The organism is Cupriavidus sp. SZY C1, from assembly GCF_032190535.1.
Taxonomy (GTDB): Bacteria; Pseudomonadota; Gammaproteobacteria; order Burkholderiales; family Burkholderiaceae; genus Cupriavidus; species Cupriavidus pauculus_C.
Map to the genome: position 1 here is coordinate 113,779 of NZ_JAUANU010000010.1, position 56,075 is coordinate 169,853.

The 56,075-nt window shown below is 68.9% G+C and carries 51 protein-coding genes, 1 tRNA gene and 2 pseudogenes (2 of these 54 only partly in view); 18 read left to right on the top strand and 36 right to left on the bottom strand.

The window, feature by feature from the left end; all coding sequences use genetic code 11:
• The 3 genes from QTN24_RS16655 to QTN24_RS16665 all read left to right on the top strand — a co-directional run.
• A protein-coding gene (locus QTN24_RS16655; RefSeq protein ID WP_313838374.1) for a hypothetical protein crosses the window boundary here: on the top strand, positions 1 to 16 show its end. Its footprint begins 164 nt before the window's first position; the window shows 16 of its 180 coding nt (coding positions 165-180); its start codon lies beyond the left edge, outside the window; the stop codon is at positions 14 to 16.
• A gap of 54 nt (positions 17 to 70) precedes the next feature.
• Positions 71 to 147, top strand: a tRNA-Val gene (locus tag QTN24_RS16660).
• 78 nt (positions 148 to 225) lie between these two features.
• A complete protein-coding gene (locus QTN24_RS16665; protein ID WP_313838376.1) occupies positions 226 to 555 on the top strand; it encodes a DUF2322 family protein in 330 nt (109 codons plus the stop codon).
• 99 nt (positions 556 to 654) lie between these two features.
• Here QTN24_RS16665 and QTN24_RS16670 read toward each other — a convergent pair whose 3' ends face one another.
• The 6 genes from QTN24_RS16670 to QTN24_RS16695 all read right to left on the bottom strand — a co-directional run bounded on the left by QTN24_RS16670 (position 655) and on the right by QTN24_RS16695 (position 5,380).
• Positions 655 to 2,322: a cation acetate symporter gene (locus QTN24_RS16670; protein WP_124686198.1), complete on the bottom strand. Its 1,668-nt coding sequence runs from the start codon at positions 2,320 to 2,322 to the stop codon at positions 655 to 657.
• On the bottom strand, positions 2,319 to 2,624 hold the full coding sequence (locus QTN24_RS16675) for a DUF485 domain-containing protein (RefSeq protein WP_124686197.1): 306 nt from the start codon (positions 2,622 to 2,624) through the stop codon (positions 2,319 to 2,321). The genes QTN24_RS16670 and QTN24_RS16675 overlap by 4 nt, the downstream gene beginning before the upstream one ends.
• Before the next feature lie 172 nt (positions 2,625 to 2,796).
• Complete coding sequence (locus tag QTN24_RS16680) at positions 2,797 to 3,090, bottom strand: GYD domain-containing protein (RefSeq protein ID WP_124686196.1); 294 nt, start codon at positions 3,088 to 3,090, stop codon at positions 2,797 to 2,799.
• A gap of 273 nt (positions 3,091 to 3,363) precedes the next feature.
• A complete protein-coding gene (locus tag QTN24_RS16685; protein ID WP_313838380.1) occupies positions 3,364 to 3,693 on the bottom strand; it encodes a hypothetical protein in 330 nt (109 codons plus the stop codon).
• Between the two features lie 255 nt (positions 3,694 to 3,948).
• Entirely contained in the window at positions 3,949 to 4,332 is a 384-nt protein-coding gene (locus tag QTN24_RS16690) for a hypothetical protein (RefSeq protein WP_313838382.1), read from the bottom strand.
• Positions 4,333 to 4,552: 220 nt separating this feature from the next.
• Complete coding sequence (locus QTN24_RS16695; protein WP_313838384.1) at positions 4,553 to 5,380, bottom strand: methyltransferase domain-containing protein; 828 nt, start codon at positions 5,378 to 5,380, stop codon at positions 4,553 to 4,555.
• Between the two features lie 330 nt (positions 5,381 to 5,710).
• On the opposite strand from QTN24_RS16695, the gene QTN24_RS16700 reads away from it, so the two are divergent.
• Positions 5,711 to 6,061 carry a hypothetical protein gene (locus tag QTN24_RS16700; RefSeq protein WP_313838386.1) on the top strand — a complete coding sequence of 117 codons (351 nt, stop codon included), beginning with the start codon at positions 5,711 to 5,713 and terminating at the stop codon, positions 6,059 to 6,061.
• A gap of 36 nt (positions 6,062 to 6,097) precedes the next feature.
• Here QTN24_RS16700 and QTN24_RS16705 read toward each other — a convergent pair whose 3' ends face one another.
• A complete protein-coding gene (locus QTN24_RS16705; RefSeq protein WP_313838388.1) occupies positions 6,098 to 7,876 on the bottom strand; it encodes an ABC transporter ATP-binding protein in 1,779 nt (592 codons plus the stop codon).
• 101 nt (positions 7,877 to 7,977) lie between these two features.
• On the bottom strand, positions 7,978 to 8,742 hold the full coding sequence (locus QTN24_RS16710) for a hypothetical protein (RefSeq protein ID WP_313838390.1): 765 nt from the start codon (positions 8,740 to 8,742) through the stop codon (positions 7,978 to 7,980).
• A gap of 191 nt (positions 8,743 to 8,933) precedes the next feature.
• On the opposite strand from QTN24_RS16710, the gene QTN24_RS16715 reads away from it, so the two are divergent.
• Both QTN24_RS16715 and QTN24_RS16720 read left to right on the top strand, forming a co-directional pair.
• Positions 8,934 to 10,625, top strand: a complete 1,692-nt coding sequence (locus tag QTN24_RS16715; RefSeq protein ID WP_313838392.1) for a diguanylate cyclase — start codon at positions 8,934 to 8,936, stop codon at positions 10,623 to 10,625.
• A gap of 157 nt (positions 10,626 to 10,782) precedes the next feature.
• Positions 10,783 to 11,694, top strand: coding sequence for a sterol desaturase family protein (locus QTN24_RS16720; RefSeq protein ID WP_313838394.1), 912 nt, complete (start codon positions 10,783 to 10,785; stop codon positions 11,692 to 11,694).
• A 75-nt stretch (positions 11,695 to 11,769) separates the two neighbouring features.
• On the opposite strand, the gene ybaL is transcribed toward QTN24_RS16720, so the two are convergent.
• A complete protein-coding gene (gene ybaL / locus QTN24_RS16725; protein ID WP_313838396.1) occupies positions 11,770 to 13,503 on the bottom strand; it encodes a YbaL family putative K(+) efflux transporter in 1,734 nt (577 codons plus the stop codon).
• A gap of 130 nt (positions 13,504 to 13,633) precedes the next feature.
• Complete coding sequence (locus tag QTN24_RS16730) at positions 13,634 to 14,116, bottom strand: VOC family protein (RefSeq protein ID WP_124686186.1); 483 nt, start codon at positions 14,114 to 14,116, stop codon at positions 13,634 to 13,636.
• A gap of 284 nt (positions 14,117 to 14,400) precedes the next feature.
• Between QTN24_RS16730 and QTN24_RS16735 the strand changes: the two genes are divergently transcribed.
• From QTN24_RS16735 to dmeF, 4 genes are all read left to right on the top strand, one after another.
• Positions 14,401 to 15,108 (top strand): hydrolase, encoded by a 708-nt coding sequence (locus QTN24_RS16735; RefSeq protein ID WP_313838399.1) that lies wholly within the window; start codon positions 14,401 to 14,403, stop codon positions 15,106 to 15,108.
• A 72-nt stretch (positions 15,109 to 15,180) separates the two neighbouring features.
• Positions 15,181 to 15,375 (top strand): hypothetical protein, encoded by a 195-nt coding sequence (locus QTN24_RS16740; protein ID WP_313838401.1) that lies wholly within the window; start codon positions 15,181 to 15,183, stop codon positions 15,373 to 15,375.
• Positions 15,376 to 15,450: 75 nt separating this feature from the next.
• Complete coding sequence (locus tag QTN24_RS16745; protein WP_313838403.1) at positions 15,451 to 15,726, top strand: metal/formaldehyde-sensitive transcriptional repressor; 276 nt, start codon at positions 15,451 to 15,453, stop codon at positions 15,724 to 15,726.
• A gap of 10 nt (positions 15,727 to 15,736) precedes the next feature.
• The gene (dmeF, locus tag QTN24_RS16750) at positions 15,737 to 16,729 is read left to right on the top strand and encodes a CDF family Co(II)/Ni(II) efflux transporter DmeF (RefSeq protein ID WP_313838405.1); all 993 of its coding nucleotides are present in this window, start codon (positions 15,737 to 15,739) and stop codon (positions 16,727 to 16,729) included.
• Here the strand turns inward: dmeF and QTN24_RS16755 are convergent.
• From QTN24_RS16755 to czcI, 4 genes are all read right to left on the bottom strand, one after another.
• Positions 16,717 to 19,902, bottom strand: a complete 3,186-nt coding sequence (locus tag QTN24_RS16755; RefSeq protein ID WP_313838407.1) for a CusA/CzcA family heavy metal efflux RND transporter — start codon at positions 19,900 to 19,902, stop codon at positions 16,717 to 16,719. The two genes, dmeF and QTN24_RS16755, sit on opposite strands and share 13 nt — an antisense overlap.
• A gap of 15 nt (positions 19,903 to 19,917) precedes the next feature.
• The gene (locus tag QTN24_RS16760; protein WP_313838409.1) at positions 19,918 to 21,174 is read right to left on the bottom strand and encodes an efflux RND transporter periplasmic adaptor subunit; all 1,257 of its coding nucleotides are present in this window, start codon (positions 21,172 to 21,174) and stop codon (positions 19,918 to 19,920) included.
• 12 nt (positions 21,175 to 21,186) lie between these two features.
• Positions 21,187 to 22,461, bottom strand: a complete 1,275-nt coding sequence (locus QTN24_RS16765; RefSeq protein ID WP_313838411.1) for a TolC family protein — start codon at positions 22,459 to 22,461, stop codon at positions 21,187 to 21,189.
• Between the two features lie 72 nt (positions 22,462 to 22,533).
• Positions 22,534 to 22,881, bottom strand: coding sequence for a cation efflux protein, CzcI family (czcI, locus tag QTN24_RS16770; protein ID WP_313838413.1), 348 nt, complete (start codon positions 22,879 to 22,881; stop codon positions 22,534 to 22,536).
• Between the two features lie 339 nt (positions 22,882 to 23,220).
• On the opposite strand from czcI, the gene QTN24_RS16775 reads away from it, so the two are divergent.
• A complete protein-coding gene (locus QTN24_RS16775) occupies positions 23,221 to 23,685 on the top strand; it encodes a hemerythrin domain-containing protein (protein WP_124686177.1) in 465 nt (154 codons plus the stop codon).
• Positions 23,686 to 23,888: 203 nt separating this feature from the next.
• Here QTN24_RS16775 and QTN24_RS16780 read toward each other — a convergent pair whose 3' ends face one another.
• A complete protein-coding gene (locus QTN24_RS16780; RefSeq protein WP_313838415.1) occupies positions 23,889 to 24,800 on the bottom strand; it encodes a manganese catalase family protein in 912 nt (303 codons plus the stop codon).
• Between the two features lie 275 nt (positions 24,801 to 25,075).
• On the opposite strand from QTN24_RS16780, the gene QTN24_RS16785 reads away from it, so the two are divergent.
• Positions 25,076 to 25,687, top strand: a complete 612-nt coding sequence (locus tag QTN24_RS16785; protein ID WP_313838416.1) for a ProQ/FinO family protein — start codon at positions 25,076 to 25,078, stop codon at positions 25,685 to 25,687.
• Between the two features lie 158 nt (positions 25,688 to 25,845).
• Here QTN24_RS16785 and QTN24_RS16790 read toward each other — a convergent pair whose 3' ends face one another.
• From QTN24_RS16790 to QTN24_RS16805, 4 genes are all read right to left on the bottom strand, one after another.
• A complete protein-coding gene (locus QTN24_RS16790) occupies positions 25,846 to 26,670 on the bottom strand; it encodes an alpha/beta hydrolase (RefSeq protein WP_313838417.1) in 825 nt (274 codons plus the stop codon).
• 118 nt (positions 26,671 to 26,788) lie between these two features.
• Positions 26,789 to 27,043: a hypothetical protein gene (locus QTN24_RS16795; RefSeq protein WP_124686173.1), complete on the bottom strand. Its 255-nt coding sequence runs from the start codon at positions 27,041 to 27,043 to the stop codon at positions 26,789 to 26,791.
• A gap of 450 nt (positions 27,044 to 27,493) precedes the next feature.
• Positions 27,494 to 28,489: a tripartite tricarboxylate transporter substrate binding protein gene (locus tag QTN24_RS16800; protein WP_313838419.1), complete on the bottom strand. Its 996-nt coding sequence runs from the start codon at positions 28,487 to 28,489 to the stop codon at positions 27,494 to 27,496.
• Positions 28,490 to 28,534: 45 nt separating this feature from the next.
• Entirely contained in the window at positions 28,535 to 29,749 is a 1,215-nt protein-coding gene (locus QTN24_RS16805; protein WP_313838421.1) for a CoA transferase, read from the bottom strand.
• A 96-nt stretch (positions 29,750 to 29,845) separates the two neighbouring features.
• Here QTN24_RS16805 and QTN24_RS16810 point away from each other — a divergent pair, with 96 nt between their 5' ends.
• Both QTN24_RS16810 and QTN24_RS16815 read left to right on the top strand, forming a co-directional pair.
• Positions 29,846 to 30,757, top strand: coding sequence for a LysR family transcriptional regulator (locus QTN24_RS16810; RefSeq protein ID WP_313838422.1), 912 nt, complete (start codon positions 29,846 to 29,848; stop codon positions 30,755 to 30,757).
• Positions 30,758 to 30,853: 96 nt separating this feature from the next.
• Complete coding sequence (locus QTN24_RS16815; RefSeq protein ID WP_313838423.1) at positions 30,854 to 31,480, top strand: MarR family transcriptional regulator; 627 nt, start codon at positions 30,854 to 30,856, stop codon at positions 31,478 to 31,480.
• A 25-nt stretch (positions 31,481 to 31,505) separates the two neighbouring features.
• Here QTN24_RS16815 and QTN24_RS16820 read toward each other — a convergent pair whose 3' ends face one another.
• The 7 genes from QTN24_RS16820 to QTN24_RS16850 form a co-directional block, all read right to left on the bottom strand.
• On the bottom strand, positions 31,506 to 32,594 hold the full coding sequence (locus QTN24_RS16820; protein ID WP_313838524.1) for a porin: 1,089 nt from the start codon (positions 32,592 to 32,594) through the stop codon (positions 31,506 to 31,508).
• Between the two features lie 46 nt (positions 32,595 to 32,640).
• Complete coding sequence (locus QTN24_RS16825; RefSeq protein ID WP_313838424.1) at positions 32,641 to 33,780, bottom strand: amidohydrolase family protein; 1,140 nt, start codon at positions 33,778 to 33,780, stop codon at positions 32,641 to 32,643.
• Positions 33,781 to 33,931: 151 nt separating this feature from the next.
• A complete protein-coding gene (locus QTN24_RS16830; protein WP_313838425.1) occupies positions 33,932 to 34,801 on the bottom strand; it encodes a fumarylacetoacetate hydrolase family protein in 870 nt (289 codons plus the stop codon).
• Between the two features lie 49 nt (positions 34,802 to 34,850).
• A complete protein-coding gene (locus QTN24_RS16835; RefSeq protein WP_313838427.1) occupies positions 34,851 to 36,128 on the bottom strand; it encodes an MFS transporter in 1,278 nt (425 codons plus the stop codon).
• A gap of 51 nt (positions 36,129 to 36,179) precedes the next feature.
• Positions 36,180 to 36,695, bottom strand: a complete 516-nt coding sequence (locus QTN24_RS16840; RefSeq protein WP_313838429.1) for a flavin reductase family protein — start codon at positions 36,693 to 36,695, stop codon at positions 36,180 to 36,182.
• Positions 36,692 to 37,606 (bottom strand): VOC family protein, encoded by a 915-nt coding sequence (locus QTN24_RS16845; RefSeq protein WP_313838431.1) that lies wholly within the window; start codon positions 37,604 to 37,606, stop codon positions 36,692 to 36,694. Before QTN24_RS16845 ends, QTN24_RS16840 begins: the two co-directional genes overlap by 4 nt.
• A gap of 11 nt (positions 37,607 to 37,617) precedes the next feature.
• On the bottom strand, positions 37,618 to 38,868 hold the full coding sequence (locus tag QTN24_RS16850; protein WP_313838432.1) for an acyl-CoA dehydrogenase family protein: 1,251 nt from the start codon (positions 38,866 to 38,868) through the stop codon (positions 37,618 to 37,620).
• A 113-nt stretch (positions 38,869 to 38,981) separates the two neighbouring features.
• On the opposite strand from QTN24_RS16850, the gene QTN24_RS16855 reads away from it, so the two are divergent.
• Positions 38,982 to 39,998, top strand: a complete 1,017-nt coding sequence (locus tag QTN24_RS16855) for an amidohydrolase family protein (RefSeq protein ID WP_313838433.1) — start codon at positions 38,982 to 38,984, stop codon at positions 39,996 to 39,998.
• 32 nt (positions 39,999 to 40,030) lie between these two features.
• On the opposite strand, the gene QTN24_RS16860 is transcribed toward QTN24_RS16855, so the two are convergent.
• Both QTN24_RS16860 and QTN24_RS16865 read right to left on the bottom strand, forming a co-directional pair.
• Positions 40,031 to 41,491: an aldehyde dehydrogenase family protein gene (locus QTN24_RS16860; RefSeq protein WP_313838435.1), complete on the bottom strand. Its 1,461-nt coding sequence runs from the start codon at positions 41,489 to 41,491 to the stop codon at positions 40,031 to 40,033.
• Between the two features lie 156 nt (positions 41,492 to 41,647).
• Positions 41,648 to 41,938: pseudogene (locus tag QTN24_RS16865) on the bottom strand (LysR family transcriptional regulator); the annotation flags it as partial.
• Between the two features lie 178 nt (positions 41,939 to 42,116).
• Here QTN24_RS16865 and QTN24_RS16870 point away from each other — a divergent pair.
• A complete protein-coding gene (locus QTN24_RS16870) occupies positions 42,117 to 43,622 on the top strand; it encodes a M81 family metallopeptidase (RefSeq protein WP_313838437.1) in 1,506 nt (501 codons plus the stop codon).
• Between the two features lie 9 nt (positions 43,623 to 43,631).
• Here QTN24_RS16870 and QTN24_RS16875 read toward each other — a convergent pair whose 3' ends face one another.
• The 3 genes from QTN24_RS16875 to QTN24_RS16885 form a co-directional block, all read right to left on the bottom strand.
• Positions 43,632 to 44,867, bottom strand: a complete 1,236-nt coding sequence (locus tag QTN24_RS16875) for an FAD-dependent oxidoreductase (protein ID WP_313838438.1) — start codon at positions 44,865 to 44,867, stop codon at positions 43,632 to 43,634.
• A 49-nt stretch (positions 44,868 to 44,916) separates the two neighbouring features.
• Positions 44,917 to 45,555: an FMN-binding negative transcriptional regulator gene (locus tag QTN24_RS16880; RefSeq protein ID WP_313838440.1), complete on the bottom strand. Its 639-nt coding sequence runs from the start codon at positions 45,553 to 45,555 to the stop codon at positions 44,917 to 44,919.
• Between the two features lie 103 nt (positions 45,556 to 45,658).
• Positions 45,659 to 46,621, bottom strand: a complete 963-nt coding sequence (locus QTN24_RS16885; protein ID WP_313838442.1) for a LysR family transcriptional regulator — start codon at positions 46,619 to 46,621, stop codon at positions 45,659 to 45,661.
• A gap of 136 nt (positions 46,622 to 46,757) precedes the next feature.
• Here QTN24_RS16885 and QTN24_RS16890 point away from each other — a divergent pair, with 136 nt between their 5' ends.
• Positions 46,758 to 48,278, top strand: a complete 1,521-nt coding sequence (locus QTN24_RS16890; RefSeq protein WP_313838444.1) for a CoA-acylating methylmalonate-semialdehyde dehydrogenase — start codon at positions 46,758 to 46,760, stop codon at positions 48,276 to 48,278.
• Between the two features lie 15 nt (positions 48,279 to 48,293).
• On the opposite strand, the pseudogene QTN24_RS16895 reads toward QTN24_RS16890, so the two are convergent.
• Positions 48,294 to 49,804: pseudogene (locus QTN24_RS16895) on the bottom strand (PLP-dependent aminotransferase family protein).
• Between the two features lie 63 nt (positions 49,805 to 49,867).
• Positions 49,868 to 52,513, bottom strand: a complete 2,646-nt coding sequence (locus tag QTN24_RS16900; protein WP_313838446.1) for an EAL domain-containing protein — start codon at positions 52,511 to 52,513, stop codon at positions 49,868 to 49,870.
• A 215-nt stretch (positions 52,514 to 52,728) separates the two neighbouring features.
• Between QTN24_RS16900 and QTN24_RS16905 the strand changes: the two genes are divergently transcribed.
• Positions 52,729 to 53,250, top strand: coding sequence for an Rrf2 family transcriptional regulator (locus QTN24_RS16905; RefSeq protein ID WP_313838448.1), 522 nt, complete (start codon positions 52,729 to 52,731; stop codon positions 53,248 to 53,250).
• 63 nt (positions 53,251 to 53,313) lie between these two features.
• On the opposite strand, the gene QTN24_RS16910 is transcribed toward QTN24_RS16905, so the two are convergent.
• The 3 genes from QTN24_RS16910 to QTN24_RS16920 all read right to left on the bottom strand — a co-directional run.
• Entirely contained in the window at positions 53,314 to 54,525 is a 1,212-nt protein-coding gene (locus QTN24_RS16910; RefSeq protein ID WP_313838450.1) for an NAD(P)/FAD-dependent oxidoreductase, read from the bottom strand.
• 349 nt (positions 54,526 to 54,874) lie between these two features.
• A complete protein-coding gene (locus QTN24_RS16915) occupies positions 54,875 to 55,825 on the bottom strand; it encodes an alpha/beta hydrolase (protein ID WP_313838452.1) in 951 nt (316 codons plus the stop codon).
• Positions 55,822 to 56,075, bottom strand: partial view of a GMC family oxidoreductase gene (locus tag QTN24_RS16920; protein WP_313838454.1) — the 3' portion only. The gene runs 1,255 nt beyond the window's last position; the window shows 254 of its 1,509 coding nt (coding positions 1,256-1,509); its start codon lies beyond the right edge, outside the window; the stop codon is at positions 55,822 to 55,824. The genes QTN24_RS16915 and QTN24_RS16920 overlap by 4 nt, the downstream gene beginning before the upstream one ends.

A 56,075-nucleotide genomic window follows, 5' to 3' on the forward strand; every position in this document is an offset into this window, starting at 1 on the left:
CAAGACCGACGAATGATGCAGCAGGGGCTTGCGCTTTGCGAAAGCTCTCTATAGAATTCGCGCCTTCGCTAGGCTCGTAGCTCAGCTGGTTAGAGCACCACCTTGACATGGTGGGGGTCGTTGGTTCGAGTCCAATCGAGCCTACCAACGCACAATGCAGAACGGACGGTCGCCCTTGCGGGCGCCGTCCGTTTTTGCTTTTCCGACCGCAAGGAACGCTTCTCCATGATCCAGCCGCAACCGGTCTTCAAGGACAACCTCGCCCAACTGCCGGCCATCGACGGCATCACCCGCATCGAACTGGCCGACGCCAGCGGCGCCGTGGTGGCCAGCATCGACAACGTGCCGGGCAAGCAGGGTTCGGTGGCCGTGTACCACTACCTGCAGCAGGCATTCGGCACGCTAGACGCCCGCGCGGCCGAACATGGCCTGGCAGTCTTTGCCGAGCATACGGCCGACGCCCGCAACCGCCCCGGCGCGCATCCGAACGTCGACCGCCTGCTGGCCATCGTGGCCGGCGGCCCCGCGCTGCAGTTACGCATCGTCCGCGTCTGACGCCAGCCCACTCCGATAAAGCAAGACGGCCACGCCGGGTCATCCCGCCGTGGCCGTCTTGCCTTCTGCCGTTGTGCCTCTGCGCCCTGGGGCGCCGGATCAGTGCGCGGCGGCTTCGCCCGCGCCGATGCCGGTTTCCGAACGCAGTTCCTGTGCCTCGAAGCCGGCCTTGTCGATCAGCGCGCGGCGCGACCGGTCGGTGACCGAGAACAGCCAGATGCCGACGAAGCCGATGGTCATCGAGAACAGCGCCGGCGACGTGTACGGGAACGGCGCGCTCTTGAAGTGGAACACGTCCACCCAGACCGCCTGCGACAGCACGGTCAGCACCACGGCAGACAGCAGGCCCAGGAAGCCGCCGATCATCGCGCCGCGCGTGGTGCAGCCCTTCCACAGCACCGACAGGAACAGCACCGGGAAGTTGGCCGACGCCGCCACGGCGAACGCCAGCGACACCATGAACGCGATGTTCTGCTTCTCGAACACGATGCCCAGCACCACGGCAACCATGCCCAGCACGACGGTCGTGATCTTCGACACCCGCAGTTCCATCGCGCTCGACGCCTGGCCGTGCTTGAACACGGTCTGGTACAGGTCGTGCGACACCGCCGACGCACCCGCCAGCGTCAGCCCGGCCACCACGGCCAGGATGGTCGCGAACGCCACGGCCGAGATGAAGCCCAGGAACACATTGCCGCCCACGGCGCTGGCCAGGTGCACGGCCGCCATGTTCACGCCGCCCAGCAGCTTGCCGCTGCCGTCCTGGAAGCTGGCGTTGGTGCCGACCAGCACGATGGCGCCAAAGCCGATGATGAACGTGAGGATGTAGAAGTACCCGATCCACGTGGTGGCCCAGAACACCGACTTGCGCGCCTCCTTGGCGTTGGGCACCGTGAAGAAGCGCATCAGGATGTGCGGCAGGCCGGCCGTGCCGAACATCAGCGCGATGCCGAACGAGATGGCCGAGATCGGGTCCTTGATGAAGTTGCCCGGGCTCATGATCGAGTCCTTCTTGGCATGCACTTCCACGGCCTTGGCGAACAGCGCCTCGGGGCTGAAGTGGAACTGCGCCAGCACCATGAACGCCATGAACGACGCGCCGCCCAGCAGCAGGCACGCCTTGATGATCTGCACCCACGTGGTGGCCGTCATGCCGCCGAACAGCACGTAGATCATCATCAGCGCGCCGACGATGACCACGGCCACCCAGTATTCCAGCCCGAACAGCAGCTTGATCAACTGGCCCGCGCCCACCATCTGCGCAATCAGGTAGAACGCCACCACCACCAGCGTGCCCGACGCCGCGAACGCGCGGATCGGCGCCTGGCGGAAGCGGTACGCGGCCACGTCGGCAAACGTGAAGCGGCCCAGGTTGCGCAGGCGCTCGGCCATCAGGAACGTGATGATCGGCCAGCCCACCAGGAAGCCGATCGAATAGATCAGCCCGTCATAGCCGCTGGTGTAGACGGCCGCCGAGATGCCGAGGAACGACGCCGCCGACATGAAGTCGCCGGCAATGGCCAGCCCGTTCTGGAAGCCCGTGATGCCGCCGCCCGTGTAGAACGTGGCCGCCGAGCGCGTCTTCTTGGCCGCCCACTTGGTGATGAACAGCGTGCCGATCACGAACACCATGAACATGCCGATGGCCGTCCAGTTGGTGGCCTGCTTGACGGCCTGCCCCAGGTCGCCGCCGGCCGCGCAGGCGGCACCTGCCGACAGCAGCGCCGCGCCGGCCGCCGCGATGACGGATGCGTGCCGGGCGCTCATGCCACCTCCTGCTTGATGCGGTCGGTCAGGTCGTCGTAGACCCGGTTGGCGTGGCGCACGTAGAGGCCCGTGATGACGACCGTGAAGAGAATCACGAACAGCCCGATCGGCATGCCCCACGTCATCACGCCCTGCCCCACGCGCGTGGCCAGCAGTTCCTTGTCGAACGCAATCAGCAGCACGTAGCCGTAGTACACCACCAGCATCACCGCCGTCAGCAGCCAACCCAGCCGGCCGCGCCGGCGCACCAGCTCGCGATAGTGGCGGCTGGCCTTCAGTTTCTCGATCAAATCGTCTTGCATCCTGTCTCCTGCATTCCTTGTCGATGCGCCACGCGCGTGCCCGCGCCCGGCATGGCTACAAGGTAATGCGCGCCGCTTACCCGGTTCTTACACGGGCGCCGCGCGGGAGACGGGGTAAACCACAACCGGTGCCGGCAGCGGGGCCGGCACCGGCGGCACGACGTGCCTGTGCTCAACGCATCTTGCCGAGGATGCCCTTCATGTCATCCTCGGAGAACGCGCGCAGCGTTTGCGTGTGCACGTTGCCCTGGGCGGCGATGCTGAGCCCGAAGGCCGTGACCGCCGTGTCGTCCTGCGCCTCCAACGTCAGGACCACGTCGTATTTGCCGAGCGTCCAGAACACGTCGTTCACCTTCACGCCGAACTGCGGCGCCATTTCGCGCACGGCCGCCGCGCGTTTGGTGGTGTCCTTGACGCTGCGTATGCCCTGGTCTGTAAAGCTTGCGAGCACGATGTACCGGTTCATGGCGAACCTCCGACAGGTAGAAGATCGGCGCCGCCCCTGGGGAAGGGACGGTGGCTCATGGCTTCTGAGCGCGGCCGGAGGGCGCTGGCGCGCGCCGGACCTGGCATGCAAGAGCGATGGCGCGCACATGGCGTGGCGGCTCGCCCGGGAGCGTGGGCAAACCCCGCATCACGCAATATGCACGCCACGGGCGGCGGCAAGCCGTTTGCGGGCAGGCACCGGGCCGGGCCACGGGCAGGGTTGCCGTGAAGGTTGCAGCGGTGAAACGTGGGGCTAGTTGCGCGCCGGGCCGGGACACGCCTTGAGCCCGATCCAGACCACGCCGATCACGATGTTGACGGGCACGGCCAGCGCGCCCGGCACGTAGAAGAAGGCCGACAGCACCGGCGCGCGCATCAGCGTCTCCACGGCGCCGCCGATGCCGTACAGCAGCAGCCCACACCAGAGCCAGCGGCGCATATAGGTCAGCAGCCAGTGAGCGCGCGCCTGGTTGAAGCGCCACGCGGCGGCGCGCGCCACGATGTCGCCCCGGCTGACGTCCTTGAACAGCCAGTCGAAGAAGAAATAGCGGTACAGCAGCGTACGGAAGGCAAGTTCCTGCATGGCGGTTCCCAGTCGCGCACAGACCATGCCCGCGGCGCGGTGCACGCCGGGACTTCAATCACTGTAGGTGCTCGGCAAGCGGCACGGAACCCTTTCCCGCCGAAGGTGCCGCGCAAGCCGCTCCGGTCAGCGGGTGCCGCAGTGGCGGGCCATGAAGTCGAGCAAGGCGTCTGGGAACAAGCGCGTAGTAGCGGCTGACGCGCGGTGCAACGCCACGCGCCGCACAGCCTCTGTGCAGCGCGGGCGCAGGCGCGATCAGGCGCCGTCGAGGAAGCGGTTGCGCTGGCCCAGGCGCGTGCCGAGCGCATCGGGCGGCAGGCTCATCGCGGCGGGGTCCACCACGGCGGCCGGCGCGGGCGGCGGGGCCATCGACATGGCGCCCGGTGCGGGCGGTACGCCACGCTGCACGGATTCCATCGAGCCCTGCGCATAGGGGCTGGCGGCGGCGGGCGCGGCCGGGGCGGCATAGCCTGCGGCGGGCGCGGCCTGCACCGGCTGGGCGGTCACGGACGACGGGGCGGCTGACGGGGCGGGCATCGGCTGGGCCTGCTGGACGGGGGCCATCTGCTGGGCAAGCAGCGGGTACGACGCGACCAGCGCGCCGGCCATCAACAGGGATTTCGCCAGATGTTGCTTCATTCGATTACCTCCTGAAAAAGCCCGGAAAACTCGGGAACGGCCACTGTAGCGGCCTCGCGCCTGACAATCTGTTCCGTTTTGCAACTGTCATTTACCAGGCTTGCCGCCGACATGCATCCACGTTATTTACGCGCGCGGGCCCGCCCGGCCGCCGCTGCGCGGGCGTGTGGATGCCGGCACGGCGCGCGGGGCGCGTGCCGTGCCCAGGGCCGTCGCGGCGTCAGGGCCGCTTGACGGTCACGCGCAGGAACGTGGCCGGGATCGACGTGGCGTCGGCCTTGCCGCTCTGGTTCTGCGCCGCGAACAGCGTCTCCAGTTCGCGCTGCAGGTCGGCCCGCTTGCCGCCGGCCTCGGCCGCCGCAAAGGCGTTCATGGTGGGGCCGTAGTAGTCGCGGAAGATCGCCAGGAAGTCGGACGGCGCGCCGTCGTAGCGGAACACGTAGGTCTCGCGGGCGAACTCGATGTTCTCGGGCGGCACGCCGGCCGCGCCGAAGCGCTCGGTCACGGCGGCCTCGTTGCCCCAGAGCATCGGGCTCACGAAGCCTTCCGGCGGCGGTGGCGAATACGCCATGCTGGTCTTCAGCACCTGGGCCACGAGCGTGGGGTCGTTCGGGATCCAGTTGCCCATGACGATGCGCCCGCCGGGCCGCGTCACGCGCACCATCTCCCTGGCCACGTCGCCGGGCTTCGGGGCGAACATCGCGCCGAACATGCTGACCACCAGGTCGAACGACTGGTCCGGCAGGCCGGTCAGCGCGCAGGCGTCGCCCTCCTGAAAGCGCACGTTCGCCAGCCCCGCCTCCTGCGCGCGGCGGTTGCCGGCCGCTACGAGATTGCTGGCGATGTCGACACCCAGCACGTCGGCCCCGCGCCGGGCCTCGGGCAAGGCGGTGGTGCCGTCACCGCAGCCCAGGTCCAGCACCTTCATGCCCGGCGTGATGCCCAGGCTTTCCACGAACTGGTCGCCGCTTTCGCGCATGGTCGCCGCCAGCCGCGTGAAGTCGCCCTTCTCCCACAGCGCCTTGTTCGGATTCGGATTGGCATTCATCTGCTGCCCCCTTCGATCTTGTCGAGTCTTGTTGACTGGTCTTGCGCGCCAGCCGCGCGCGCCACGGCCCCCGGGTTCTCGTTTTGTAGATCATGGGCGGGTCAATGCAAAGGCGCCGATGACGGCGCGGGCATGGCGGAATCAGACGGACACCGACACGCGGGATAGAAGCGCGGCGCGTAGCCGGCAAGGCGCGGTGTTGCCTAGACTCGAATCTTGTACTGGCGAGGCCCCGGGCCACGTCCGGGTACACCTCGTCGCACCGCGTGGCGCTGCCCTCTCCGAGTGGCGCCTGCGATGCATTCCGCGATTCGATATGGAGCCAACAACATGAAATATCCGTTCATCGTCGCTCTCTGCGCGGCCACTCTGACTGGCTGCGCCATGTCCCCCTACACGCCTCCCCCGACGCAGGCGACGCGCCCCATCGGCGAGAGCAAGCTGGCCCCGAAGGCCGCCGCGCAGTGTATCGGCCAGAAGTGGGCCGATGCGACGCGCCAGCAGGTGTTCATGCAGTACATGCTGGCCAACGACCAGGCATTCGACGTGTACGTGCCGGGCCAGCAGCCGCCGAACGGTGCGGCGGCCGTGGTGCGCAAGTCGACCAGCGGCCCCGGCTCGTGGCTGGGCTACCGTGGCCAGGACAACGGCGAGGCTGCCGCCATCAGCCAGTGCCAGTAAGCCGCTAGCGGCATCCCGCGCAAGGCGGCTCCCCGCTCAGTGGGGACGCCTTGCGAGCACTTCTTCGCGCGGGCCGGCGTCGACGACCCGGCCGGCCTCCACCACGACGAGCGTATCGAAGCGCGCCAGCAGGCTCGGCCTGTGCACCGACGCGACGATGCAGGCCGTCGGAAACGCGGCGAACATGCGGTCGAAGACCCGGCCCTCGGCCTGCGGATCGAGCGCACTGGTGGGTTCGTCCAGCAACAGCAGCGAACTGCCGCGCGCCGCCAGCGCGCCGCGTGCCAGCGCCAGCCGCTGGCGCTGCCCGCCCGACAGGTTGGCGCCGCGCTCGCTAAGCGGGCTGTCGAGCCCGTCGGGCAGCCGTTGCAGCACCTCGTCGAACACTCCCGTATGCACCGCCGCTTCCAGCGCGGCCCGCTCGGCCGGCTCGCCGAACGTCAGGTTCTCGGCCACGCTGGCCTCGAAGACTTCCGCCTCCTGCGGGATCAGCGTCGCCAGCGTGCGCAGTTCGCTCCAGTCCACCAGATGGCCATCCCGCGCCAGCTCGCCGTGCTGCGGCCGATAGAGGCCGGCCAGCGCGCGCAGCAGCGTGCTCTTGCCGCCACCGCTGGGCCCCACCAGCGCAATGCGCGCGCCGCGCTGCAGCAGCAGGTCCACGCCGTGCAGGCCGCCGCGTGCGTCGTCGGCGTAGCGCCACGTGGCACCGCGCAGCGCCAGCGTCCGCCAAGGGGCGTCGGGCACCACGGCCGGCACCGGGGCGTCCGGATCGCCGGGTGCCGCCCAGATTGGCTCGGCGCTGCCGAAGTCGGTATGCATCCGCGCGAAGCTCTGGAAGTTCGACGCCATCGCGCCCACCACGGTGGCCGCCTGCTGCGCGTACTGGTAGATCATGAACACCGTGCCCAGCAGCACGGCCTGCCCCGGCTCGCGCGCCTGCAGCACGTACACCACCACCAGGATCCACGTCAGCCCCATGCCCAGCAGGTCCACGGTGAACCACTTGCCCTCGTTGACCATCACGGCCCGGCGCAGCGGCGCCATCACGGCCTGCATGCGGCGGTCCAGCAGCTTGCGCGACGCCGCCTGCAGCCGCAGGCCGATGACGGTGCCGGCGTTGCCGACGAAGTCCAGCAGCGCGGCCGCGTAGCGGCGTTCGGCGTCGTTCTCGGCGCGCGCGAGCTGCATCAGCGTGCGGTCGAACCGCAGGATGATCAGCGCGATCACCACGTAGCCGGTGACCGCGATCACGCCGCTGGTGCGAGACAGCAGCGCCAGCGCCACGATGGGCCCCACGAAGTTGAACGCGCTCTGAAGGTAGCCGAACTGGTTCTGGGCGAAGTCCGACAGCGCGCGGCTCGACTGCACCACGCGGTGCTGCAATTCGCCCGAGTGCCGCCCGTCGCGCCACGCCAGCGGCGACGCCGCGATGCGCGCGTAGAGCTGGTCCGCCAGCCGCTCGCGCACCTGCACGCCGACGTTGCGCTCCAGCACGCGGCCCGGGCCGTGCAGCAGCCACGACAGCAGGTAGATGCCGATCAGGTAGACGATCCAGCGGCCGGCCACGTCCATGTTGCCCTGCTGCAGCGCGTTGATGGCCTGCGCGGCCAGCCACGGCATGGTCAGCCGCAGCAACTGGGCGGCCGACAGCAGGCCCGCCGCGCCGAGCATGTGGCCACGCACCCCGGCGGCATGGCGCCAGAGCGCGCGGTACAGGTCGCGCGCGGCGCTGCCAAGGCCGATGGCGGGAGGACGTACGGGAGAAGCCTGGGAGCTGCGCGGGGGAGATTGCGGAAGGGATTCTGGCGCCGTCATGCGGTCATCGCTCCTGTGCCGGGGGGCGCGACGACGCCATGCGGGCGCCGGCGCCGGCCAAAGGCGCCATTGTGCCAAACCCCCGCGCCAGCCGTGCGGGGCTAGCGGCCCAGCGAGCCCTGCAGGTTCAGCAGGTTCTGCGGCTTCACGCGGATCAGGCCGCCGCGCGGGCTGTCGATATCGGCAATCAGCGCCAGCGACACCGCCACCGTCAGCGGCAGGATCAGCAGCAGGCCCAGTTGCGGCCGTGCGTTGCGGGCCCCGTAGCCCTGCATCAGGCTGCTGAAGAACGCGATGCCGACCATCAGCCCCCACGCCGCCACGGGAATCCGGTTCAGCCAGGCCGCTTCCGTGTAGCCCTGCGAGTTGATCACGTCGTTCATGCCGGACACGGTCAGCGCCGTGATCGGCGTGGGCGTCTTCAGCCCGGCGTCGCGCACCACGGCCCACATCTCGTCCTGGGTCCGCGCGGTGGCGGCCGCGATCTGGCGCAGCGCGTCGTCGTCGCGCGTCTGGTAGTACTCGATGCGCTGGGCCAGGTAGCTGGCCAGCAGCGTCCGCGCCCGCTCGGCGGCCTGCGCGTCCAGGAACTGCGCGCGCAGGTACTCGGTGCCGATGGCGTTGGCCTCTTCCTCTTCCAGGTTCTTGCGCTGGTCGTAGCGGCCCACCGCCATCGACAGCGTGAAGCCGATCAGCAGCGCCAGCAGCGTCAGCGTGGCCCCCTGGATGATGTTGAAGTCGTCGCGGCTGTCGGCCGGAATGGGCCGGAAGCGGCGCAGCAGCAGCGACCCGATCGCCACGGCAATCGCCAGGACGACCAGCAGCACGACGAACAGGATGGCCGGATGCCGCAAGAGCTGACCCATGATGCTCCGATCGTTGGACGCGGGCCGGCCCCGTTGCCGGCCCGTTTGTCGACGCCCCTATTCTAGGGACGCGCCGGCGGTGCGCCGTAGTGAACCTTTGCGGAGCCGATCTGAAATCTTTCGAAGAACGGCCGACGGACCGGCGTGCCGGGCGACGATACGGTTCGCATCGGCTGACCACGGAGCGGCACATGGACGGTCCCGCTTTCTCCTCTCCCCTGGCGCGCCCCGACCCGTGGTGGTCGCGGGCCTGGCGAGCCATCGTCAACCGGCCGCACCGGTTCGTGCTGGTCTCGTTCTGCCTGGCGTTCCTGCTGCTGGCGCTGATGCTGTGGCGCGGGCTGGGGCTGGGGCAGGACCGCGAGATCGAATCGCTGCGGCAGATGCAGGCCGTGCGCGAGGAAAGCATCAGCGCCCTGCTGCACCTGGAGACCGAACGGGCGCTGAGCATCCGCAACTACGCCGAACACCTGTTCCAGATGCCGGACGCGGGCGCCGCGCTGTCCGTTGGCGCCACCGATGGCGCCGCGGCATGGCCGGTGCCGTCGCACGACGCCGCGTCGATCTTCGGCATGGCGCCGGCCGAACTGGCCGGGCTGCCCGGCTTTGCCCGGCGGCCTGCCGACCTGCCGGTCGACCTGCGCGTGGCCCAGTCGCTCAGTCACCTGCTGAGCGCCGCGCCGCCATCGGCCCGGCTGGAGCGACGGCTGCGCTACGTGGCCGCCAACGGCGTGCTGGTCAGCTATCCGCCCGTCACCGCCCAGAATGCCGTGGCGGCGTTCCGCCAGACCGCCACGGCGCCGTACGTGCAGGCCCTGCTGCCGCCGCAGCCGCCCGGGCGCGGCGTGCGCTACCGCATGGCGCCCGGCACGGGCACGCCCGGCGACGTCTCGCTGTTCCTGAGCGTGCCGGTCTACCAGGGCGATGCGTGGCGCGCCGCCATCGTGCTGGAAATCCCGCGCGGCGCGCTCGATGCGCACCTGAGCCAGGCGCCGTTTCCGGCCGTCAGCAGCTATCTGGTGGACCGCAGCGGCCGGCTGGTGGGCGCCAGCACGCGTCAGGTGGGCCACGGCGAGACGCTGCATGGCGCGCTGGCGGGCCGCTGGCCCGAGTCCACGGTGGAAACGATCTTCACGCAGGGCGCCGGCACGCTGGACGATGGCGACGGCCACCGGCTGCTGTTTCGCCGCGTGGGCACCGGCGCGCTGGCCATGGTCGACGAGGTGCCGACGCGACGCCTGATGGCGGCCAGCCTGGGCCGGCTCGGCGGCGTGATCGGCGTGGGCGCGGCGGCGCTGGCCGTGCTGCTGGGCGCCACGCTGGCCGTGGTCCGCACGCTGTTCCGCCACTATCTGGCGCGCGGCGAGGCGCTGCGCACGCTGGCCGAGACCGACGCGCTGACCGGGCTGGCCAATCGCCGCGCGTTCGCCGAGCGGTTTGCGCGGCTGCAGCGCGCGCCGGACAGCCATCCGATGGCGGTCATCATGCTCGACATCGACCACTTCAAGAAGATCAACGATCACTGGGGCCATGCCAGCGGCGACGTGGTGCTGCGCGCGGTGTCCGACGCGCTGCGCGCCAGCCTGCGCAAGGACGATCTGCCGGCCCGCCTGGGCGGCGAGGAATTCGCCGTGCTGCTGCCGCGCGCCACCGGCCAGCAGGCGGCGGGCGTGGCCGAGCAGCTGCGCGGCATCGTGGAGGCGCTGGCCTGCGAGCCGGCCGACGACGCGGCGGCGCGCGGCACCATCCGCTTCACGGCGTCGTTCGGCGTGGCCGAGGCCGCCGCGCCAGGCACCGCAACCCTGGACGCGCTGCTGATGCTGGCCGACGAGCGGCTCTACGCGGCCAAGTCGGGCGGACGCAACCGCGTGGTGGCCGGCTGAAACGTCCGCAAACCGTTGCCCCTGGCCGCTTTCCGGGCCGTGACATGCCCCGACATAATTGCCGGATGGCGCCCGGCCCGACCGCCCCCTACAGTTGGCTCACCGACGCCGCGACTGCCAAGCCAGGCGTCCCCCGCCAACCTCGAAAGGGACGATCATGCAACTTCATCTTCTCACCCTCTACGCCACCGGATTCATCGTGGCGGCTTCTCTGGTCGAGGCGTACTGCCTGGCCCGCAAGGCACGCCGGCAGGGCCGCAGCTATCCCTGGCACGAGATGGGGCTGTCATTGGTCGACATGATCGGCCGCAAGCTGATGGCGCTGCTGCCGTTGTCGCTGGCCACGCCGATCTTTGCCTACGCCTGGCAGCACCGGCTGTTCACCGTGGAGATCAACAGCGCGCTGGCCGTGCTCCTGCTCTTCATCGGCCAGGAGTTCTGCTACTACTGGTACCACCGCGCGTCGCACCGCATCCGCTTCTTCTGGGCCACGCACGCGGTGCACCACTCGCCCAACGAGCTGACGCTGGGCACGGCCTACCGGCTGGGGTGGACCGGCAAGCTCACGGGCACCGCCATCTTCTTCGCCCCGCTGGTGTTCCTGGGCGTGCGCCCGGAGGTGGTGCTGGCCACGCTCAGCCTGAACCTGCTGTACCAGTTCTGGCTGCACACCACGTGGATTCCCAGGCTGGGCTGGCTGGAATACGTGTTCAACACGCCGTCGGCCCACCGCGTGCACCATGCGTCGAACGTCGACTATCTCGATGCCAACTACGGCGGCGTGCTGATCGTCTTCGACCGGCTGTTCGGCACCTACGTGGCCGAGCGCGACGACGAACCGTGCCGCTTCGGGCTGGTCCACCCCACCACCACGCACAACCCGCTGGTCAACCAGTTCGAGCACTGGATCAGCCTGGGCAAGGACATGCTGCAGGCAAGGCGCCTGGCGGACGCCGCCGGCTACCTGGTGATGCCGCCGGGCTGGGCGCCGGACGGCCAGGGCACGACGACCGAGGCGCTGCGCCGGCAGCAGGCGGTGGCGCGGGAGGGGGTGGCCGTGGCGCCCTGAGCAACGGCGACGACAAGAAAAACGGGCAGCCTGGGCTGCCCGTTCGCGTATGGCCTGGCGCCTGGCGCCTGGCGCCTAGAGTGGCACCGGGTTGGCCGTCATGCCGTCGGCACTGGCGGGGACAAAGCGCCCGAGCACGTGCCCGGCCATGCCCTTGGCCAGTTCTTCCTCGCCGTAGAACACGGTGCCCAGCCCTTCCTTGCGCAGCAGCGCCGATTCATCCTCGCTGTGGGTGCGCAGCACGATCTCAACATCGGGATTGAGCGTGCGCGCGGTTTCCACCATCTGGCGCACATGCAGCGGTTCGGGCACCGCCACCACCAGCATCGCGGCATGGGCGATATGGGCCTGGATCAGCACGGCCGGCTCGGCGGCGTTGCCGGACACGGCGGCAAACCCGGCCTTGCGCAGGCCCTCCACCAGTTCGCGGTTCTCGTCGGCAACCACGAACGGAATGCCGCGCGCCTGCATGGCACTGGCGATCCGGCGCCCGACGCGCCCGTAGCCGACCAGCACCACCTGCCCCTGCAGGAAGCGCCGCTCGGTTTCCACCGGCAGCTCGGCATAGGGGTCGCCGCGCTGTTCCAGCCGGCGCGCGGTGGCCGACCGGGCCAGGATCCAGTTGCGCACCGGCTCCACGGCGGCAAACAGCAGCGGGTTCAGCGCGATCGAGATCAGCGCGCCGGCCAGGATCAGGCTCATGCCTTCCTCGGGCAGCAGGTTCAGCGTCACGCCCAGGCCCGCCAGGATGAACGAGAACTCGCCGATCTGGGCCAGGCTGGCCGACACCGTCAGCGCCGTGTTCAGCGGGTAGCGGAACGCCAGCACCAGCACGAACGCCGCCAGCGCCTTGCCCAGGATGATGACGGCCACCACGGCCAGCACGTGCAGCGGCTGCTCCATCAGGATGGCCGGCTTGAACAGCATGCCGACCGACACGAAGAACAGCACCGAGAAAGCGTCGCGCAGCGGCAGCGATTCCTCGGCGGCGCGGTGGCTGAACTCCGATTCGCGCATCACCATGCCGGCAAAGAAGGCGCCCAGCGCAAACGACACGCTGAACACCTGCGCCGCGCCAAAGGCGATGCCGATGGCCGCGGCCACCACGGCCAGCGTGAACAGCTCGCGCGAGCCGGTCTTGGCCACCTGCCACAGCAGCCACGGCAGCACCCGTCGCCCCGCCACCAGCATCAGCGCGATAAAGGCCACCACCTGCAGCAGCGTCTGGAAGATCGTGATGCCGATCGACTGCGAAGGCTGCGCCGCGTCGGCCGCGCCGCCGCCGAGCAGCCCGGCCAGCGGCGGCAGCAGCACGAGCACCAGCACCGTGGCCAGGTCTTCCACGACCAGCCAGCCCACGGCGATGCGGCCGTTCATCGTTTCCAGCACGCCCCGGCTTTCCAGCGCCTTGAGCAGCACGACCGTGCTGGCGCACGACAGCGACAGCCCGAAGATCAGCCCGGTGCCCCAGTGCCAGCCCCAGATCCAGCCCAGGGCCATGCCGAGCAGCGTGGCGATGCCCATCTGGACCACGGCGCCGGGAATGGCAATGCGCTTGACGGCCAGCAGGTCGCGCAGCGAGAAATGCAGCCCGACGCCGAACATCAGCAGCATCACGCCGATCTCGGATAACTGCGCCGCCAGGTGGACGTCGGCCACGAAGCCCGGCGTGCCGGGCCCGATGATGATGCCGGACACGAGGTAGCCAACCAGCGCCGGGATCTTCATGCGCTCCGCCAGGAAGCCGAGGACGAGCGCGATGCCGAAGCCGGCGGCGAGCGTGGTGATGAGGGTCAGGTTGTGATCCATGCGGGCGGGCGCGGGGGCGCGGGACGGCTGAAGGGGTGCAAGGATTGTAACCGTCGCACCGGCACTCTCCGCCAGCCCGCCGCCCGCTTATCGGCCGCTTATCGGCCGCTGATCGGCCGCTGTTCGCCCGCTATTTGCCGGCCACCGCCGCCTCGATCTTTGCGATATCGATCTTGCGCATCGTCATCATGGCGTCGAAGGCCCGCTTGGCCGCCGCGCGGTCGGGGCTCGTGTAAGCCTGGGTCAGCACGCGCGGCGTGATCTGCCAGGACAGGCCCCAGCGGTCCTTGCACCAGCCGCACTCGCTCTCCTGGCCGCCGTTCTGGACGATGGCGTTCCACAGCCGGTCGGTCTCGGCCTGGTCGTCGGTGGCGATCTGGAACGAGAACGCCTCGCTGTGCTTGAAGGCCGGCCCGCCGTTCAGGCCGATGCAGGGAATGCCGGCCACGGTGAACTCGACGGTCAGGACGTCGCCTTCCTTGCCGTCGGGATAGTTGCCGGGCGCGCGGTGCACCGCGCCCACCTTGCTGTCGGGGAACGTGCTGGCATAGAAGTTTGCGGCGTCCAGCGCGTCGCGGTCGAACCACAGGCAGATCGTGTTCTTGCTGATCATTCGGGTCTCCTTGGAATGGGGGCGGAAGCCGGCCGGCGGCCGCAACCGTTCCTCATGGTAGTCAACGCGCCGGGGCGGGCGGATGACACGCCGTCGCCTCGATTCAATTATTTTGAATAACTATGACAGCGATAGCCTGTTTCCTCGGAGCCGGCGGTCGCTATAGTTCAGCACATGGACGGCGCGACAACGCAGCGAAGCGAAACGAAGTGCGACGAAGCGAAGCCAGCACCGCCCAATAACCACTCAAATTCATTGAATCACCTTTTATACCGGAGCCCATCATGTCGAACGCCAACAACGCCAAGCTGCAAGTCCTGACCCCGCGCAACAGCCAACTGATCATCATCGACCACCAGCCCCAGATGGCCTTCGGCGTCCAGTCGATGGACCGCCAGACGATGAAGAACAACGTCGTCGGCGTGGCCAAGGCGGCCAAGATCTTCGACGTGCCGACCACCATCACCACGGTCGAGAGCGATTCGTTCTCGGGCTACACCTACCCCGAACTGCTCGACGTCTTCCCGGGCAAGGAAACGCTGGAACGCACGTCGATGAACTCCTGGGACGACCAGAAGGTGCGCGACGCGCTGGCCGCCAACGGCCGCAAGAAGATCGTGGTGGCCGGGCTCTGGACGGAAGTCTGCAACACCACCTTCGCGCTGTCGGCCATGCTGGAAGGCGACTACGAGATCTACATGGTGGCCGACGCCTCGGGCGGCACCACCAAGGAAGCGCACGACTACGCCATGCAGCGCATGATCCAGGCCGGCGTGGTGCCGGTCACCTGGCAGCAGGTGCTGCTGGAATGGCAGCGCGACTGGAAGAACAAGGAAACGTACGACGCGGTGACCGGCTTGGCCAAGGAACACTCGGGCGCCTACGGCATGGGCATCGACTACGCCTACACGATGGTCCACAAGGCCGCGCAGCGCACGCAGACCCAGCACGCATCGATCGCGCCGGTGCATGCGCCGGTGACGGAGTACTGATCCAGCCCGATCCAGCCTGATCCACGTCAACGGCCGGGGGGATGCGCCCCCGGCCAAGCGCCCTCAATCATCATGAAAACGAGCCAGAAAGCCACCCGGATCTGGGAAATGGCCACCTTTGCGTTCCTGACCGGCTTTGCCGCGCACGGCCAGACGTCGTCGTCGCTGGGCGTGTTCGCCGGCACCCTTTCGGTCTGCGCGCTGGTCGCCCGGGCATCGCGGCGCCCCCGCAGCCTGCCGGCCAATGGCGGGGTTGCGCTGGCCTGACCCGTGGGACAGCGGGTTGTGCGGGGTGTGGGGATTTAAGTACTATACCCCCCTACCCTATTTACGCCTCCGGCCATGAGTCATACCATCCAGGACAAGCAGAAGTTGCTGAACCGCGTCCGGCGCATCCGCGGACAGATCGACGCCATCGAGCGGGCACTAGAGGAAGAGAAAGGCTGCCTCGACGTGCTGCAGCAGATCACCAGTTGCCGCGGCGCCATGAACGGCCTGCTGGCAGTGGTACTGGAAGAGCACATCCGGTGTCACCTCGTCGATGCCGAACCGGCGCGCGAGGGCCAAGGCGACGCCCGCGACGTGCTGGTGGAAGTGGTCCGCAGCTATTTCAAATAGGGGCGGCACCATGCGCACACACGATCTTTCCCCCTGGACCCATTCCCACGTCTTCGACGGCGGCAACCGCGCGGCCGAGCGCCGCACGCGGCTGGTGATGCTCATCACGGCCGCAACGATGTTCGTCGAGATTGCCGCCGGCCTCTGGTTCAACTCGATGGCGCTGCTGGCCGATGGCTGGCACATGAGCTCCCACGCGCTGGCCATCGGCCTGAGCGCGTTTGCCTACGCCGCCGCGCGCCGCTACGCCAACGACGCGCGGTTCTCGTTCGGCACCTGGAAGATCGAGGTGCTGGCCGGCTTTGCCAGCGCCGTCTTCCTGCTCTGCATCGCCGGGCTGATGGTGTTCGGATCGGTCGAGCGGATGATCAGCCCGCAGGCCATCCACTACAAGGAGGCGATTGCCGTCACGGTGGTCGGGCTGGTCGTCAACCTGGCCAGCGCGCTGATCCTGGGCGGCGCCCACGACCATGGGCATCATCACGGCCACCACGGCCACTCTCATGACCACCACCACGACCACCACGACTTGAACCTGCGGTCCGCGTACGTCCATGTGCTGGCCGATGCGGCCACGTCGGTGCTGGCCATCGTGGCGCTGGCGGGCGGCTGGCTGCTGGGCTGGGGCTGGCTGGACCCCGTGATGGGCATCGTCGGCGCCGTGCTGGTCGGCACGTGGGCGCTGGGCCTGCTGCGGCAGACCGGCGTGGTGCTGCTGGACCGCGAGATGGACCACCACGTCGTGGCCGAAATCCGCGAGGTGCTGGCGCCGTTCGAGGCCGCGCCCGGCAACACGCGGATCGCCGACCTGCACGTCTGGCGCGTGGGCAAGGAAAAGTTCTCGTGCGCGCTCAGCCTGGTCACCGACGACGCCATGCTGTCGGCGGCGACGATCCGGCAGGCGCTTTCCATCCACGAGGAAATCGTCCACCTGACCGTCGAGATCCAGCGCTACAGCGATCTGCCGGCAGCCGGCCACCACCCGGCGCCTCACGCGGGCTGAGGTCCTGCTCCCTGCGCCGGTGCGGCCTCGGCGGCCTTGGCCGACGCATCGGCGTCGCGCCGGTGGGCCAGCCGGTACAGCACCGGCAGCACCAGCAGCGTCAGCGCCGTGGACGACAGGATGCCGCCGATCACCACGGTCGCCAGCGGCCGTTGCACCTCGGCGCCGGTGCCGGTGGCGATGGCCATCGGCACGAAGCCCAGCGACGCCACCAGCGCCGTCATCAGCACCGGCCGCAGCCGCGTCAGCGCGCCCAGCCGCACGGCGTGGTCAAGCGGATGGCCCGCTTCGCGCAGCGCGCGGATGAACGACAGCATCACCAGCCCGTTCAGCACCGCCACGCCGCATAGCGCGATAAACCCCACCGCCGCCGTGATCGACAGCGGGATGCCGCGCAGCCACAGCGCCAGGATGCCGCCGGTCAGCGCGAACGGGATGCCGGTGAACACCAGCAGCCCGTCGCGCACGTTGCCGAACATCGCGAACAGCAGCGCGAACACCAGCAGCAGCGCCACCGGCACCACCACCTGCAGCCGCGCCCGGGCCGACTCCAGTTGCTCGAACGTGCCGCCCCAGGTCGTCCAGTACCCCGGCGGAATCCGCACCTGCCGCTGGATGGCCGCCTCGGCCTCCGGCACGAACGATCCGATGTCGCGCCCGCGCACGTTGGCGCTGACCACGATGCGGCGCTTGCCGTTCTCGCGCGAAATCTGGTTCGGGCCCGGCGCCACGTCCAGCGTCGCCACCTCGCTGAGCGGAATGAACGTGGTGCGGCCCTCCACGGCGCGGGGCAGCGGAATCGGCAGCCGGCGCAGCGCCTCCACGTCGGCGCGCACGGTCTCGGGCAGCCGCACGACGATGTCGAAGCGGCGGTCGCCCTGGAAGAACGTGCCCGCCTCGCGGCCGCCGATGCCGGTGGCCACGGCCTCCTGGACGTCGCTCATGTTCAGCCCGTAGCGCGCGGCCTTGTCCCGGTCGATGTTGACGGTCATCATCGGCAGGCCCGTGGTCTGCTCCACCTTGACCTCCTGCGCGCCCTGGATGCCCTGCAGCACGGCCGCCACGCGCCGCGCCGTGTCGTCGAGCACCGCGTTGTCGTCGCCGAAGATCTTCACCGCGACGTCCGCGCGCACGCCGGAAATCAGCTCGTTGAAGCGGAGCTGGATGGGCTGCGAGAACTCGTAGTTGTTGCCCGGGATCGTGGCTACCTCGGCCTGGATGGCTGCCAGCAGTGCCGCGTGGGTCTTGCGCGGCGCGGGCCAGTCGCGCTCGGGCTTGAGCATGATGTAGCCGTCGGACACGTTGGGCGGCATCGGGTCCGACGCAATCTCGGCCGTCCCGGTCCGCGCGAACACGCGCTCGATCTCCGGGAATTTGGCCTTCAGCGTGGTCTCGATCTGCTGCTGCATCGCCACGGACTGCGACAGGCTCGTGCCCGGAATCCGCAGCGCCTGGATGGCCATGTCGCCCTCGTTCAGGTTCGGGATGAACTCGCTGCCCAGCCGCGTGGCCATTGCCACGCAGAGCACCACGGCCACGCCCGCGAACGTCAGCACCACCGGCGTGTTGGCCAGCGACCGGTCCAGCAGCGGCGCATAGCGGCGGCTGGCCCACTGCATGAGCCGGTTTTCCTTCTCCGCCACGCGCCCGCCGATGCCCAGCGCCACCGCCGCCGGCACGAACGTCACCGACAGGATCATGGCGCCCAGCAGCGCCAGCACCACCGTGAACGCCATCGGGTGGAACATGCGGCCTTCCACGCCGGTCAGCGCAAAGATCGGCAGGTACACGATCATGATGATGAGCTGGCCGAAGATCAGCGGCCGGCGGGCCTCGCGCGCCGCCGCGAACACCTCGTCGAAGCGTTCGGCGCGCGTCAGCGGCCGGCCGTGGCTGGCCTGCGCATGGGCCAGCCGCCGCACGCAGTTCTCCACGATCACGACCGCGCCGTCCACGATGATGCCGAAGTCCAGCGCGCCCAGGCTCATCAGGTTGGCGCTGACGCGGTAGCTGACCATGCCCGTGAACGTGAACAGCATGGCCAGCGGAATCACCATCGCCGTGATGACCGCCGCGCGAAGATTGCCCAGGAACAGGAACAGGATGGCGATGACCAGCACGGCCCCTTCCAGCAGGTTCTTCTTGACCGTGGCGATGGCCTTGTCCACCAGCCGCGTGCGGTCGTACACGGTGACGATCTTCACGCCGTCGGGCAGCGTGCGGTTGATGGCCGCCACCCGGGTGTCCACGGCGCGCGCCACCGCGCGGCTGTTCTCGCCGATCAGCATGAACACCGTGCCCAGCACCACCTCCTTGCCGTTCTCGGTGGCCGCGCCGGTGCGCAGTTCCCGGCCCACCGACACGTCGCCGATGTCGCGCACGCGGATTGGCTGGCCCTGGGCCGTGCCGACGATGATGTTGCGCAGGTCGGCCTCGGACCGCACCTGCCCCGGCGCACGCACCAGGTACTGCTCGCCGCGCCGCTCGATGTAGCCGGCGCCCACGTTGTCGTTGTTGCGGTTCAGCGCGTGGACCACGTCGGTCAGCGTCAGCCCGTAGGCGGCCAGCCGCTCCAGGCTGGGCGCCACCAGGTACTGCTTGTCGAAGCCGCCAATCGTGTTGACTTCGGTCACGCCGGGCACGTTGCGCAACTGCGGCCGGACGATCCAGTCCTGGATCTCGCGCAGGTCCGTGGGCGTGTAGGCGGTGCCGTCCGGCTTGCGCGCGCCGTCGACGGCCTCCACGGTCCACAGGTAGATCTCGCCCAGGCCGGTGGAGATCGGTCCCATCGCCGGCACCACGCCGGCCGGCAGCTTGTCCTTGGCCTCCTGGATGCGCTGGTTGACCAGCTGGCGCGCAAAGTAGATGTCGGTGCCGTCGTCGAAGATCACCGTCACCTGCGACAGGCCGTAGCGCGACAGCGAGCGCGTCTGCGCCAGCCCCGGCAGCCCGGCCATCACCACTTCCAGCGGATAGGTGACGCGCTGCTCGGTCTCCAGCGGCGAATAGCCCGGCGCGGCCGTGTTGATCTGCACCTGGACGTTGGTGATGTCCGGCACCGCGTCGATCGGCAGCCGGCTGTAGTTGTATGCGCCCAGCGCGGCCATGGCCAGCACCGCGCACAGCACCAGCCACCGCTGGGCGATGGCGAATCGGATCAGACGTTCGAACATGGCGGTCTCTCCGGGTCAGTGGCTGTGCTCGGCGCCGGCCTTGCCCAACTCGGCCTTGAGCACGAAGCTGTTGGCCGCCGCGTAGCGCGTGCCCGGCGCCAGGCCGTCGACAATTTCCACCACGCGGCCGTCGGCGCGGCCGGTCTTGACGGGCCGGACCACGAAGCCGTCGGCCACCGCCACGAACACGGCGGGCCGGCCATCGATCTGCTGCACGGCGTCGGCCTGCACCGCCACCGGCACCTGCACCTCGGCCCCGTAGACGTCGACGGTCACGAACAGCCCGGGCCGCCACGCCATCTGCGGATTGGTCAGCGTCACGCGCGCCTTGGCCGTGCGCGTCTGCTCGCCCAGCAGTGAGCCGACGTACGACACCGTGCCCTCGGCGCGCACGTCGGACGACGTCGACGTGATCGTGGCCTTCTCGCCGACGCGCACCTTTTCCAGGTCCTTGGCCGATACCACGAACTCGGCCCAGACCGACGACAGGTCCGACAGCGTGAACACGTTGGCGTTGTCGGCCACCGCCTCGCCCAGCGCGATGTGCTTCTCGACGATCAGCCCGTCGAACGGCGCGCGCAGCTCGTAGCGGTTCAGGGCCGTGGCGGCATCGCTGGCGCCGATGGCGGTGAGCTTCTGGCGCGCGTTGCGGACGCTGATCTGGGCCTCCTGCAGCGCGTTGCGCGCGGCCAGGTAGTCCTGCTCGGCGGAGATCTTCTGCTCGAACAGCCGCTTCTCGCGGTCGAACGTGACGCGGGCCAGGTCCAGCCGCTGCTGCGCGGCCAGCAGCTCGCTGCGCTGGTCGGACAGCGTGGAACTGGCCAGCACCGCCAGCACCTGTCCCTTGCGCACCTGCTGGCCGATGTTGGCCGGCACGCTCTCCACCACGCCGGTCAGCCGCGGCACCACGTGCGCGGTGCGGTCCTCGTTGAAGCGAATCTCGCCCGGAAAGGCCACGCCGGTACGCAGGCGCGCCGGCGCCGCGGCCTGCACGGTCACGGCCGCGGCGGCGAGCTGGGCGGGCGTCAGCACCACCTTGTCCGGCGTGGCACTGGCGGTGGCGGCTGCCGGGGCGCCCGGGGCGGACGCCGGGGCCGCATGCGCCGCCTGTTCATTCGCGTGCGGCTCGCTGGCCGTGTGGGCCTCGGCATCGGCGTGTCCGGCATGGTCGTGGGGGGCCGAACGGCCCGTCATCAGCACCGCGCCCGTCGCGATGCCTCCCACCAGTACGATCGCCGCGATGGCGGCCTGTTGTTTTGGAGTCATGGCCATGATGTGCGGCTCCTAGCGTCCGAGGATGCGGTCGATCGTCGTCGCCGCCTGATAGGTCTGCCCCAGCACGCCGAGGTAGCGGATACGTGCCTGGAACAGCGTGCGCTGTGCGTCCAGCACGTCGAGATAGTTGAACTTGCCGGCCTCGAAGCCGATGGTCGCGGCGTTGTACGCCTGTTCGGCGCCGGGCAGCACCGTGGCCTTCAGCGTCTGGGCCGACGCGCGCGAAACCGATAGCTGGTTCGACGCCTGCAGCAGGCTGCGGGTCAGGTTGATCCGGTTCGCCAGATGTTCGTCCTGCGCCTTGTCGGCCTGCCGGATCGCCGCGTAGAGGTTGCCCTGGTTGCGGTCGAACAGCGGCAGCGGAATGGCCACGCCAAGCACGGCCATGTTGCGGTTGGCCTCGTTGTCGCGCTTGGCGCCCAGGCTGACGGTCACGTCGGGATACTGGCGGCTGCGCTCGACGCCGATCACGGCCTGCCGGCGGTCCAGTTCGGCGCGGCTGGCGGCCACCAGCGGCGAGCCTTCCAGTTCCTGCTGCAGGATGGCCGGCGCGGGCCGGGACGGCAGCGCGTCGAGGTTGCCCTGCGCCTCGGCAAAGCGCGGCGCCGTGTTGCCCCAGAGCGCCGTCAGCGCCTGCCGTGCCGATTCCAGGCCCGCGGTGGCCTCGGCCAGTTCCAGCTCGGCGTTGGCCTGCTCCACGCGCGCCTTGGTTTCGTCGACCGGCGAGATCTTGCCAGCCGCCACGCGCCGGGCAGCGGCCTGGGCGCCGCGCGCGGCGATATCGGCCGATCCGGCGGCCAGCTTGACGCGCTCCTGCGCGATCAGTACGGCAAAGAAGCTTTCGATCACCTGCGCGCGGATGTCGCCACGCACGCTGGCCAGCGTCGCCTGCGCCAGTTCGCGCGTGCGCTCGGCGGCGTCGATCCGTGCGGAGCGCTTGCCGCCCAATTCGATCGGCAGGTTGACCTGCCCCGTCGTGCTGCGCGTGGCGCGCCGCGTGTCTTCCATGACGGCGGCAATCTCGGGGTTGGGAATGGTCCGCGCCTGCATGATGCCGCCCTCGGCGGCGTCCACGTCGCGCGCGGCGGCGGATACGCTGAAGTTGCTGGCCGCCGCCAGCGCCAGCGCGGCGTCGAGCGTCAGCGGGCCGGCCGTCTCAGGCGGCAGCGCCGGCCACGCGGGCGCGACGGCCGGAGGCGGCGTGGCGGGGCCTGGCTGCGCCAGGGCAACGGTTGGGCTGAGGCATGCTGCCGCCAGCCCGAGCGGCATGAATAGTCTTCGCATCGAATTGCACCAGGGTTCTTGACCGGGAGAATTCGGCGAGACGCGAAGGAGAGAAAGTCGTCGTCCCGCCGGTCAGGCGAGACGCAGCCACTGGGGCCGGTCGGGGGCGCGGGCGTTCATCGACGTGAAGGCCGCCGGGTGGGTCGCGTGCAGCGGCTGGGCGCGCCGGATGCCGTCCAGCCTGGCCGGCTGGGCATCGACGAACGGCAGGGAGATGGCGTGGCAAACGCCGCAGTCGGTATCGGCAACCGCCTTTTTGTCCACATCGGGCGCGGCGTCCTGATGGCGATGCTCGTGGTGACCCAGGTGACGCGCGGCGGCGGCTGAGGCGGTCTCGTGCTGGCAATAGCGTGCCGCCGCCGCCCACGAAAACTGGAACGGCAGAATCAGCAGCAGAAGTATCAGCAGGTAGCGTCGCATGCCAGCGGCGGGAAGATCGCTTTGAGACGGGGGCGGGTCCACAGAACCGGGCGAGTTTACCGGAATCCCGGCCCGCCCAACATGACAAACACCTTACTTTTGCGGCCGTGGCCGTGCCTTGGCGCAGGTCACCCGGCTGGCATTCTTTCAATGCGTGGCGTTTATCGCCACCGGCTTGACAAGCGGCCGGCGCGCGCCGTGGCGCACGGTCCGCACCAGCGGGCCCATCGCGCGCCATGCGGCGCTGGAATGCGATTTGCTATCCCGTAGGAAGGGGCGGTCCCGCGCGCCGGGCCCCCGCCCTGCCAGACCAAGACCAACCCCACAGCACGAGACATCATGGACAAATCCAAAGTACCCGTGGAGCAGCGCGCCGCGCTCTCCCTGCTGGTGGACGACCACCGCGCCGTCAAGAAGCTGTTCAAGGCGTTCCAGGATGCCAAGGACGATGCCACGAAGCAGTCGATTGCCGCCGAGACCTGCCAGATGCTGAAGGTGCACGCGCAGATCGAGGAAGAGATCTTCTACCCGGCGCTGCGTGGCGCCAGCGACAAGATCGACGACATGCTGGACGAGGCCCAGGTGGAGCACGCCGTGGCCAAGGACCTGGTGGCCAAGGTGGAGGCGGGCGACAAGGAAATGCTGGAAGCCCACTACACGGTGCTGTCCGAATACGTGGGGCACCACGTCGAGGAAGAGGAAGGCGAGCTGTTCCCGGCCGTGATCCGCGCCAAGGTGGACCTGCGCGAGGTGGCCGAGCAACTGGAAGCCCGCAAGACCGAACTGATGGGCCAGCCGGCCTGATCACCTGATCCCCCGCGATCGCCCGCCGGCTCCGGCCGGTCGCCAGCGCCCATCGGCGCTGGCTTCGCTTTGGCCCGCCGTATCCGCTCAGATCAGCCCGGCCAGCGCGCAGAGCCCGGCCACGTTGACCAGCAGGCCGGACAGCAGCCGCAGCGGATGGCGGCGCCAGCAGCGCCGGGCCGCCATCGTCACGCAGCCGTCGTTCACGTCTTGCTCGCGGCCATGTCCTGGCCGGTGCCATCGACATCGCCCTCGGCTTTGCCCAGGTCGACGCCGGTCTCGGGATCGCTGTCGACGTCAGACTGGCCGCGCGTGGCAAACGCTTCGAGCGCCGATAGCTGGTCGGCTGGCATCGACACGCTGGCCGACCCGTCGCCCCCGTCCACCGCCGGCGGCGGGTCTTCGACGAATTCGAACGTACTGTCGGCATTCCACGGGCCGCGCAGCGTCTCGGCACCCTGCGACATCTTGAAATAGACGCTGGCGAACTTGGGGTCGGCCGGCGCCTTTCCGGGCGGGAAGCTCGGGGTGATCGAGTACAGCGCCTTTTCGAACGACTTCTGGTGCGATACCTCGCGCGTCATCAGGAAGCCCAGCGCCTCCTGCACGCCGGGGTCGTCGGTGACGTTCATCAGCCGTTCGTAGATGATCTTGGCGCGCGCCTCGGCCGCGATGTTCGAGCGCAGGTCCGCCGTGGGCTCGCCGATCGAATCGATGTACGCGGCCGTCCACGGCACGCCCGCCGAGTTGATCAGCGCGGGCCCGCCGCCGTAGAGCAGCTGCGTGACGTGGCTGTCGTTGCCGGCGCCCTGCAGGGACCGGTACAGCTCCGCCTCCTGCTGCACGCCTTCGGCCAGGTCGCCCTTGGCGCCACGGTTCAGCATGGCGATGATCGAGCCGATGACCTCCAGGTGGCTCAGTTCCTCGGTGGCGATATCGAGCAGCATGTCCTTGCGCCCCGGGTCTTCCTCGGCCAGCGCCTGCGTGAAGTAGCGGCACGCGGCCGCGAGTTCGCCCTGCGGGCCGCCGAACTGTTCGAGCAGCAGGTTGGCCAGGCCCGGGTCGGGTTGCGAGACGCGGACGGTGTATTGCAGACGCTTGTTGTGCACGAACATGGGAGACCCCTCCAGAGTGCGATGGTGAAAGCCCTGTCTTCAGGACGCGCTTACCTCCGCAACGACCATGCCACTGCGGCGCGTGGGGTCCGCCGTGCCCATGCCCCCGCCGTTCGCACCGATGCGGCCGGCGCCGGTGTAATCGAGAAGTGGAGGTTTTTCCGACCGATGCCGCCGCACGCGCGCGGCAGGCCGCACGTTCGGTTCCGGCGCCGGTTCGGGCCGTGCAGGGCGCGGCTGATATAATCCCGCGACGTTTTATTGGGCTTGACGAAATGGGCTTCGAACAACTGGCAGCACTCAAGGCAAAACTCGCCGAACAGGCAAAGAAGGAGGCACGGGAAAAGCAGCCCCGCGCCCCCCGGCGTCCCGCGCCCGCTGCCAAGGCCAAGCCCCCGGCAGAGGGCAAGGCCGCTACGGCCAAGCCGAAGGCCGAGGCACCGGTCGATCCGGTGGTGCGCACCTTCGGCAAGCTGCAGAAGCGCTTTCCGCTGGCATTCCCGAAGAATCCCGCGCCCAAGGTGCCGCTCAAGGTCGGCATCTTCGAGGACCTGATGACGCATGCCGAGCAACTGGGCCTGACCGAGGCCGAGCTGCGCGATGCGATCCGCACGTGGTGCCGGGGCGGCCGCTACTGGGCCTGCCTGACCGAAGGCGCGCCGCGCGTGGACCTGGCGGGCGAGCCCGCCGGCGAAGTGACCGCCGCCGATGCGCGGCGTGGCCGCCAGTTGCTGGCCGGCCGTTCGCGCCAGGGCCAGGCACGCGCCAAGAAGCCCGCCCAGCCGGCCCAGCCGGCCGAACAGGCAGCGGCGGGCGACGCGGCCCCACCCGCTGCATCGGCACCGCAGGAACCTGCGGCGCCCACGCCGGCACCGACCGGCGAATGACCGACAGCCCGGCGCACCCCGCGCCGGGTTTTTTGTTGCAGCCTTGCTCCCTCCCGCCACGTTCTGACATCAGCGGCCGCTCGCGCCGCCCATGCTGCCGCCACCGCCGTTGACAGCCGGGCACGCCCCGGGGGCGGACCGGCGTGCCCGCGCCGGGGTCAACCGCGGATGAACGCCAGCAGGTCGGCGTTGATGACGTCCGCGTGCGTGGTCGGCATGCCGTGCGGGAAGCCCTTGTACGTCTTCAGCGTGCCCTGGCGCAGCAGCTTGGCCGACAGCGGCCCGGAGTCGGCGTACGGCACGATCTGGTCGTCATCGCCATGCATGACCAGCGTCGGCACGCCAATCTTCTTCAGGTCTTCCGTGAAATCGGTCTGCGAGAACGCGACGATGCCGTCGTAGTGCGCCTTGGCGCCGCCCTGCATGCCCTGGCGCCACCAGTTGGCGATCACGCCTTCCTGCGCCTTCGCGCCGGGCCGGTTGTAGCCGTAGAACGGGCCTTCCGGGATGTCACGGTAGAACTGCGCGCGGTTGTTGGCCACCTGCGCCTGGAAGCCGTCGAACACCTCCTTCGGCAGCCCGCCCGGGTTGGCTTCGGTCTTGACCATCAGCGGCGGCACGGCGGCAATCAGCACCGCCTTGGCCACCCGGCTCTCGCCGTGGCGGGCCAGGTAGCGCACCACCTCGCCGCCGCCGGTGGAATGGCCGACGTGGATGGCGTTCTTCAGGTCCAGATGTGCGGTCACCGCCGCCAGGTCGTCGGCATAGTGATCCATGTCGTGGCCGTCGGCGGTCTGCGTGGAGCGGCCGTGGCCGCGCCGGTCGTGGGCGATCACGCGGAAGCCCTGGTTCAGGAAGAACATCATCTGCGCGTCCCAGTCGTCCGCACTCAGCGGCCAGCCGTGCGAGAAGACGATGGGCTGGCCGCTGCCCCAGTCCTTGTAGAAGATGTCGACGCCATCCTTGGTCCTGACGGTTTGCATGCTTTCCTCCCTGTGAATGCCCGGCGCGCGGCCGGGGCTTGCGTTGGCGGCCCCCTGGAAGACGGCATCGTCCCATCGCGGGGTGGGAGGGGTGAAGTGAAAGTTTTCTGCGTCGAGATTAGTCTTGTCGCAATGCCGCGCCGGGCGGCTCCCAGGGCTGCCGCGCGCGGTCCGCGGCGGCGCGGGTCCAGCGCAGCGCGCGCAGGCTGTGCTGCATCGTATGCAACACCCGCAGGGCCAGCGCGGTGTCGCCGGCGTCGCGCCGGCAGGCCCGGATCAGGGCGATCTGGCGCCGGATCCGCGTGCGGGTCTCGGCGATCTGGATGGCCTGGGGATCGTCAGCCCAGGCCCGGGGTTCTGTGGGGATAGTCAAGTCCTCTCCTGCCGGGCGGACCGCATGACAGGGAGGGCACCAGATGCCTAACGTAGAGGCCATGGAAGAGCGTCTGCCGCAGCGCAATTTCTACCGCCCGAAGCTTCCGCAACGCGTCATGCGTGTCCACGAGGTACCGCAGTACCTCCATCGCCATTTCGGGGCGATGCGTATCGCTGCGCGCGGCTCTGATGAGGCGGATCTGCGCTCTGATCCGGCCCCGAGTCTGGTCAATCGCGCGGTCCAAAGCGGCGATCCGGTCGTCGATGCAGTCAATGACGTAGGAATACATGGCAGGCATCTTTATTCCGCCCCCCATAGACGCAAGCTTCGGGCCACCGGCGCATGGCGGCGCCGGCGGTCTTGCCAGGGCGGTTGCCCTGTTGTAGCGGACGCGGCCGGAGATGGCAGGGTGCGAAAGGCTGCCTTATCGGACAGGCACGCCAGCCATCAATTGGCGCTGATGTTCTTTTCCTTGACGATGGCGCTCCAGCGGTCGTAGTCCTTGTTCAGGCGCGCCTGCATCTGCTTGCCGTCCTGGAACGAGGCGATGGCGCCCGCCGTCACCAGCTTCTGCTGCAGCTCCTTGTCGCTGCCGATGATGCTGCGCGTCTCGCTGGCGATGCGGTCCACGATGGCCTGCGGCGTGTCCAGCGGCGCGATCAGGCCGCCCCACGAGTCGAAGTCGAAGCCCGGGAAGCCCTGCTCTGACACCGTCTTCACGTTCGGCAGCAGCACGCGCGCGTTGGGCGAGCTCAGCGCGATGGCCTTGAGCTTGCCGGCGCGGATGTGCGGCAGCGCGGCCACCACGTCGGCGAACATGATGCCCACCTGGCCGCCCAGCAGGTCGGCCACGGCCGGCGCGCTGCCCCGGTACGGCACGTGCAACATGTCGAAGTGGCCCAGGTCCTTGAGCTGCTCCATCGCCAGGTGGCCAAAGCTGCCCGTGCCCGAGCTGGTGTAGCTCAGCGGCGTCTTGCTGGCCTTGGCAAAGCGGATCAGGTCGGGCAGCGTTTCCACGCCCGGCACCACCTGCGGGTTGATGACGATGGCCATCGGCAGCACGTAGACCGTGGCCACCGACAGGAAATCCTTCTTCACGTCGTAGGCGTTGGTCTTGTACATCAGCGGCGCCAGCAGCGCCGGCATGCCGAACATCGACAGGTTGTAGCCGTCGGGCGGGCTCTTGATGAAGCTGGCCGTGCCGATGGAACCCGACGCGCCCGGCTTGTTCTCGATGATCACCTGCTGGCCCAGGCGCTCGGACAGCTTCTGGGCCACGATGCGCGCGGCCGTGTCGGTGGGGCCGCCGGCCGGAAAGGCCACCACCATCTTGATGAACTTGTCGGGCCAGCCGGTCTTGGCCATCGCGGCGGGCAGCAGGGCGGCCAGCGATGCGGCGGCGCCCGCCTTGAGCACGCGGCGGCGGTTCAGCAGATGGGTCATGGTTTGTCTCCTCGGGAATGAAATGCAGGTCTTGCCTGGATGTGGTCAGATCACGCCGCGCGCGTGCAGGCCCGCGATGGCGGCGTCGTCGAGCGCCAGCCGTTCGCGGAACACCTCGTGCGTGTGCTGGCCCATGTGCGGCGGCGGCAGGCGCACGGGCATGCGCTGGCCGTCCATCGCGTACGGCGGCGCCAGCACGGCCTGCGGGCCGGCCTCGCTGTCGTCGAAGCGATGGAGCAGGCCCGCCTGCGCGGTGCGTTCGGACTGCAGCGCGTCGAGCATGCCCAGCACCTCGCCACACGGAATCTGCGCCGCGGTCAGCCGCTGCAGCAGATCGGCCCGGCTGAACGTGCGCAGCGCGGCGCGAATCTCGGCCAGCAGCGTGTCGCGATGCGCGGAGCGCGCCGTGTTGGTGGCAAAGCGTTCGTCCTCGGCCCATTCGGGGCGGCCGATCACGTCGCGGCAGAAGCGCTGGAACTGGCCATTGTTGCCCACGGTGATGACCAGCGGGCCGTCGGCCGCCTCGAACACGCCGTAGGGCACGATCGACGGATGGGCGTTGCCGAACTTGGGCGGGTCGCCCTGCTTGAGCAGCGCTTCCATGCCGTAGTAGGACGTGATCATGAGCCCGCAGTCGTACAGGGCCATCTGCACGTGCCGGCCCCGACCGGTGGACTGGCGCGCGTACAGCGCGGCCAGGATGGCCTGCGCCGCGTACATGCCCGTGAACATGTCGACGGCGGCCACGCCGAACTTGAGCGGCCCCTGGCCGGCCTCGCCGTTGGTCGCCATCACGCCGGCCTCGCCCTGCACCACGAGGTCGTAGCCGGGGCGCTCCGCCTCGGGCGTGAAGCGGGCATAGCCGGAGATCGAGCAGTAGACCAGGCGGGGGTTCAGCGCGGCGAGCTGGTCGTAGCCCAGCCCGAGCTTTTCGGCGCCGCCAACCTTGAAGTTCTGGATCACCACGTCGCTCTGGGCCGCCAGTTGGCGAGCCAGCGCCGCGCCCTCCTCGCTTTGCAGGTCGAGCGTGACGGACCGCTTGTTGCGGTTGGCGCTGTTGAAATACGACGTATTGCGCGTGCCGATGCGCACGCCCCAGTCGCGGGTATCGTCGCCGCGCGACGGATGCTCCACCTTGACGACATCGGCGCCCAGGTCGGCCAGCGCCATCGCGCACATCGGGCCGGCCAGCACGCGCGAAAGGTCCAGCACGCGCAAGCCGGCCAGCGGCAGCGGCGCTGCTTTCTGTTCTTGTTGCATGGTTCAACGTCTCCTATGGACGCCGATTGTCCATATGTTCCATATGCTTGACAATTGCAACCGAAACTGACGACATATGAAAACCTGGAGTTGACAATGGACTTGGGCGCGCTGTCGCTGCTGGTGGACATCATCGACGCCGGCAACCTGAGCCGGGCGGCCGTGCAGCTGGGCATGAGCCGGGCCAACGTGAGCAAGCGGCTGAACCAGTTCGAGCGGCAACTGGGCGCCGAACTGCTGCGCCGCAGTACGCGGCAACTGGAGCCGACGGAGCTGGGCTGGCAGCTCTACGAGCATGGCCGGGCAATCCGGCACGAGTTGCTGGCGGCCCAGGAATCGGTCCAGAGCCTGGGCAAGCGGCTCAGCGGCACGGTGCGGCTGAGCGTGCCGAGCGGGTTCGGCCAGCACACGATGTCGGCGTGGTTTGTCGAATTCATGCGGCTGTATCCGGCCATCACGCTGAACGTGATTTTCGACAACGACATCGACGACCTGGTCAAGGGTGCCGTCGACTTCGCCGTGCGCGTCATGGGCGAGGCGCCGTCCAACGCGGTCTCGCACAGCCTGGGCGACGTGGAATACGTGGCCTGCGCCACGCCGCAACTGGTGCGCGAAACCGGCATGCCGCACACGCTCGACCAGTTCAAGGACCTGCCGCTGATCACGTCCGAACTGACCGGCCAGAAGCTGCTGGTGGCCGGGCGCGCCGGCACGGCGGGCGGCCAGGCCCAGATCCGGCCCCGGCTGATGTCGGCCAACTTCTTCTTCCTGCGCGACACGATCCTGCAAGGGCTGGGCGTGGGCCTGGTGCCCCGCTACATGGTCGACCGCGACCTCGCGGCCGGCACGCTGCTGCAACTGCCGCTGCCGCCCCAAGACCTGGCCTTCCTGCGCACGACGATGTACCTGCTCTACATGCCCGCGCGCTACCAGACCCGGGCGGTGACCACGCTGATTGCGTTCCTGCGGGCCTGCGCGGCCCGCTCGACGAACCTGGGGGCGGGCTGAGGGACGGGCGCCCCGCAGCCTTTCCGCCTGCAAAGCGGTTGTTTAAGCTATCATCTGGCCCACGCGCCCCAAACCTTGCCTGAACCGTTCCCTTCCATGCCGAAGTCCACCTCCACGCCGCGCGCGAACGGGTCCGTCCCCGCCGCGGCGACCAAGTCACCGGTCCGGCCGGGCCGCGCCGGGATGCAGCCGCTGCCGGCCGAACGTCCCGACCACGACCTGGACCACTCCGTCGGCTACCTGCTCAATCGCGCCGCCAGCATCATCGCCGCGCGGTTCAGCGACGACCTGAAGCCGCACAACATCAACCTGCAGGCGTGGCGGGTGCTGGCCGCGCTGCGCCACGAGGACCACCAGACGCTGTCCGACCTGGCCAGCCACACCGGCGCGGAAATCTCGTACCTGTCCCGCGCGGTGGCGGCGCTGGAGGAGCGCGGCTTCCTGCGGCGCGACGTGTCGGCGACGGACAAGCGCAACATCCACCTGTCCCTGACGCCCGCCGGCGGCGCCATCGTCGCCGAACTGGCGCCGCGCGCCTGGGAGATCGAGCGCGCGTCGATGTCCGGCGTGTCGCCCGAGGAACTGGCCGCCACGCTCAAGACGCTGCGGGCCATCTTCACCAACCTCGTCGACGGCTGCCAGAGCGCCACGGGCGTCAACCGCAAGCTGACCGTGGCGCGCCGGGTGCGGCGCAAGGCGGCGCAGGACGATCCGGACACCTGACCGCCTGACCGCCCGCCGGCCGCGTTCAGAAGATGTGCTTGACGCCGAGCATCGCCCCGAGCTGCGTGCCGCCGGGCGACGCACTGGCGCCCGGATTGCTGCTCACCGACTGGGCCAGTTGCCCGCCGTTGTCGATGAACCCGGCCGTGGCGTAGACGGCCGTGCGCTTCGAGAAGTTGTACGTGCCGCGCACCGCGTAGAGCCATGCCTTGTTGGCGCTGTTGTGATAACGCTGGTGATAGACCTGCCCGGCCACCGTGAACGCCGGCGTCAGGTCGTACGAGCCGCCGAGCCAGAACAGGTCGCTGCGCGGCGCGGGGTTGCCGTCGTTGTCATGCCGCAGCCAGCCCGCCCCGGCCTTCACGCGATCGAACAGCGTATAGGCGCTCAGCGACAGCCGGTCGTCCTTGCGGCCGCTGCTGGTAAGGCCGCCAAACGCGCCCGGGCCGCCGCGCCACGAATCGTAGGCCGCCGCCACGCCGAAGTGCGGCGTCTCGTACATCAGCAGCGCCGACCACTCGCGGCAGGCCCGCTTGTCGGCGGGATTCTCGCCCGCGCAGTTGTTGCTGGACGGACTGGGCGCGGCCACCGCCGCGTCGCGGCCGAAGCTGTAGGTGGCGCCCACCGTCAGCCCGCCGAACTTGCCCTTGTACGAGATGGCGTTGTCCGCGCGCGAGTTCGGGATCGTCGGATCGAGCGCGCCGGACCCGAACGTGTTCGGCCCCAGGATGTCCGCGTCGAGCGTGGCCCAGAACATCATCGTGTACTGGCGCCCGAACGCGACCTGGCCCCAGTCTCCCGACAGCCCCACCCACGCTTGCCGGCCGAACAGGCGGTTGCCGAAATTGGCCGCGCCGGTATCAGGCGCGAAGCCCGATTCCAGCACGAACTGCGATTTCAGGCCGCCGCCCAGGTCTTCCACGCCGCGCAGCCCCCAGCGCGACGGCACCGAGGCGGACAGGTTAGGCATGCGCACCACGGTGCCCTGCGTCGGGCCGGCGTGGTTGACCATCTCCACGCCCGTATCGACCACGCCGTACAGCGTCACGGACTGCGCGCCCGCCAGCGCCGGCAGCGCCGCCGCGCAGCCCAGCGCCAGGTGTTTCAGTTTGATTGTCATGGGTCTCCTCCGTCTTTTTTATGAGAATTGGGTGGCCGGGCTAGCTCGCCTGCGCCGTCCCCAGCCGCGCACCCTGGCTGGCCACCCGCGCCAGCAGCCGCGCCGCGTTGCCGCCTTCCACCGCGCGCAGCTCCTCGGCGCTGAAGCCCACATCCCGCAGCCCGGCAAACGTCGCCTGCGTGCCGGTTTCCGGGACAAACGGAAAATCGGTACCCAGGACGATGTTGGCCGGCGTGACCAGCTTGCGCAGCGCCGCCATCGAGATCGGGTTCGCGGCAATCGCGGTGTCGTAGTACAGCCGCTTGAGCAGCGGCATCACGCCCTCTGGCACCTGGCGGGCCAGCGTCTTGTCCAGCGAGCCCAGGATCGCCATGCGCGTGGCCAGGTAAGGCACCGTGCCGCCGGCGTGCGAGAAGATGAAGCGGATGTCCGGGCAGCAGCTGAACACGCCAGAGAACATCAGGCTGGACACGGCGCGCGTGGTGTCATGCGGGAACTCGATCAGCGAATCGGGCTGCTCCGGCAGCAGGCCGCGATGGCACTGGCAGGACGTGGGATGCACGTAGACCACGGCCTTGCGGCGGTTCAGTTCCGCAAAAACCGGCGCGAAATCGGCGTGCCCCAGGTACTTGTCGCCATAGTTGGTCATCAGGCCGATGCCGTCGGCCTTCAGCACGTCGAACGCATGGGTGATCTCGGCCATGGCCGCGCGCACGTCGGGCAACGGCAGCGCGCTGAACGTGCCGAAGCGCGACGGGTGGTCGCTGACCATCTGCGCGGCGAACTCGTTGCAGGCGCGCGTGAGCTGGCGCGTCCTGGCCATGTCGGGCATCCACAGCGGCGGCGCCGAGACCACGGCGGTGGTGATGCCCTGCCGGTCCATCAGGCCCAGCGAATCGGCCACCTTCCACTGCGGCGCCACGCGGTTCGGGGCCGGCGCGCCGATGGCGTCCTCGCCCATGGTCTGGCGGAAGACCGGCGGCAGGATGTGATGGTGGACGTCGATACGCTGGACGCTCGCCATGCCGTCCTGCGGCTGCGGCTGTGGTTGCGACTGCGCACGCGCGGGTACGGCCTGGCTGGCCAGCAGGCCGCCCAGCATCGCGCCGATCCGGCGGCGCATCGGGCTGGCCGGACGACCGGCCTGACAGGGGTCCACGACTTCGTTCTTGGTTTGCATAGGCGTCATCAAAGTGAGGTGGGACAGCCGGTGTGCCGTGGCGCCGGGCAACAGGCCGCCCTGCCCGCGCGGCGGCGGACATGGCGGGCCGGCCTGGTGGCGACGGCGCTGGGTACTGGGGTGCTGCGGGGCTACTCCCGCGGGGGGCGGGTCAGGTGGGTTCGGCCACCACGCGGTTCTCGATGTGGCCGATGCCGTCGATCTCGGCGCGCATGACGTCGCCCACCTTGAGGTAGGACGGCGGGTCCATCGCCACGCCCACGCCGGACGGCGTGCCGGTGGCCAGCAGGTCGCCGGGCTCCAGCGTGAATGCCTTCGACAGATGCACCACCTGGTCGTAGATGTCGTGGATCATCGCGCCGGTCACGTCGTCCTGGCGCAGTTCGCCGTTGACCCACATCCGCAGGCGCAGCGCGTGGGGGTCGCCCAGTTCGTCGGGGGTGACGATCCACGGGCCGATCGGGCCGCACGTGTCGAACGACTTGCCGATGGTCATCGTCTGCGACGCCAGTTGCCAGTCGCGCACGGACACGTCGTTGCAGACCATGTAGCCGGCGATGACCGACGGGGCGTCCTCGCGGCTCACATGCCGGCAGCGGGTGCCGATGACCGCGCACAGTTCCACCTCGTAGTCGAGCTGCGCCGAGACCACCGGCATGTGCACGTCGCCGAACGGGTCGTTGATGCACGACACCTGCTTGTTGAACCAGACCTGCACGGGCGGCGTATGGACGCCAACCTTGGCCGCCTCCGCCACGTGCTTGCGGTAGTTCATGCCGATGGCCAGGTATTTCGACGGCTTGGGCACCGGCGCCAGCAGCGTCACCGCCGACAGCGGCGCGGTAAAGCCGCCGCGCACGGCGCGGGCGCGGGCGCGGTCCAGCGCGGCAGGGCCGGCTTCGAGCAGTTCCTGCATGGTGTCGGGCAGGGCCGGATCGTTGCGCGGCAGGTCGATCACGAGGTCGCCCTCGACCTTGCCGATGGACGTATTGCCGTTGTGGAGATAGGTAACGAGCTTCATGGTGTGGCGATGCGTTGAGTCAGGGATGGGAAAGCGTGGGGAGCGGGCACTAGGCCACCGTCGCGCGCGAGGCGTCGTCCTGGCCGGCCGGGCGCGGCGCGCCCTGCACCGGGAACGGGTACTGGCGTGGCAGGCGCAGCAGCATCAGCGCCGCGCAGGCCAGCACCGCGACAAAGGCGAGCAGCGCCGGACGGTAGGACCCGGCCAGGTCGTAGGTGGCCCCCATCACGAACGGCCCCAGGCCGGTGCCGACCGTGAAGGCCGCGAACAGGTAGCCGTAGATCTGGCCGAACGCGCGCAGGCCGAAGTAGCGGCTCTGCAGGTAGGCGATCAGGTCCACCTCGGCGCCCATGCCGATGCCCACCAGCACCGCGCCCACCGTGGTCAGCGCCACGTCGCTGCTGCCCAGCAGCGTCAGCACGCCCAGCGCCGGCAGCAGCACGAACGCGATGGCGACATGGGGGCCGAAGAAACGGTCCAGCAGATAGCCGCACAGCAGGCGGCCGACGATCAGCGACGCGCCAATGCCCGAGAACACCGTCACGGCCTGGCTGGACGGGATGCCCCGGTCGGTCAGCAGCGGCACCAGATGGACGATGGTGCCGTTGGCGACGATCGGGATGCACAGGAAGACCACCGCCATGACCCAGAAGTCCTTGTGGCGCAGCGCATCGCGCGCGGCCAGCCCCGGCAGTTGCCGCACCCGCGCCGCCACGTTGCCGGCGTCGACGGATACGTCGCGGACCAGCAGCGCCACGGCGGGAAACGCGATGCAAAACACCGTCACACCCACCGCGACAAAGGCCCCGCGCCAGCCGAAGTGGTCCAGGTAGGACTGCGTCAGGCGCGGCACCAGCGCCGCGCCCAGGCCCACGCCGGTCATGGCGATGCCCATGGCCAGGCCGCGCTGGCGGTCGAAGGCCGCCGCAATCGCCTTGGCGTACGGCAGCGGCGCCTGGCCGGCGCTGAACAAACCCATCAGCGCGAACATCGCCAGGAACGCGGCCGGCACCGGCGGCGCCAGCGACATGGCCGCGATGGCCAGCGAGAACAGCGTGATGGCCGCGAGCGTGACCGGCTTGATGCCGCGGGCGTCAATCAGCTCGCCGGCCACCGGCGTGGCGATGGCCGCGAAGATCGAGCCCAGCATCACGGCGGCGGACAGCACGCTGCGGTTCCAGCCGAACTCGGCCATGATCGGCTTCATCAGCACCGAGGCCGAGAACTGCAGCACGGTGACGTTGCCGACGATCAGCCCGAGGACCGAGCCGATGACGATCCACCAGTGGCCGCGAAACAGTTGCGTGGGACGGTTGGGGGCGTGCACGTTTGTCTCCAGATTGTCTTGTCTTATGGTGTATGGCGGCGGGCCGCGCCGCTAGGTCTGCAGCACGGGTTCGCGCGCCATGAACTTGCCGGCGTGGAACAGCAGCGGCGTCTGCGCGCCGTAGCCGAACCGTTCCACCTGTCCCAGCATCATCACGTGGTCGCCGAACGGCACCACCGTGGTGGTGCGGCATTCGAAGCACGCCAGCGCGCCGTCCAGCAGCGGCACGTCGCCCAGGCCGGGGCGCACCCCATCGCCCAGGATGGCGAACTTGTCAGGCGCCGGCCGCGCGAAATGCGACGCCAGGTGCTGCTGCTCGGCCGTCAGCACGTGCACGGCGAAGTACTCGGACTCCGAAAACGCCTGCAGGCTCGGCGCGCGGTCGCTCAGGTACCACGCCACCAGCGGCGGGTCCAGCGACACGGAGCAGAACGAGTTGATCGTCAGCGCCGCGCGCTGGCCGTCGGCGGTGCGCGTGGTCACCACGCAGACGCCGGTGGCGAACCGTCCCAGCGCGTTGCGCAGGTCCCGGCTGTCGATGGACGGGGTGATGATGTCGGCGCTCATGGGCGGGCCTCCTCGGTAGCGGGCACGGCATTGGCGCCGGCGCCGGTAAAGCAGCGCGGGTCGCGGGTCGAGCCCCAGTAATCCAGCGACAGCGGCGACGGCTCGATGCGGCGCGGCGCGCGCGGAAAGGTCTCCGGGAACGCTTCCATGCCGAAGCTGTATTCCATCGTCAGGCCGTCCGGGTCCAGGAAGTACAGGAAGACGCTGTCCGACGCCGGATGCCGGCCCGGCCCGAACACCACGTCGGAGCCGGCCGCCTTCAGCCGCGTGAGCGCCCGGCCGATGTCGTCGATCTCGGTCACCATGTAGTTGACGTGGTGCAGGCAGCGCCGCTCGAAGCGGGCGATGCCGATGCCATGGTGATACGGGTTGGGCCAGCAGCGCATGAACGTGATGACATCGCCCACCGAATCCGATTCGCGGAAGTTCAGCACGTCGCGCCAGAACGCCACGGCGCGGGCCGCATCGGGCGTGTTGAAGACCACGTGGCCCAGGCGCTGGATGCGCGTCACCGTGGGCGCGAACGGCCGGGCCGAGTCCGGCGCCGGCACGTAGAACTCCAGCATGGCACCCACCAGCGGCTCGAACACGCGGATGGCGCGCGCCTGCGCCCGCGCGGCACAGGTGTCGGCCGGCACGTGTTCCACCGGCAGGCCGGCCGCGTCCAGGCGCTCCAGCAGCGGCGCGAACTGCGCGGCGTCCTGCAGCATGAAGCCCGCGCAGCGCAGCCCGGCCGCCTTGCCGGGATACAGCACGAGGCTGTGGTGATCGTGGTCGCAGCGCAGCCGGATCTCGCCTTCGCTGCCGGTATCCACGTACTGCAGGCCCACCACGTCCTCGTAGAAGCGGCGCGAGCGCTGCGGATCGGTCACGTTGAGCTCGATGCGGCCCAGTTTCTGGTGTCGGATCATGGCGCGCCCCTTCAGTACTGCCCGCGCGGCGGCAGGCCCATCCGCATCTGCCCGTACATGCTCGATACGGCATGCCAGTTGACGCTGATATGGTGCGCCACCGCGTTGATGTCGCGCCATGCGCGCTGCACGGCGTTATCGAGCTGGATGCCGGTGCCGCCCACCACGTCGTACAGCTCGTTGATCGCTTCCACGCAGAGCTGCACGGCATAGGCGTGGCCGCGCCGCAGCGTGATGCGCTGGGCGGCACTGAGCTTGGTGCCGGCGGCAACGAGGTCCGTGGCCAGTTGCAGGTCGCGTTGCAGGATCAGTTGCGCCGCGTCCGCCGCCGCTTCGCCGCGCGCCACGGCGGCCTGCACGTGGCCGAACTGGGCGATCGACTGCCCGCCGCCCGCAAACGCCCCGCGCGTGGCCCGCGCGGCGACGCTGTCGACGAATGCATCGAGCGCGCCGCGCAGCGCCGCCACCGCCGGGTTGGCCAGCAGCGGCGGGAAGCCGCTCAGGAACGGCAGCCGGTAGATCGCCGACGCGTGCAGGGCGGCGCCGGGGCCCTCCTGCTCCAGCACGTCGGCAAAGGCCACGGTGCGGTGTTCCGGCACGAAGACCGGTTCTTCGATGGCGATGTCCTTGCTGCCCGTGCCGGCCAGCCCCACCGTATGCCACGTATCGACGATCTGGTACTGGCCCTTGGGCACCAGCAGGAACAGCGGCCGCGGCGGCTGGCCCTCGCCCTGCGCCACCATCGCGCCGAGCGACATCCACTGGGCGTTGTCGCAGTTGCTGCCAAAGCTCCAGCGGCCGTGCAGGCGGAAGCCGCCGGCCACCGCTTCCGCCTTGCCGGTGGGGGCGATGCACGACGCGATCAGCGCGTCGGGCGATGCGCCCCACACGTCCTGCTGCGCTTCGCCCGGGAACATGCCCAGCACCCACGACGCTGCGGCGCTCAGGCCGTAGCACCATCCGGTGGAGGCGCAGCCCTGGCCCAGTTCGAACGCCAGGCGGCGCAGCACGTCGAGCCCGAGTTCGTGGCCGCCGAAGCGCTTGGGCTGCACCGCCCGGTACAGGCCCGCGGCAATCAGTTGATCGGTCACCTCGGCCGACACGCGGCGGTCGAGTTCGGTCTGGCGGGCGCGCTCCGCGATGATCGGGCGAAGCCTGGCGACGGCCTCCATCAGCTTGGCCTGCACGGCGGTGTCGGCAATCGCTGCCGGTGCCGGTGCCGATGCCGTGGGGCGATCCAGTACGTCTTGGGGTGTGGCCATCGAACGAGTCTCCTAAATTGTTGCAAAAGCAACCTATCCGTGCTCGAATTAAAGCGCGTGACAGTTGCTTTTGCAACCGTTAGAAGCACACTTCCCTATCAGGAGATACCCCAATGAACCCCCTGCCCGCCCGCTGCGGATGCATCGACGTCCACACCCACGTCATCCCGGCCGAGTTTCCGCGCTACATCGGCCAGCACGCCAACGTGCCGTGGCCGTCGATGCGCGACGCGCAGCCGTGCCACCGGCACGTCGTGATTTCCGGCGAGATCTATCGCACGGTGCCGCATCACGCCTGGGACACCGCCGCGCGGCTGGCCGACATGGACGCCACCGACGTCGCCCATCAGGTGCTGTCCCCGATGCCGGAACTACTGTCGTACTGGATGGATGGCGAGGATGCGGGCGTGCTGTCGCGCTACCTCAACGAGACGCTGGCCGGCATGGTGGCGCGCGCGCCCGACCGGTTCAGCGCGCTGGGTGCGGCGCCGCTGCAGGACATGGACCGCGCCATCGCGGAGCTCGACCATGCGGTGGGCACGCTGGGACTGGCGGGCATCGAGGTGGGCAGCAACGTGTTGGGCGTGCCGATTGGCGATCCGCGCTTCTGGCCGTTCTTTGAAGCGGCGCAGGCGTGCAACGCGGCGATCTTCGTGCATCCGCTGCGCCCGGCCGGCATGGACCGGCTGGTGGGCCCGCCCGCGCTGGAGCAGATCGTCGCGTTCCCCGGCGAGATCGGGCTGGCGGCGGCGTCGCTGATCACGGGCGGGCTGCTGGCGCGCTTTCCGAAGCTGCGGATCGCGCTGAGCCACGGCGGCGGCTCCATCCAGGCGCTGGTGCCGCGCATGCAGTTCGCGTGGGAAAAACAGCCCGCCTTGCGCGACGCCATCGCCACGGCCCCGGTCGACGCCGCGCGCGCGCTGTACTACGACGACCTGCTCTACAGCCCGCAGGCCATCCGTGCGCTGGTGGAACTGGTGGGCGAGACACGCGTGATGATCGGCACCGACTACCCGTTCGCCATCATGGACGCAGACCCGGCGGCGCGAATCGCGTCGCTGGGCCTGCCGGACCCCGTGGTGCAGCAACTGCGCTGGAAAAACGCGGCGGCGTGGCTGGGGCGCATCTAGCCCGCCGCCCCGGAGGCACCGGGCGTGGTGCCTCAGTGGTGATGCGGGATGAAGTCCTGCGTGATCTGCTTGTACTCCAGGAAGTCCTCCACCGACGCCAGGCCGCCCAGGCGGCCCAGCCCGCTCGACTTGAAACCGCCCTCTTCCATCTCCACGGCCAGATTGGCCCAGCTGTTGATCGACACCAGGCCGGCCTGCAGGCGCCGCGCCACACGGATCGGCCGGTCCACGTCGCGGCTCCACACACATGCGCTGAGCCCGTAGTCGCTGTCGTTGGCCAGCGCGATGGCTTCCGCCTCGGTATCGAACACCTGCAGCGTCTGCACCGGGCCGAACGTTTCCTCGCGGGCGATCGGCAGGCTTTGGTCGGCGATTTCCAGCAGCGTCGGCCGATAGAACGCGCCGCCCGCCAGCGCGGGGTCCAGCGCCGGGCCGCCGCGCACGATGGGCCGGGCGCCGGCCGCGATGGCCGCTTCCACCAAGCCATTCACGCGCGCCACGGCCGCCTTGTCGATCAGCGGCCCCATCTGGCTCGTCGCCTCGCGGGCCGGGCCCACGCGCACTGCCTCCAGCCGCTGCGCCAGGCCGGCGCGCACGGCATCGACGATGCCACGCTGCACGAGAATCCGGCTGCCGGTCATGCAGAACTGGCCGGCGAACACCGTGGACGACTTTTCCAGCACGGGCAGCACGGCGGCCAGATCGGCATCGTCGAAGATCAGGTGCGGCGTCTTGCCGCCGAGTTCCAGCCCCACGCGCTTGAGCCGGTCGGCGGCCGCGCGGGCAATGGCGCGGCCCGTGGCGGTGCTGCCGGTAAAGCTGACGACCGGCACCTGCGGCGAATCCACCAGCAGGCGCGCCCCGTCGGCACCCGACTCGGTCACGATATTGACCACGCCCTTCGGCAGTTCCGGCACGCTGGCGACGATGTTGGCCAGCAGCGCCGCGGTCTGCGCGGCCTGGTGCGGCATCTTGACCACCGCCGTGCAGCCAGCGGCCAGTGCCGGCGCCAGCGCGCGGATGCAGAGATAGGCGGGCGAATTCCACGGAATGATGAGCCCGGCCACGCCCACCGGCTCGCGGATGGACATGCTCTGCTGGCCCGGCCGGCTTTCCACCACGCGCCCGAAGTTGTGCATCGCCAGCCCCGCCACGAAGCGCAGCGCGCGCGGAATCAGCGACGCCTCGAAGGTGGCTTCCGCGCGCAGCTTGCCGTTCTCCGCGCACAGCATGTCCACCACCTCCTGCTGCCGGCGGGCGAACGCATCGGCCAGATGCCCCAGCGCCGTGGCCCGCAGGTAGGCGTCATCGCGCCAGTGGCCCGCCGCAAACGCCTCCGCCGCCGCGTCGATCGCCAACTGCATCGTGGCCGCCGTCGCATCGTGGAAATACCCGATCACCTGCCCGGTGGCCGGGTCGATGCTCTCCTTGCACTGCCCCTCCGCCAGCCATTCGCCACGGATCCAATGCATTGCCTCTGCCTTCGTGCTCATGTCGCCTCCTGTTGTCGGTGAATTCTGGTTGTGGATACAACCAACACAACTGCGGCGCATTGAAGCATATATCGGTTGCTTTTACAACCTAATAGCGGGCGAGGAAGGGGACGGCGGCGGACGGCTCGTCACCGCTTCCGGCGCGCTGGCGCTTTGGCGCCGCCGCCCGTGCTGCAGACCGCGCAGTGCCTGCATGCGGTCCTCGAACCGTTCCTGCTGGGCGCGGCAGCCGCGCCAGTACTCCAGCAGGTGCAGCGCCGCCTCGGTGGGCTGCACGCCGCGCGCGTGGCGGTCGAACAGCGGCGCACCCACCTCTTCCTCCAGCAGCCGGATCTGGCGCGTGATGACCGACGGCGACGTGTTGATGCTGTCCGCCGCGCCGCGGATCGACCCGTGCGTCAGCACTTCATGGAAATAGCGCAGCCGGCGCTGGTTCAGTTCGCGCATGTTGTTCCCATGTTCGCGTGTTGCCCAATGGGCAACGATAGCCGACTTCGGTTGCTCTTGCTCTGTCCCGCCATCTGCCCGACTATTGCCCCACACCAAGAAAAAAACCGCATCCCCGCGCCCGAAGGCAGCGTTGCTGCCGCCTGACCTTTTCTACCGACACCCCATGGAGCAAGACTTGGCAACACGGATCCTGATCGCCGGGTTTCAGCACGAGACCAACACGTTCGCGCCGTCCAAGGCCGGCTATGCGAACTTCGAGCGCGGCGAGGGCTTCCCGGCGATGGCGCGCGGCGAAGACGTACTGAAGCTGGCCGACGTCAACATCCCGGCCGGCGGATTCATCCAGGCGGCCCGCCGCCATGACTGGACGCTGCTGCCCGTGATCTGGGCCGGTGCCAGCCCGTCGGCCCACGTCACCGAGGACGCCTTCGAGCGCATTGCCGGCGAGATCGTCGCGGCCGCGCGCGCGGGCGGCTTCGATGCCATCTACCTGGACCTGCACGGCGCCATGGTCGCCGAGCACACCGACGATGGCGAAGGCACACTGCTGGCGCGCCTGCGCGACGTCGTGGGCCCGGCGGTTCCGATCGTGGCGTCGCTGGACCTGCACGCCAACGTCACGCGCGCCATGCTGGACGCGGCGGACGCGCTGGTCGCGTATCGCACCTACCCCCATGTGGACATGGACCAGACCGGCGCGCGTGCGGCGGAACTGCTGCATCGGCTGCTGGACGGCCAGACGCGCTGGCACCGCGCTGCGCGCCGCCTGCCCTTCCTGATTCCGATCAACGGCATGTGCACGATGCTGGAGCCCGCGTGCGGCATGTACGCCGAGATCGATGCGCGCGAGCGCGATGGCGTGGTGTCGCTATCGTTCGCGCCGGGCTTTCCGGCGGCCGATTTTCCCGAATGCGGGCCGGTGATCTGGGGCTATGGCGAAACCGCCGAGGCGGCCGAGGCCGCCGTACAGGCGCTGCATGACCGGATGCTGGCCGAGGAAGCCGCTTGGCAGGTGCCGTTCCTCTCGCCCGACGAGGCCGTGCTGCAGGCCATGGCGCTGGCCAAGGGCGCGACAAAGCCGGTGGTCATCGCCGACACGCAGGACAACCCGGGCGCGGGCGGCGATTCGAACACCACGGGCATGCTGCGCGCGCTGCTGCGCCACGGCGCGCAGGGCGCGGCTATCGGCCTGATCTGGGACCCGGCCGTGGCCGCCACCGCGCATGCGGCGGGCGTGGGCGCGGTCATCGACGTTGCACTGGGCGGGGTCTCGGGCGTGCCGGGCGACGCGCCGCTGCAGGCCAGCTTCGAGGTGCTGGGCCTGTCCGACGGCGTCTGCCGCTTTGGCGGGCCGATGATGCACGGCATGCTGGCCGACGTCGGCCCGGTGGCGCTGCTGGGCATCGGCGGCGTCAAGGTCGTGGTCAGCGGTGGCAAGGCGCAGATGCTGGACCGCAACCTGTATCGCGTTGCCGGCGTGGAGCCGGAGGCGATGAAGATCCTCGTCAACAAGAGTTCGGTGCATTTCCGCGCGGATTTCCAGGGCATCGCGCAGGCGGTGCTGGTGGCCAAGGCGCCCGGCCCGATGACGGCCGACCCGGCGGACCTGCCGTGGACGCGGCTGGCGCCGGGCATTCGCCTGAAGCCGATGGGCCAGCCGTTCGTACCGCAGCAGGCGTAGCCCGGGCAGTCAGGGTTCTCCGGCCAGCGCCTGCAGCGGCACCGACGCATCGGCGAAGCGCGCCGGATCGATCTGCTGGCGCCCTTCGACGAACGCCTTCGCCACCCGCATCGGCATGGCAATCTCCCTGACCGCACCGAGCGCGCTGACGCCGACCGTCGTGCCGCCATCGTCGGTGGACAGGTAGAGCCTGCTGTCGCCGATGGCCCGTTCGACGTGGCGCGTGCCCAGGACCGGCAGCCCCGACACCTGCAGCGTCAGGTCGAACTGGTTCGACCAGAACCATGGCACGTGGCCATAGCGCACCGGCTGCCCGACCATGCTGCGCGCCACGGCATCGGCCTGCTCTTCCGCGCTCTTCCAGCTTTCCAGGCGCAGCGGCTGGTGGAACAGGTCGCAGAAATAGCGCGTGACGTCGCCGCAGGCGTAGATGTCGGGGGCCGAAGTCTGCAGGTGCGCATCCACCACGATGCCGTTGTCGACCGTCAGGCCCGCCGCCTCGGCGACGGCCGTGTTGGGCCGCACGCCGATGCCATAGACGATGACGTCGCACGCAATGCGGGTGCCGTCGGCCAGCACCACCGTTTCGGCGCGCGCCTGGCCCTCGATTGCGGCCACGCGCGCGCCGAAGCGAATCTGGACGCCCTTCTGGCGGTGAAACGCGATCAGCGCGTCAGACACCGGCGCCGGCAGGCTGCGTCCCAGCGCGTGCGGCGCCGCTTCCAGCAGTTCGACCTGGCAGCCTTTCTCTACCGCCGCAGCGGCCACCTCCAGCCCGATGAAACCCGCACCGATCACGACCACCCGGTTGCCGGCCTGCAGCGACGCCGCGATGCGCGCGGCCTGCTCCGGCGTGCGCAGCCCTTCCACGCCGGGCAGGTCGGCGCCCGGTATCGGCAGCGCGATCAGGTCGGCACCCGTCGCAATCAGCAGCTTCTGGTAACCCAGGGTGTCGCCACCATCGAGCGTGACCGTCCGGGCGGACGGGTCGATGCGCTGCACCGTCCGCCCCAACCGCAGGTCGATACCGTTCTGCTCGTACCAGTCCATCGGAAAGAACGCGCAGGCGTCGTGAGACTTCTTGCCCAGCAGCACGGCCTTCGATAGCGGCGGCCGGTCGTAGGGCACGCGGCCCTCCTTGCCGACCATGGTGATGCCGCCGGTCCAGCCGTGCTTGCGCAGCGCCTGCGCCGCCTTGCATCCGCTGTGGCCCGCGCCCATGACAATGATGCGATCAGAACTCATGCTTCCCCTGGAGTTGGCTTGCCATACACGGCCCCTGGCGCGCAATGGCCTACCGGGGGTCCTCGGTGATCGCGTCGAGCATCGCCTGGCCCATTGCAACGTCGCCCTGGGCTTTCAGCGCCTCGCCGGCACTGCGCTTGTCGCGCAGCTCGCGGTTCTGGCTCAGCTTGAACTTGCCGACGATTTTCTCGATTTCGATCTCGATACCGACGATCGCCTTGAGCATCGTCTCGATATAGTCTACCGGGGAGTCGCCCATCTTCCACGGCTTTGGCTGGGGCGACTCGTGCGTGCGCGTCAGCCTGGCCACCACGCCGCGGACGTAGCGCTCGTCGTCGCGGATCGTGATCTTGCCGTGCGCGTGGACCACGCGGTAGTTCCACGTGGGCACCTGCTTCTTGAACTCGTGCTTGCTCGGGTACCAGTTCGGCGTGATGTAGGCGTCCTCGGCGCGGAACACGACGAGCACGTCGTCGCCATTGCGGACGTCGGTCCACACCGGGTTGTTGCGCGCCACATGCCCGTGCAGCACGCCCTGCTTGCCGGGCGGCAGTTCGAGTTCGAAGGGAATATGGTTGGCGTCGAGTCCGCTGGCGCCGTTCGTCACCAGGGCGGCAAACGGGTGTTCGCGCATCAGGCGATGCAGGGCGTCGATGTCGGGGACTGCGAAATGGGCCGGTACGTACATGGTGGGTTCTGGCTGGGGGGTCGATGTGGGCGAATATTGCTGGCGTAATGGGCCTGCTTGAAGAGCCATTTTCGAACGACTTCACTAGACCAGTATTCGACCGTCAGCGGCCATGTGACGAAAACCCCGCCTTGAACGCGGCGCGCAGGTAGTCGACAAACACTTGGCTCACCCGGGACGCATGGGCGCTGTAGGGCCGGATCGCGTACAGCCATTCGCCGAACGCGCCGGTCGACTGCCAGTCGGGCAGCACCTCGACGAGCTGGCGCTTTTCCAGCGCGCTTTGCGCACTGAAGTCCGGCAGCAGGGCGATGCCCAGGCCGGCGATGGCCGCGTCGCGCAGCGCCTCGCTGTTGTTGACGCCCAGCGGCCCGCTGACCGCCACCGTGATTGGATCCACGCGGCGCTGATGTCCGCCCTTCGCCGGGACAAAGGTCCACGTCACCGCCCCGTGCGCGCGCGGGTAGTGCAGGCACTGGTGGTCAGCCAGCGCGGCCGGCGAGGCCGGCGTGCCGTGGGTCTTCAGGTACTTGCCGCTGGCCACCAGCACCGTGCGGGTCTGCGACAGCATCCACGCCACATGGGTCTCCGGCGGCGCGGCCGTGTGGCGGATGGCCATGTCGAACCCTTCCTGCGCCAGCGCGCGCAGCCGGTCCGACATATCGAGTTCCAGGCGGATGTCGGGGTACGTGGCCAGGAAGCCGGGCAGCAGCGGCACCAGTTGCTGGCGGGCGAAGGCCACCGGCGCCGTCACCCGCAGGATGCCCCGGGGCGTCTCGGCCAGCTCGCGCACGTTGGCAAACCCATTGGCGATCTGTTCGAACGCCCCGCGCGTCGATTCGACAAGCTGGCGCCCGGCGTCCGTGAGCGCCGCGCTGCGCGTGGTGCGCTGCACCAGCATGATGCCGGCCGAGCGTTCCAGTTCGGCGATGCGCTGGCTCATCGACGCCTTGCTGACGCCCAGCCGGTCCGCGGCCTTGCTGAAGCTCCCCTGCTGGTCCAGCACCGCCAGCCAGTGCAAGTGCTCCCACAACCGCTCCACGCTGTCCTTGCCCGCCTTCGCCATGGCCACCCCCATTATTTTGCAAACCGGCATTTCACTGAATCAAAATCCTAAACAATAAGTTTGCGTTTGGCCATCTACCGCGCCCGGCCGCCGGTTCCTACACTGCAGCCGTTGACTCGCACCACTATCGAAGGAGATGCCCGTGACCGCCCCATTCACCAGTTCCGCCGAAGTCGTCCACTACGTTGCCGGCAAGCCCTACGTGGGCCACGGCGCGCAGACGCAGGCCGTGTACAACCCGGCGACCGGTGCGGTGGCGCGGCAGGTCCGGCTTGGCGACAGCGAGGACGTGGACGCAGCCGTGGCCAGCGCCAGGGCCGCGTTTCCGGCGTGGGCCGATACGCCGCCGATACGCCGCGCCCGCATCATGCTGAAGTTCCTGGAGCTGATGAACCGCGACAAGGACGCGCTGGCGGCCATCATCACGGCCGAGCACGGCAAGGTGCTCAGCGACGCCGCGGGCGAGGTGAGCCGCGGCATCGACATCATCGAGTTCGCCTGCGGCATCCCGCAGTTGCTCAAGGGCGACTTCACCGACCAGGTCTCCACGGGCATGGACAACTGGACGCTGCGGCAGCCGCTGGGCGTGGTGGCCGGCATCACCCCGTTCAACTTCCCGTGCATGGTGCCCTGCTGGATGTTCCCGGTGGCCATCGCGGCCGGCAACTGCTTCATCCTCAAGCCCAGCGAGCGCGATCCGTCGGCATCGCTGTTCATGGCCAACCTGCTCAAGGAAGCCGGCCTGCCCGATGGCGTGTTCAACGTGGTGCAGGGCGGCAAGCCGGTGGTGGACGCGCTGCTCCATCACGACGACGTGCGCTCGGTGAGCTTTGTCGGTTCCACGCCTATCGCGAACTACATCTACGAGACCGGCGCCCGGCTGGGCAAGCGCGTGCAGGCGCTGGGCGGCGCCAAGAACCACATGGTCGTGATGCCCGACGCCGATATCGACCAGGCGGTGGACGGCCTGATCGGCGCCGCCTACGGGTCGGCTGGCGAGCGCTGCATGGCGATTTCCGTCGCCGTGCTGGTGGGTGACGTGGCGGACAAGATCATCCCCAGGCTCAAGGCGCGGGCGCTGGAACTGGTCATCAAGAACGGCATGGAGCCCGACGCCGAGATGGGGCCGGTGGTGACGCGCGAAGCGCTGGAGCGGATCGAGAACTACATCGGCATCGGCGTGCAGGAAGGCGCCGAGCTGCTGGTGGACGGGCGCAACTACCGCGTCCCCGGCCATGAGAACGGCTTCTTCACGGGCGGCACACTGTTCGACCACGTGACGCCCGACATGCGCATCTACCGCGAGGAAATCTTCGGACCGGTGCTGGGGTGCGTGCGCGTCAAGGACTTTGCCGAAGCGGTCAAGCTGGTCAACAGCCACGAGTTTGCGAACGGCGTGGCCTGCTACACGCGCGACGGCCAGATCGCGCGCGAGTTCAGCCGCCGCATCGAAGTGGGCATGGTGGGCATCAACGTGCCCATCCCGGTGCCGATGGCATGGCACGGCTTTGGCGGCTGGAAGCGCTCGCTGTTCGGTGACATGCACGCCTATGGCGAGGAAGGCGTGCGCTTCTATACCCGCCAGAAGAGCGTCATGCAGCGTTGGCCCAACGACACGGCGCGTGGCGCGGAATTCGCCATGCCCACGGCGAAGTAAGTCCGGCCCGCCGGCCTAATGCGCGCGCCGCCGGGCAGCCTTGCCGCCGGCCTGCTCGGCGATGATGGCCGCCAGCGTCTTGACGGCCCGCTCCATCTGCTCGTTCGAGTAGCCGCCCAGGCCCAGGATCAGCCCCGGGCGCCCGTGGTCGGCATACATCGGCGACACGGCCCGCACCGAGACGCCTTGCTCCAGCGCCCGCGCAGCCACGGTCTCGTCACGGACCGTATCGGCCAGCCACAGGACAAGGTGCTGCCCTGGTCGCCGGGCTGGACCCACGCGTGCTCCGGCGGGATCAGCCGCGCGATGATGTCGATCAGGTACGCGTGCCGGTCGGCATACACCAGCCGCACGCGCCGGATGTGCCGGTCAAGGTGGCCCTCGGCGATGAACGCGGCCAGCGCGTGCTGGTCCGCGCTGGGCGGATGCCGGTCCATCAGGCTGCGCGCGCCGCAGAACGACGCCACCAGGTGCTCCGGCACGATCACGTAGCCCAGCCGCAATGACGGAAACAGGATCTTGCTGAAGGTGCCCAGGTAGATGACCCGGTCGGGCGCCAGCCCCTGCAGCGACGGAAACGGGTGCCCCACGTAGCGCAGTTCGCTGTCGTAGTCATCCTCGACGATCCACGCGTCATGGCGCCGCGCCCACGCAACGAGCGCGGTGCGGCGGGCCATGCTCAACGGCATGCCCAGCGGATACTGGTGCGAAGGCGTGACAAACGCGGCGCGCGCGTCGTCGGCCATGCGCACGCCGGCGTCCACGTCCATGCCGGCCTCGTCCACGGGCACCCGCACCATCCGCTCCCGCGCGCCCATCGCTTCCAGGATGCCGGTGATGCCGCGATACGCGGGCTCTTCCACCCAGACCCGGACGGTCGGCTCCAGCAACACCTGGCAGGCCAGATAGAGCCCCTGCTGCGTGCCGGCCGTGATGATGACCTGCGCCGGCGAGCAATGCACCGAGCGCGACTTGCGCACGTAGTCCGCAATGGCGGCACGCAATACGGCAACGCCCTGCGGATCGTCGTAACCCGATGGCGCCGCCGCGCGCAGCCCGCGCGTCCGGTTGCCCACGCGCCGCCAGGTATCGTCGGGCGCGGTCGGCCCGACCGGCACCGACACCGCGAACGGAACCGACGGCAGCGGCGAGAACTGGCGGGCAACTTCGGCAAATGCGGCGGCCCGGGGCGGCAACGTCGGCTTGCCTTTCACACGCCGTGGCGCGGTCTCGCCAGCCGTCGGCGCCACCGAGGAGAGCGTCGTCGACACCCGGGTTCCGGACCCGGCCTGCGCCTCCAGAAAGCCTTCGGCAATGAGCTGCTCGAAGGCATCGGTGACCAGCCCGCGCGAAATCCCGAGCGAACTGGCCAGATGCCGGGTCGATGGCAAGGCTTCGCCGGGCTTCAACTCGCCCGCGCGAATCGCCGCCCGCAGCACCACGGTCAACTGCCGACCAAGCTGACCCTGGGCCCGATCCAGGGTGCCGACGAACGGCAGTTCCACGGCCTGTCTGCGTCTGGGCATAAATACTGGCTCACCAATTTGGGTCGATAGTGGGCCTACACCATAAACCAGTGGCGCCGCGCGTCAAGTCACCGCGCTCGCAAACGCCTCGAACGCCCGGGCGTCTACGGGCGGGCAGAACAGGAAGCCTTGGCCGTAGTCGCAGCCAGCCTCCAGCAGGATCCTGCGTTGCGACTCGGTCTCGATGCCCTCGGCGATCACGCGGATGCGCAGCGCGTGGGCCATGCTGATGATGGCGCGGCACAGGGCCACGTCGTCCGGGCCTCGCGTCAGCGACCGGATGAAGGAGCGGTCGATCTTGATGTAGTCGATATCGAGACGCCGCAGGTACGACAGCGACGAATAGCCCGTGCCGAAATCGTCGAGCGCGATCTCGATGCCGGCGGCCTGGAAGCGGGACAGTTGATTGATGACGTCGGCGCCCTGCTCCATCACCGAGCTTTCGGTTATCTCGATGACAAGGCTGCCGACCGGCACGTTTCGACGCTCAATCAGCCCGGACCAGGATTCCGGCCCGCTGGCGGGCGCGCAGAACTCCATCGGCGACTTGTTGACGGACATCTGGAAGCCATTGCCCAGCACGGTCTGCCAGCGCGCCAGTTGGTCCAGCGCTTCCGCCAGCACCCAGCGGCCGATGTCGATGATGAGGCCGGACTCTTCCGCAACGGGGATGAAATCGTCGGGCGGGATGGACCCGCGTACCGGATGATCCCAGCGGATCAGCGCCTCGGCCTTGCAGACCTTTCCGGTCCGGAGGTCGACAATGGGTTGGTAATGGAGGGCGAACTGCCCCGCGGTCAGCGCCGCACGCAGGTCCTGCGTAATGCGCAGGCGCTCTTTCTCGGCGTGCAGCAGCGCCTTGCTGAAAACCTTCGCGCGATTGCGGCCCTCCTTCTTGGCCGCGAACATCGCCTGGTCGGCGCACACCAGCAGCGCCTCGGCGTTATCGGCGTCTTTGGGATACAGGGCCACGCCGATGCTGGCTGACACGACCACCAGTTCGCCGGCCAGCCGGTAAGGTGCCGCGATGCGCTCCAGGATCGCCTGGGCAATGCCCTGCGCCACGCCGACATCGTTGACCGTCGGCAGGATCACGGTGAACTCGTCGCCGGCCAGCCGCGCCACGGTGTCCGATGCGCGCACCGATGCGGCGATACGACGTACGGCCTCCAGCAGCAACTGGTCGCCCTGGTCGTGGCCCAGCGTATCGTTGACCTCCTTGAAGCGGTCGAGGTCGATGAACAGCAGCGCCAGCGAATCCTGGGCGCCACGCGGGCGTTCGATCTCCTGCCTGAGCCGGTCGAAGAACAGCCGGCGGTTGGGCAGATCGGTCAGCGCGTCGAAGTTCGCCTGGTGCCGGATGACTTCCTCCGCCTGGCGCTTCTCGGTCATGTCATGGATCAGCGCCACGCGGCGGCGCTCCCCGTAGGCGTGGGCCAGGTAGGTATCCACCGTCAGGTAGGCCGGAAACTCGCTCCCGTCCTTGCGCCGCACCGCGATCTCGCCGCTCCATTTTCCCGTGGCCTCCACGGCGGCCCGCAGCCGTTCGATCAGCCCGGGCGTCGTTTCCGTGCCGCCGAGGCTGTAGCCAGAGCGCCCCCTGACCTCGTCCGCCGCATAGCCCGTGGCCGCCGAGAACGCCGGGTTCGCGTCGATGATGGTGCCGTCCAGCGATGTGACGACCATCGCCTCGCTGCTGGACGAGTAGACCAGCGACGCCAGCCGCATCTCTTCCATATGGCGCTGCCGCTCGGCCATGGAACGGCGCAGGCTGTAGTACAGCAGCCCCAGCAGCAATGTGGATGCAATGGCGCTGGCGAAGGCAATGCGTCGGTACGACTCGTACGGCGCCAGCACAAGATCGATCGACTCGCCGACGACGAAGTTCAGCCCGAACTCCGGCATGCGGTAGTAACCGAAGAGACGCTCCACGCCTTCGGAGCCGGACACTCCGCGGAAGCTACCGGCCACGGGCGCGTCGCTGGCCAGGTAAGGCCGGTTGTTGGTGACCGCCCTGCCCAGCGCGCCTTCCAGTGCCGGGACCCTGGCCATGACCTGGCCGGACGTCTTGATGACCGACGCGACTTCGCCGTCGAGCGAGGTAAAGGTCTGCGCAAAGCTGGCGAACTGTTCGGGACTGACCGACACCACGATGACGCCGTCGAAAACGCCACCGCGCAGGATGGGACGGGTGAACTGGATCGACCATTTGCCGGAGACCTTGCCCTTCACCGGGTCGCTGATAAACAGTACGTCCCGGCCCCCGGCGTTCTGATGGACGCGAAAATGCTCGCGCTTGCTCAGATCGACCTTCTCTCCGCGCGCCGGGGAACCGATGGACGAGTAGACGAGCATGCCGTGCTTGTCGATCACCGCCACCTGGAACGACAGGTCCACCACCAGGTTCTCTCGTTCCCGCACCAGCTCGACAAAGCCGTCCTGGCCCACCAGCCAACTAGCCCGCAGGTCGAGCAGGAACTCGGACAGCCGCAGGATGCTGGATTTGGAATAGGCGCCAAACGCGCGGGCTTCCGCCTGGGTGCGCTCGGCGGCGACATGCAGCAGGCGGTCGCGCTCGCTCACAAGCTGATAGGCCGCGAACGACCATGTTGCGATCAGCCATGCCGCCGCGGCCACGTTCAATGGGGAGAAAACCTCGCGCAGGCGCTGCAGCGCCCAGCCATATCGGGTGGCGAACGGTTCTGGCATCAAGGGGGGTCGCGGGGCGGCGAGTAATTTGAACCGATTATCAGGCTAGTCGAGGCCGGCTGACGCGACAAGCTGTGCCCATTTCGCGCGTGTCCTCGCTGGCGAGTGGCCGTCGGGCGCAGATTAATTCACATTTTCGGCATATAACCCGCGGTTGCTGCCGCTTGCCTGCTGGTGTAGGCTTCCAACTACGATTTAGCCTGTCCGAGTTATATATGTCCCACATCAGCACGGGTGTGGAGTACGGCCTGCACTGCCTGCTCCACCTGTCCCGCTCCAGCATCGCGGTGGAAGAAGCCAGCGTACGCGACCTCGCCGACTTGCAAGGCATCCCCCACGACTTCCTCGCCAAGCTGTTCACCAAGCTCGCGAAGGCCGGGCTCGTGGTGGCCACCGAAGGCATCAAGGGCGGTTTCCGGCTAGCGCGGCCGCCGTCGCGCATCACGGTCCATGACGTCGTCGTCGCCATCGACGGAGACAAACCGCTGTTCGAGTGCCGGGAGATTCGCGAGCGCAACGCTGTGTTCGAAGGCTGCGCACCCGCGTGGGCCACGCGCGGGGTCTGCTCGATCCATGCGGTGATGCAGTCGGCCGAAAAGGCGATGCGCGCGGAGTTGAAGAACCACACGCTGGCCGATATTGCCGAGCGTACCGTGGAGAAGGCGCCCGCTGCCTACGGCGGTCAGGTCGTACAGTGGCTGACCGATCGCGCGGAGAATCGGCGCGGTAGCCGGTAAGGTCCAGCAGCCGATAAAAAAGGGCGATCCCGGTGGATCGCCCTTCTTCTTGCTGGCGGCCGGTCAGGCCACGACGATACGGCGCGGATCGGCGGATGCCAGCGCCTCGGCCCGATTGGCGCTCGGCGGATAGATCCACTCCGTGTTGATCCGGGTCTTCAACGCCTTGGCTTCGGCGCCGGACAGCTTGACCTGGCGGTCCCACCCTTCCGTGTACACCGCGCCCCATGGGCCCAGGTCCAGGCAGGTGACGTATTTCGGCTGGCTGTACGGGATCGGCGGCTGGCCCAGCAGGTCAGCGGCCACGTTGTGTCCCGCCGAGCGACCGAGGTTCATCGCGTGCTGGCAAGACATCATGGTCACGTTGCCGTCGTCATCGGTGGCGGCACGGGCCACGTCACCCGTGGCGTAGACGTGGTCCACGCCCTCCACCTGCAGGTTGCGATCGACATACAGGCGGCCGAAGTTGTCGCGCTGCCCGGGAATCTGGTCAGTCAACGCGCTGGCCCGTGCGCCGGCAGTCCAGATCACGGTCTGGGCCTGGATGCGCTCGCCGCTCTGCAGCGTGACGCCTTGCGCGTCCACCGATGCCACGCCGGAGCCCAGCTTCCACGTCACGCCCAGTTCGGTCAGCGCCTGCGTGATGACGGGGCGCGGGCCCTGCCCCAGGTCCGGGCCGATCTCGTTATTGCGCTCCACCATGATGACGCGCACGGCGGCATCGGCACCCAGCACCTCACGCAGCCGCGCGGGCATCTCGGCCGCCGTTTCGATACCGGTGAAGCCGGCGCCAGCAATCACGACAGTGTTCCGGGCCTCGCAATCGGGCCGGCTCGCCAGGCCATGCAGATGCGCTTCCAGCCGGGAAGCATCGGCCACCTGATCGACGTTGAAAGCATGCGCGTCAAGGCCGTCGATCGCCGGCCGGAACAGCCGGCTGCCCGCCGCCAGCACAAGGCGGTCGTAGCCCAGCGTCTGGTGCGATGTATCGGCGCCCACGCCCTTGACCGTCACCTGGCGCGCCGCCACGTCGATCTGCTCGACGATGCCCTGCACAAACCGCACACCAGTGGCTGCGAAGATCTCCAGCAGCGGCGCCTTCATCTTGAGCGGATGTTGTTCGTAAAGGCGGGGCCGCACGTGCAGCGCAGGCTCGGGCGCCACCAGCACGATCTCCACATCGGTGCGCGCGGCCTCGTCGAGCAGACGGGCCGCAGCCAGGGCGCTCCACATGCCGGCAAAGCCGGCGCCAATAACAAGAATGCGTTGTGACATCACTACTGCTCCTGATCGATTCTTTACTGCACTGACCAGCGGCGGCGCCGCCCGGGTATCCGCGCCGCGTCAATCGCCACGCCTTAACTACGATTCTAGTAGTCGCAGTTAAGGCGTGCAAGAAGTTTTCTTGCAGGGGTCTTGCGATCCCCTTTTGCGATCACAGCATGCGGGTAACCGCTATCAAATCTAGGACTGTGATAGTCGTAGTAACGCGGCGCGCGATCTTCTGAGCCTGCGCCACCTGTGCCGACGTGGCGTTAGGGGAACGGAGAGGAACTGCGGCTGGGGCTACCGAATGCACGCCGGCGCGCTTTCGCCCATCCCTGCCAGTCTTGCTGGCGGCAACCTACAGGTGCTCGACCACAAACGCCGCCACCCGATCCAGTGCGATGCGTGCGCTCTCCAGTTCGGCCACGTTGAAGTGGAACACGTGATGCAGCCCCTGCCAGATCTCCAGCGTCACGGTATTGCCCTGCGCGCGCGCCTGCCCGGCGTAACGCAGCGCATCGTCGCGCAGCAGTTCCTCGCTGCCCGCCTGGATGTAAAGCGGTGGCATGCCGTGCGGAATGCCGAACAGCGGTGAAGCCATGGGATGCGTCGGCACCTGACCGCCCAGATACTTCCGGGCGCTGTCCGCCAGGTAATCGCGCGTAAGCAGGACGTCGCGTATTATTGGGTCGTTCATGCTGGCGCCCGACAGCGACAGGTCGGTCCATGGCGAGAAAACCGCGCCCGCCCGAAGTTCCGGCAGGCCGGCATGTCCCTCGGCGCCCGCCGCCTTCACCAGCGAAGCCATCACTGACAACGACAACCCGCCGCCAGCCGAATCGCCGACGACTGCCAGCCGCCGCACGCCCTGCCTGGCGAGCCATTTCACCGCGGTCAGTGCGATGTCGTGCGCCACCGGCAGTGCTTGCTCGGGCGCCAATGGATAGTCGAGCACCAGCATTGGCCGGTTCGTGCGTGCGACGATCTGGCTCGCAAAATGCCGGTACGCGGTGGCGGAGCCAAGGACGTAGCCACCGCCGTGCAGATAGAGCACGGCCGCGTCCGTGACCCGTTCCATGCCGGACGGGAACAGCCACCATCCCCGCGCCTCGGCGTCGTCTACAGCCATGGCGGTCACGCCGTCTGCCGGGGGCGTTGCCGCGACAAAGCGGTCGTAGGTGGCGCGAAGGTCGTCGCTGGATTGCACGGTCCAAAACTGGACGAACGCGTCCAACAAGGCCCGCTCCGCTTCCGCATCGGCCTCACGCAGCGGTATGAGTTGGGTGGTACCCCAAGCTGTCGTCATCATCGGCTCCAGTCGGTCACGCGTGCGGCGATATGCTCCGCCGCCATGATGGTCGTGAGGTTGGTTGCCACGGACGGAATCTCGGGCAAGATCGACGCGTCGACGACATGCAGCCCGCCAATGCCATGCACTGCGCCCAGCGTATCGACGACGGCGTGGGGGTCCCCCACCGCCCCCATTGGTGCCGTCGACGTGGCGTGCTGATAGGTATCCAGCCCGGCAACGATGGCGGCTTCGAGTTCGGCATCGGTCT

Coding starts and splice junctions, on each gene's coding strand:
- QTN24_RS16790 (WP_313838417.1), bottom strand. CDS start 26,670: ATGCAAACCGTCAGGACCAAGGATGGCGTCGACATCTTCTACAAGGAC.
- QTN24_RS16690 (WP_313838382.1), bottom strand. CDS start 4,332: ATGAAGCAACATCTGGCGAAATCCCTGTTGATGGCCGGCGCGCTGGTC.
- QTN24_RS16840 (WP_313838429.1), bottom strand. CDS start 36,695: ATGAGCGCCGACATCATCACCCCGTCCATCGACAGCCGGGACCTGCGC.
- QTN24_RS16880 (WP_313838440.1), bottom strand. CDS start 45,555: ATGTACGTACCGGCCCATTTCGCAGTCCCCGACATCGACGCCCTGCAT.
- QTN24_RS16700 (WP_313838386.1), top strand. CDS start 5,711: ATGAAATATCCGTTCATCGTCGCTCTCTGCGCGGCCACTCTGACTGGC.
- dmeF (WP_313838405.1), top strand. CDS start 15,737: ATGCGCACACACGATCTTTCCCCCTGGACCCATTCCCACGTCTTCGAC.
- QTN24_RS16670 (WP_124686198.1), bottom strand. CDS start 2,322: ATGAGCGCCCGGCACGCATCCGTCATCGCGGCGGCCGGCGCGGCGCTG.
- QTN24_RS16680 (WP_124686196.1), bottom strand. CDS start 3,090: ATGAACCGGTACATCGTGCTCGCAAGCTTTACAGACCAGGGCATACGC.
- QTN24_RS16805 (WP_313838421.1), bottom strand. CDS start 29,749: ATGCAACAAGAACAGAAAGCAGCGCCGCTGCCGCTGGCCGGCTTGCGC.
- QTN24_RS16735 (WP_313838399.1), top strand. CDS start 14,401: ATGTCGAACGCCAACAACGCCAAGCTGCAAGTCCTGACCCCGCGCAAC.
- QTN24_RS16765 (WP_313838411.1), bottom strand. CDS start 22,461: ATGCGAAGACTATTCATGCCGCTCGGGCTGGCGGCAGCATGCCTCAGC.
- QTN24_RS16850 (WP_313838432.1), bottom strand. CDS start 38,868: ATGGCCACACCCCAAGACGTACTGGATCGCCCCACGGCATCGGCACCG.
- QTN24_RS16705 (WP_313838388.1), bottom strand. CDS start 7,876: ATGACGGCGCCAGAATCCCTTCCGCAATCTCCCCCGCGCAGCTCCCAG.
- QTN24_RS16860 (WP_313838435.1), bottom strand. CDS start 41,491: ATGAGCACGAAGGCAGAGGCAATGCATTGGATCCGTGGCGAATGGCTG.
- ybaL (WP_313838396.1), bottom strand. CDS start 13,503: ATGGATCACAACCTGACCCTCATCACCACGCTCGCCGCCGGCTTCGGC.
- QTN24_RS16845 (WP_313838431.1), bottom strand. CDS start 37,606: ATGATCCGACACCAGAAACTGGGCCGCATCGAGCTCAACGTGACCGAT.
- czcI (WP_313838413.1), bottom strand. CDS start 22,881: ATGCGACGCTACCTGCTGATACTTCTGCTGCTGATTCTGCCGTTCCAG.
- QTN24_RS16740 (WP_313838401.1), top strand. CDS start 15,181: ATGAAAACGAGCCAGAAAGCCACCCGGATCTGGGAAATGGCCACCTTT.
- QTN24_RS16715 (WP_313838392.1), top strand. CDS start 8,934: ATGGACGGTCCCGCTTTCTCCTCTCCCCTGGCGCGCCCCGACCCGTGG.
- QTN24_RS16745 (WP_313838403.1), top strand. CDS start 15,451: ATGAGTCATACCATCCAGGACAAGCAGAAGTTGCTGAACCGCGTCCGG.
- QTN24_RS16890 (WP_313838444.1), top strand. CDS start 46,758: ATGCCCGTGACCGCCCCATTCACCAGTTCCGCCGAAGTCGTCCACTAC.
- QTN24_RS16855 (WP_313838433.1), top strand. CDS start 38,982: ATGAACCCCCTGCCCGCCCGCTGCGGATGCATCGACGTCCACACCCAC.
- QTN24_RS16710 (WP_313838390.1), bottom strand. CDS start 8,742: ATGGGTCAGCTCTTGCGGCATCCGGCCATCCTGTTCGTCGTGCTGCTG.
- QTN24_RS16775 (WP_124686177.1), top strand. CDS start 23,221: ATGGACAAATCCAAAGTACCCGTGGAGCAGCGCGCCGCGCTCTCCCTG.
- QTN24_RS16910 (WP_313838450.1), bottom strand. CDS start 54,525: ATGTCACAACGCATTCTTGTTATTGGCGCCGGCTTTGCCGGCATGTGG.
- QTN24_RS16760 (WP_313838409.1), bottom strand. CDS start 21,174: ATGGCCATGACTCCAAAACAACAGGCCGCCATCGCGGCGATCGTACTG.
- QTN24_RS16915 (WP_313838452.1), bottom strand. CDS start 55,825: ATGATGACGACAGCTTGGGGTACCACCCAACTCATACCGCTGCGTGAG.
- QTN24_RS16900 (WP_313838446.1), bottom strand. CDS start 52,513: ATGCCAGAACCGTTCGCCACCCGATATGGCTGGGCGCTGCAGCGCCTG.
- QTN24_RS16730 (WP_124686186.1), bottom strand. CDS start 14,116: ATGATCAGCAAGAACACGATCTGCCTGTGGTTCGACCGCGACGCGCTG.
- QTN24_RS16665 (WP_313838376.1), top strand. CDS start 226: ATGATCCAGCCGCAACCGGTCTTCAAGGACAACCTCGCCCAACTGCCG.
- QTN24_RS16875 (WP_313838438.1), bottom strand. CDS start 44,867: ATGAGTTCTGATCGCATCATTGTCATGGGCGCGGGCCACAGCGGATGC.
- QTN24_RS16755 (WP_313838407.1), bottom strand. CDS start 19,902: ATGTTCGAACGTCTGATCCGATTCGCCATCGCCCAGCGGTGGCTGGTG.
- QTN24_RS16720 (WP_313838394.1), top strand. CDS start 10,783: ATGCAACTTCATCTTCTCACCCTCTACGCCACCGGATTCATCGTGGCG.
- QTN24_RS16780 (WP_313838415.1), bottom strand. CDS start 24,800: ATGTTCGTGCACAACAAGCGTCTGCAATACACCGTCCGCGTCTCGCAA.
- QTN24_RS16825 (WP_313838424.1), bottom strand. CDS start 33,780: ATGCAAACCAAGAACGAAGTCGTGGACCCCTGTCAGGCCGGTCGTCCG.
- QTN24_RS16695 (WP_313838384.1), bottom strand. CDS start 5,380: ATGAATGCCAATCCGAATCCGAACAAGGCGCTGTGGGAGAAGGGCGAC.
- QTN24_RS16675 (WP_124686197.1), bottom strand. CDS start 2,624: ATGCAAGACGATTTGATCGAGAAACTGAAGGCCAGCCGCCACTATCGC.
- QTN24_RS16785 (WP_313838416.1), top strand. CDS start 25,076: ATGGGCTTCGAACAACTGGCAGCACTCAAGGCAAAACTCGCCGAACAG.
- QTN24_RS16685 (WP_313838380.1), bottom strand. CDS start 3,693: ATGCAGGAACTTGCCTTCCGTACGCTGCTGTACCGCTATTTCTTCTTC.
- QTN24_RS16815 (WP_313838423.1), top strand. CDS start 30,854: ATGCCGAAGTCCACCTCCACGCCGCGCGCGAACGGGTCCGTCCCCGCC.
- QTN24_RS16800 (WP_313838419.1), bottom strand. CDS start 28,489: ATGACCCATCTGCTGAACCGCCGCCGCGTGCTCAAGGCGGGCGCCGCC.
- QTN24_RS16905 (WP_313838448.1), top strand. CDS start 52,729: ATGTCCCACATCAGCACGGGTGTGGAGTACGGCCTGCACTGCCTGCTC.
- QTN24_RS16885 (WP_313838442.1), bottom strand. CDS start 46,621: ATGGCGAAGGCGGGCAAGGACAGCGTGGAGCGGTTGTGGGAGCACTTG.
- QTN24_RS16830 (WP_313838425.1), bottom strand. CDS start 34,801: ATGAAGCTCGTTACCTATCTCCACAACGGCAATACGTCCATCGGCAAG.
- QTN24_RS16810 (WP_313838422.1), top strand. CDS start 29,846: ATGGACTTGGGCGCGCTGTCGCTGCTGGTGGACATCATCGACGCCGGC.